Source organism: Pseudomonas taiwanensis DSM 21245 (assembly GCF_000425785.1).
Classification (GTDB): Bacteria; Pseudomonadota; Gammaproteobacteria; order Pseudomonadales; family Pseudomonadaceae; genus Aquipseudomonas; species Aquipseudomonas taiwanensis.
In genome coordinates this window covers 1-56,975 of sequence record NZ_AUEC01000024.1, presented here as the reverse complement: position 1 = coordinate 56,975, position 56,975 = coordinate 1, and the positions used below count along the sequence as shown (strand labels likewise).

The following is a 56,975-nucleotide window of genomic DNA, read 5'->3' as shown; positions in this document are numbered from 1 at the left end:
CCTTTTCCATGATGGCTTGTTGAACAAGCGGGCCCGAAACACTGTACCAACACTTTCCCCAACCCGCATGTGACACAAGGCAATGGATCGACGGCAACCGCCCTCGGTTTGAGAAGCCCCCGCCTTTGCTGTTAAATAGGCACGGTGCCACCCGTGCGGATTGTCATTGCCGGGTGCATAGGCTGGCCTGCCACGTGTTCGCGCTCTACACCTCATGCGCACCGTGCCGCCAGCTCTTCCTGTGATCGGCCTTATCAACTGTGAGCCAACCCATGTTCAAGATCGTCCATCTGGTGACGGGCGTAGCGGCTTTGCTGCTGTCGCTCATACCTGGCCTGAAAACCGATGCAACACCTTTCCTGCAACAACCCGACGCGGTCTACCTCGCCCTGCTCGGCCTGCTCAACCTGCTGCTCGCCCCGGTCGTACCGCTGTACTACCGAGGCGCTCGCCAGCAATTGCAACACCTGGCCTGCGCCCTGCTGGTGGTGGCCGTGGTGCTGCAGACCCTGACGCTGCTGGCACGCCCGGAAATGGGCAACCTGGCCGCCCTGGTCTGTGCGGCATTGGCCGTCGCGCTGCACCTGGCCGCTGGCTTCGCACGCAGCGGCCGCAAAGCCCGCAGCACCCAGCAGGCGCCCCTGGAAGGCGGCAAGCGCGATACCGGCACCGTCAAGTGGTTCAATACCTCGAAGGGCTTTGGCTTCATCTCCCGCGATTCGGGCGATGACATCTTCGTCCACTTTCGCGCCATTCGTGGCGAGGGCCACCGCATTCTGGTCGAAGGCCAGCGCGTGGAGTTTTCGGTGATGCATCGCGACAAGGGCCTGCAAGCCGAAGACGTGGTCGCGGTTACCCGCCGCTGACCGTGCACGGCCCTGGCCACCCCAGGGCCGCCCTTCAATAATGTGGCGGAGGCGCCTCTTCGCCTTCACCACCATATTGCCCGATCATTTCTTCGTATCGCTTGATCAGCTCGGCCATCTGCAACTGCAGGCGCTCGATCACCCGCCCCTGCTCGACCACCACATCATTCAATGCCTGAATGGTGTCATCCTGGAACGCCTGACGGGTCTCCAGCTCGATGATGCGCGATTCGGCAGACATTTCAGGCCTCCTGGTATTGATCATCGAGCCGCGCACGCAGGCGCTGGCGTATGGCGTCGACCTGCCCTGGGCCGTACTCGATCGCAGGCACCTTGCCCCACACCGGCGCCGGCCAGGCTGCATCGCCATGGCGGCGTACGATGACGTGCATGTGCATCTGGCTGACCACGTTACCCAACGTGGCCACATTCATCTTGTCGCCAGCGAACTCATCCTTGAGGACTTCAGCCAGGTAGGTGGTTTCCTTCCACAACTGGGCCTGCTCATCGGTGCTGAGGTTGAACAGCTCGCTCACACCTTCGCGCCGTGGCACCAGGATGAACCAAGGGTAATTGGCATCCTTGCTCAGCAACACACGGGACAATGGGAAATCCCCCAGCACGAGGGAATCCTGCTGCAAACGCGAATCCAGGACGAACACGGCAAACCTCCTAAGAAAACAGCCCCGTCGAATGCGGGAAAACCTGCGCAGAGGATACCCTGCTTCGCCCCTTTGGACATGCAACGGCTCGAATTGCGCTCACTTTCGGTTCACGGACGAGCCACCTTTGCACGCTTGCGGTAACACTGCGCTACTTTTCGCACCAAAATGATGCCGAAAATGTGGATCCCACCACACATCCCCCCACGCAAACGACTCAACTTGAACAGTCCGCGGTAACACATTGACTTTTAAGGCAGCTTTTGGGCATTTGCCGACGTGCTTCGGCGGCAGACCACCCACCCCGATACCGCCCCGTATTTGCGGGACTTCGCGCCCCTTGCCCGGGGATTTTGTGAAAATTTCATGAAGCGTTGCGAATTTTGAGCACGGTTGTTGCATTCCCTTCACGCCAAGTCGGCACGACACCTGCATTGACCGGGTGGACGCGACAAATAACAACAGCGGCATTGGAGGCACCAGGGAGTTTCTCGAACCGGACTTTCTTATTACAGATCGATTACGGTGACAGAAACAGCGCTGGCGTTGTACGCCTCACTTGGGGAGGCGTGATTTGCGACATGGAACTACCTAGAAGCGACATGAGCGTAACGTTACCGAAAGGATGTTTATTCCCATATCGCCAACAACAGTCAGCGTGCTATACATTTTCGCCGACATAACAAGAAAGAGCTGTCCCATATAACTAAAAAACTTGGGCACAGCGGTACTCTTCCTAAAAACCAAAGGAGCAAATCACGATGCGCGTGATGAAGTGGAGCATGATCGCCCTGGCCGTTGCGGCAGGGACCTCGCAGTTCGCCGTAGCCTCTTCGCAAGACGAAGCAAAAGGTTTCATCGAAGACAGTTCGCTGAACCTGAAGACTCGCGCCATGTACATGAACCGCGACTTCAAGCACGGTGCAGGCAACATTGCCGACCCAACCCGCTCCAGCGGCTTCAAGAGCGGCCACCGCGAAGACAGCGGCGCATCGCTGCTGGGCACCTTCGAATCCGGCTTCACCCAGGGCACCATCGGCGTGGGCGTTGACCTCATGGCCATGGGTAGCGTCAAGTTCGATGGCGGCAAAGGCACTGCCGGTAACGGCCTGTTCCGCACCGACAGCGACGGCCACCCGGAAGATTCGCAAGGCAAAGGCGGCGCAGCCGTCAAGTTCCGCCTCTCCGACACCACCCTGAAGTATGGCCGCCAGTTCGTCGCAAGCCCTGTGTTCGCGACCGATGACAGCCGTCTGCTGCCAGAAGTGGCGGAAGGTACCTTGATCACCAGCAAGGAGATCAAGGGCCTGGAATTGAGCGCCGGTCGCTTCACCGCGCTGAGCTCGCAAACCGGCATGGGCAAGGACAGCATCAACGGCAAGCACACGCCTGGCCTGACGTCGGCCAACATTGCCGGTGCCACCTACTCCTTCACCGACAACTTCGTCGGTACCCTGGCAGCCTCTGATGTCGATGACTACTTCAAGAAGCAGTACATCAACCTCAACTACACCCTGCCGATCGATGATACCCAAGCGCTGAACTTCGACTTCAACGGCTATCGCTCCAAGGACCAGGGCCAGAAACTCTACGGCGAACTGGACAACAAACTGTGGAGCCTTGCAGCTGCCTATAGCCTGGGCGGCCACAAGTTCACCCTGGCCTACCAGCGCTCCAGCGGCGACACCGGCTACCTGTATGGCGTCGATGGTAACGGCACTGTCTTCGTGTCCAACTCCATCCAGATCTCCGACTTCGTCGGTGCCGAAGAGAAATCCTGGCAGGCTCGCTACGACCTGAACATGGCTTCCTACGGCGTACCTGGCCTGAGCTTCATGACCCGTTACGTCTACGGTGACAACATCGAGACTACTTCCAACACCGAAGGTAAGGAACACGAGCTCAACGTCGAGTCCAAGTACGTCATTCAGGAAGGCCCGGCCAAAGACCTGTCCTTCCGCGTACGCTACGCCGTTTACCGTGCAAACAACGCGTACAACGCCGACTACGCTTCGGACAACAACGACCTGCGCCTGATCCTCGAGTACCCGCTGAGCATCCTGTAAGCTTCGGCCGACAGCGCTTCGCAATTGAAAAAGCCCGGCACATGCCGGGTTTTTTCTTGGCTGACAACTGCCAGCCAGTGCTGCATTCTGTACGCTTTCGTTTCGCCCCCGTACAATGCGGGGTCATTTCACATTCAGGCAATCGACACGGCTCACCATGCGCACCAGTCAATATTTGCTCGCCACCCAAAAAGAAACCCCTGCCGACGCCGTGGTCATCAGCCACCAGCTCATGCTGCGCGCTGGCATGATCCGCAAGCTGGCCTCCGGCCTGTATACCTGGCTGCCGATGGGCCTGCGGGTAATGCGCAAGGTCGAGGCCGTGGTCCGCGAGGAAATGAACGCTGCTGGGGCCCTGGAAGTGTTGATGCCAAGCATCCAACCTGCCGAGCTGTGGCAGGAGTCCGGCCGCTGGGAGCAATACGGCCCTGAACTGCTGCGCCTGAAAGACCGCCACAATCGTGACTTCTGCGTCGGCCCGACCCACGAAGAGGTCATCACCGACCTGGCCCGTAACGAGCTGTCCAGCTATAAACAGCTGCCGCTCAACATGTACCAGATCCAGACCAAGTTCCGTGACGAGATCCGCCCGCGCTTCGGCCTGATGCGCGGCCGCGAGTTCATCATGAAGGACGCCTACTCGTTCCATGCCGACCAGGCTTCCTTGCAAGAAACCTACGACCGCATGCACCAGGCGTACAGCAATATCTTCACTCGCCTGGGCCTGGACTTCCGCCCAGTGCAGGCCGACACCGGCTCTATCGGTGGTAGCTACTCGCACGAGTTCCACGTACTGGCCGAGTCCGGCGAAGACGACGTGATCTTCAGCGACACTTCCGATTACGCAGCCAATATCGAGAAGGCCGAGGCCATCCCGCGCGAAACCGTGCGCCCTGCGCCAACTGAAGAACTGCGCCTGGTCGACACCCCGAATGCCAAGACCATCAAGGATCTGGTGGACAACTTCGGCCTGCCGATCGAGAAAACCGTCAAGACCCTGATCGTCCGCGGTGCCGAGGAAGGCAAACTGGTCGCCCTGGTGGTCCGTGGCGACCACGAGCTCAATGAAATCAAGGCCGCCAAGCTGGAACAGGTTGCCGACCCGCTGGTCATGGCCACCGATGCCGAACTGCGCGAGGCCATTGGCGCCGGTGCTGGCTCGCTCGGCCCAATGAACCTGCCGATGGAGTGCATCATCGACCGCTCGGTCGCCCTGATGAGTGATTTCGGCATCGGCGCCAACATCGACGACAAACACTACTTCGGCGTGAACTGGGAGCGCGACCTCCCCGTCCCGCAGGTCGCTGACCTGCGTAATGTGGTCGAAGGTGACCCGAGCCCGGACGGCCAGGGCACCCTGGTGATCAAGCGCGGTATCGAAGTGGGTCACATCTTCCAGCTCGGCACCAAGTACAGCGAGGCGCTCAAGTGCCAGGTACTGGGCGAGAACGGCAAGCCGGTCACCCTGTCCATGGGCTGCTACGGCATCGGCGTGTCCCGCGTGGTCGCCGCGGCCATCGAGCAGAGCTATGACGACAAGGGCATCATCTGGAACGACGCCCTGGCCCCGTTCCAGATCGCCCTGGTACCGCTGCGCTACGAAACCGATGTGGTTCGCGAGGCAACCGACAAGCTGTACGCCGAGTTGACGGCTGCCGGCTTCGAAGTGTTGCTGGACGACCGTGACAAGAAGACCAGCCCAGGCATCAAGTTTGCCGACATGGAGCTGATCGGCATCCCGCACCGCATCGTCGTCAGCGATCGCGGCCTGGCCGAAGGCAACCTGGAGTACAAGCACCGCACCGAGCAAGAGGCTCAGGCACTGCCGCTCAATGAAGTGCTGACCTTCCTGCAGGCCCGCGTTCGCCGCTGATAACCAATGCACGAGTGATCATGTCCAAGCGAAGTACCTTTACCCTGGGGGGCGCCGCTTTGTGCGGCGCCCTGCTGGTCAGCGGCTGCGCCAACCAGATGTCCCAGCGCAGCGAGCACGAGGAACGCGTCGAGCGCAAATTGCTCGAGCACAGTCTGCAGATCGATGTCGGCGAGCCGAAGGTGATGGAACTGCCTCAACGGCGCGTTCGGGTCAATGAGCAGAAGCGCTTCGAAGTCACCGAGTTCGAAGTCACCCGTCGCTATGACCGCTACACGCCCTACCAGCCCTGGCGGGAGATCTACGAGATTCCGCTGGGTGCGGTGGCAGTGGTTGCCGGGATCGGCGCCAATGTGGTCAACGTCTTCGCCTTGGGCAACCTGCCGGACAGCGTCACGCACGATTGGCTCAACTACGGCGTGGCCGGGGTAAACCCGTTCATGAACGTGCAGTCCAATGGTCGTGCTCAGCAAAACCTTGCAGGCATCAGCGAAGTGCAGAAGGGCAAACGTGAAGAGTTCACCAGCATGCCCTGGAGTGAACGCCTGGTCGAGGTGAAGGCTGGCAAGCAAACCCACGAGCTGACCACCGACAGAAACGGCGTCTTGCGCCTGAACCTGCTGGACAGCCCGTTCTCCGAGCAGCACCTCAACCACGTCGGCACCCTGCACCTGCATGTGGCTGATGAAGAGAACGCCGTGCGTGGCGATGCCAGCTTGTTGGTCAGCGCCACGCTGCGCAACAAGTTGCTCGAAGCCCATGAGCTGATTTTCGATGACCTGGAAGACGATGACGTCGGCCAGTGGGTACACCGGGTCAAGCGCCTGTCGGAGCTGGGCCTGGAAGAAGAGGCCAGTGAAATGGAGCAGAGCCTGATCGAGCTGACCCGCAACGATCCGGAGCTGCAACAGGAGTTCCTGCAAGCGCTGACCAAGGCTACCGGCCGGTTGGTGGCAGATCCGGGCGTGCAGTAATAAAGCATCGCTGATAAACCGGCCTCTCCAGATACCGCTAAAAAAGCCAGACGCTCGACTCCGTGAAAGCGGCCTTGCGTCGCGTTAGGGCTACACAGGAGCTCTATCGTGACGCAAGGCCGCTTTCACGAGGTTGGCCGACACTGCATTGCTCACGGCCCTGGGAACAGCTCCAACTGCTCATGGGCCCCTCGCAAGTCCCGCAGCCTCACCCCTACCCCCAGCAAACGCACCGGCTTTCCGCCACGGGCAAAAGCCTGGCTCAGCAACTGCCGATAACTTTCCAGATCCCTGCCCGCCCCCGCCTGCTCCAGGGTGGTCTGGCTAAAGTCATGGAACTTGACCTTCACGAAAGGTTTGTCCGGTCGATAGCTGCTGTCCATTCGGGCGATTCGCTCATTCAGACTGGCCAACAGTTCAGGTAACCGTTCAAGACAGCTGGCGAGGTCAGGCAGGTCGGTGTCGTAGGTGTTCTCCACACTGACCGACTGCCTGCGACTGTCGTTGTGCACTGCCCGCTCGTCGATACCGCGCGCCAGCCCCCATAACCGCTCGCCGAAACTGCCGAACTCGCGCACCAGCGCAAGTCGCGACCAATCCCGCAGGTCATCGCATGTGTCGATCCCCAGGCGCGCCAGCTTATCTGCTGTGACCTTGCCGACGCCATGCAGCCTGGCCACCGGCAAAGCGGCGACGAAAGCCCCCACCTCATCTGGAGTGATGACGAACAGTCCATTGGGCTTTCGCCAGTCACTGGCAATCTTGGCCAGGAACTTGTTCGGCGCCACACCCGCCGAAACCGTTATGTGCAAGGTGCGCGCGACCCGCCGACGAATATCTTCGGCAATCCGTGTAGCGCTGCCGGAAAACCACTGGCTGTCGCTGACATCCAGATAGGCCTCGTCCAGCGACAACGGCTCGATCAGCTCGGTATAGTCTCGAAAAATGGCGTGGATCTCGCGCGAGGCCTCGCGGTAGGCATCAAAGCGCGGCTTGACGATCAGCAGGTCAGGGCACAGCTTGAGTGCATGCCGCGAGGACATGGCCGAACGCACGCCATAGGCGCGGGCCTCGTAGTTGCAGGTGGCGATCACCCCCCGCTGTTCGGGCTGCCCCCCTACCGCCATGGGGCGCCCCGCCAGACTCGGGTCGTCACGCATCTCGATTGCGGCATAGAAACAATCGCAGTCGATGTGAATGATCTTGCGCTGGGACATGGCCTACCATCGGCACTGTAAATTCATACAGATAGTAGCGTAAGCGCCCCTTATGGAAACAGCCTGCATGCGACAAGACCGGCTAATCGGGCTGAAAGCCACGTCAATCCTGAGCTGCGGACTCATTGCGTACGCTAAGAGATTGAACAAAAAAGGTTTTTTTCACGAAACAGCTTGACATAGGGAAGCAAATCCGTAGAATTCGATCTCACAGGCGCGGGATGGAGCAGCCTGGTAGCTCGTCGGGCTCATAACCCGAAGGTCGTCGGTTCAAATCCGGCTCCCGCAACCAGATTCGAGAAAAGGCCACTGTTCACACAGTGGCCTTTTTCTTTGGCGCCTTGAAAAAGGCGCGGAAGAAAAATGACGAAAAATCAATGCTTAATGCTTGACAGCCGTCCGCGAAACTGTAGAATGCGCACCACTGACGCGGGATGGAGCAGCCTGGTAGCTCGTCGGGCTCATAACCCGAAGGTCGTCGGTTCAAATCCGGCTCCCGCAACCATATTCGTCAGAACAAACCCCGCCTGTTTAACAGCAGCGCGGGGTTTGTTGCTTTTCCCCTCCAGGAAATTCCCCGCCTTACCCCCCCCTACGGCCAGGCCCCGTGTATTGGATGAACTATCTTTAACCCGCTCGGACGGCTAAAAGCGACGTCGCCCGGAGTAATATCTGGATACGTTTTCCAAAGGGACTTTCTCTTGGCCGCACCTTTCCCCCACCTCGCGCTGTGTGCACGGGGTACCCCATGACCTCCCGCAACCCTGAGCCTCAGGCTACCATCGCCTCGGCCCTACCCAGCGCCGCGCACCAGCTGACCTGGCTGGAGCGCATAAGCCGTTATCGCCAACCCATCGGGCTGGCGGTGACCTTGTTGCTGTTCGCCATGGGCCTGATCGCCTGCCGGCACCTGTTGAGCGAACTCGACATCTATGCCTTGCACGATGCCATGCTCAGCGTGCCGACCCGTGCGCTGCTCGGCGCCTTCGTGGCCACCGTGGTGGGCTTCGTGATCCTGCTCGGGTACGAATGGTCGGCCAGCCGCTACGCAGCCGTGAAACTGCCGCTACGCACTTTGGTGCTGGGTGGTTTCAGTGCGTTTGCGATTGGCAATGCCATCGGCCTGTCGATGCTGTCTGGCGGCTCGGTGCGCTACCGCCTGTATGCGCGCCAGGGGCTGGGTGCCGGGGAAGTTGCGCGGATGACGGTGTTCGCCAGTCTCTCCCTTGGCTGCGCGCTGCCTCCCCTGGCAGCCTTGGCCACCTTGAGCGACCTCTCTGCCGCAGCCACCGCCTTGCATATGGCGCCAACACTGTTGGCAGGTATCGCGATTGCCGTGCTGGCCGCGTCCGTCGTGCTGGTCATCGGGCTATACCGCCGACGCCAGGCCGAACAACCCTTGGCCGACAACCTGCTGGTACAAGTCGGACGCCGTACACTGCGCCTGCCCGGGGCTCGCCTGACGCTGCTGCAGTTGCTGATCACCGCCCTGGACGTCGCTGCGGCAGCCACCGTGCTCTATCTACTGCTTCCAGAGGCTCCGCCATTTGGCGCGTTCGTGCTGGTGTACCTGTTGGCCCTGGCCGCAGGCGTGCTCAGTCACGTACCGGGTGGCGTCGGCGTCTTCGAAGCGATTCTGCTGGCAGCCTTCGCTGACCAATTGGGCGCAGCGCCCCTGGCGGCGGCGCTGCTTCTATACCGCCTGATCTATGTCGTGCTGCCGCTGCTGATGGCATGCGTGCTGCTGCTGGCCAACGAAGCCCGTCGCTTACTGTTCGCCCAGCAGGCTATCAAGGCAGCCTCCGGGCTGGCGGCGCCGATCCTGGCGATCCTGGTGTTCCTCTCCGGCGTGGTCCTGCTGTTCTCCGGTGCGACACCGGAAATCGACACCCGCCTCGAACATATGGGGTTCCTCGTACCTCACCGACTGATCGATGCCTCGCACTTTGGCGCCAGCCTGATCGGTGTCCTGTGCCTGCTGCTGGCCCAAGGCTTGCGGCGCCGACTGTCGGCCGCCTGGCTACTGACCACTGTGTTGCTGCTGGTCGGTGCCTTGTTATCGTTGCTCAAGGGCTTCGACTGGGAAGAAGCGAGCCTGCTGACCGTGACCGCAGCCTTGCTGGCGTTGTTCCGTCGCTCGTTCTACCGCCCAAGCCGCTTGCTGGAATTGCCATTCTCGCCAATCTACCTGGTAGCCAGTGCCTGCGTGGTCGGAGCGTCGGTCTGGTTGCTGCTGTTCGCCTATCAGGATGTGCCCTACAGCCACCAGTTGTGGTGGCAGTTCACCCTGGACGCCGATGCCCCGCGTGGTCTTCGCGCCGCGATGGGCAGTGCGGTACTGCTGGTGATCGTCGCCCTGACCTGGCTGTTGCGCACTGCCCGCCCAGTGATCCACCTGCCAGATGATGATGAACTGCAGCGCGCCCACCAGATTCTGCTGGCCTCCGACCAACCCGACGGAGGCCTGGCCCTGACTGGCGACAAGGCGCTGCTGTTCCACCCAAGCGACAAGGCCTTCCTGATGTATGCGCGCCGTGGTCGCAGCCTGGTGGCCCTTTACGACCCCATTGGCCCTGCGCAAGAGCGCGCCGAAATGATCTGGCAGTTCCGCGACCTGTGCGACCTCCATCATGCCCGCCCAGTGTTCTACCAAGTGCGAGCGGAGAACCTGCCCTTCTATATGGATATCGGCCTGACCGCGCTCAAGCTCGGCGAAGAGGCCAGGGTCGACCTGCGCCGCTTTGACCTCGAAGCCAAAGGCAAGGAAATGAAAGACCTGCGCTACACGTGGAACCGCGGCGGCCGCGATGGCCTGAGCCTGGAAATCCACGAACCCGGCCAAGCGCCCCTGGCTGAACTGAAGGAGATATCCGACGCCTGGCTCGGCGGCAAGAACGTGCGCGAGAAAGGCTTCTCGCTCGGGCGCTTCAGCGCCGAGTACCTGCAGCACTTCCGTATCGCCCTGATTCGCTTCCAGGGCCGGCCGGTGGCCTTCGCCAACCTGCTGGAAACCCACAGTAACGAACTGGCCAGCCTGGACTTGATGCGCGCTCACCCCGAAGCGCCGAAGCTGACCATGGAATTCATGATGATCGGTCTGATCCTGCATTACAAAAGCCGAGACTACGCACGCTTCAGCCTGGGAATGGTTCCGCTTTCCGGCCTGCAACCGCGCCGTGGCGCCCCGCTGACACAGCGGTTGGGTTCGATGGTGTTCCGCCGCGGCGAGCAGCTTTACAACTTCCAGGGTCTGCGGCGCTTCAAGGACAAGTTCCAACCGGACTGGGAACCCCGTTACATGGCCGTGCCGGCCGGGCTCGACCCGCTGGTGGCACTGGCTGACACTGCCGCCCTGATTGCCGGCGGCCTGACTGGATTGGTGAAACGTTGATGATCCGACGCTATTGGTTGTACGTACTGGTTCCCTTGCTGCTGGCCGCGCTGTGCGGCGCCCTGGCCTTCTGGCTATGGGCTCGCCCGGCGCCCGAGGCGCGCCTTGAACAGCTGACCCTGGACGGCACCAGCATGACCCGGGTAACTCCGGGGGTTCACGCCAAGGCCAGGGTCGCCATCGGCGTACCCCAGGACCAAGCCCTGACCGGCAAGCAACTGCTGGACCTCAGCCAGGCTGGCGAAGCGCAACTGGTGCAAGTGATTCTGCCGCCGAGCGACTGCGCGAAACAGCAACAGGCGATGGACCAGGCCCTGAGCCAACTGTCCGACAAGCCGACCCTGGTTGCCGGTATTGGCCCGGGTGCGGCTCAAGCCTGGCGCTGGCTGGCCAGTCAGAGCGATGACAAGGCCCGCGCCATCTCCGTCGACTTCAGCCTCGAACAGCCGGGCTGTGCCACTGCCCTGCCGAAGTCTGCGGCCCACGGTCACTGGAACGTAGCCTGGAACGACAACCCCGATGACGCCAGCGCTGCGTTCGTGCGCGACCAGGCCAATGCCGAGACCAGCATCAGCGATTACGACATCCATCTGCCGCAGGTACTCAAGACGCAGTTGACCCAGGCATTGGTCGGTCGCGACGGTAACGCGCTTGCCATTCCGGTGGTGGAAGTCCCGGCTGGCCAAACCACCGATACCGTGACCCTGTTCCTCTCGGGCGATGGCGGCTGGCGTGACCTCGACCGCGACGTGGCGGGTGAGATGGCCAAGCTCGGCTACCCTGTGGTCGGTATCGACACGCTGCGTTACTACTGGCAGCACAAGACCCCGGAGCAAAGTGCCGCCGACCTGTCCGAACTGATGCAGCATTACCGTCAGAAATGGGGCACCAAGCGCTTCGTGCTGACCGGTTACTCGTTCGGCGCAGATGTGCTGCCAGCCATTTACAACCGCCTGCCTGTCGAGGATCAGCAGCGAGTCGATGCCGTGGTTCTGCTGGCGTTCGCCCGCAGTGGCAGCTTCGAAATCGAAGTCGAAGGCTGGCTGGGCAAGGAAGGTCAGGAAGCGCCGACCGGGCCGGAAATGGCCAAGCTGCCAGCGTCGAAGGTAGTGTGCGTCTATGGTGTTGAAGAGACCGACGAAAGTGGTTGCACCGACAAGACTGCCGTGGGCGAGCGCCTGAAACTGCCAGGCGGGCACCACTTCGACGAAAATTACCCGGCCTTGGCCAAGCGCCTGATCGGCGAGATCGAGACCCGTCAGGGCAAGTCCAGCGTCGCTGAACAGAACTGAGGCGTAGCCACGCTCCCACAGGATTACCGTGGGAGCGGCCTTGTGTCGCGAATGGGCCGCAAAGCGGCCCCGGATCACAGCCTCCCTGCATCCAGAAGGGCTGCTACGCAAGGCCGCGATGCGCGTCAGATCTCGACTTGAGTCCCCAACTCGATCACCCGGTTCAACGGCAGGTTGAAGAATCGCAGGTTGCCGTTGGCATTCTTCAGCAAGAACGCGAACAGGTTGCCCCGCCAGCGCGACATCCCTTCCAGGCGCGAAGCGATGACCGTTTCACGGCTGAGGAAGTACGTCGTGCGCATCGGGCTGAAATCCAGCTCATCCAGATGGCACAGCTTCAGCGCTTCAGGCACGTCGGGCTCGTCCATGAAGCCAAAGTGCAGCAACACGCGGAAGAACCCATCGCCGTAGGCCTCCACCTCGAAACGCTCCTGCTCCGGCACCCTTGGCCGGTCTTCGCTGACCACGGTCAGCAGCACCACCTGGCTGTGCAGCACCTGGTTGTGCAGCATGTTGTGCAACAAGGCATGAGGCACTGCATCAGGCCGCGCCGTCAGGAACACCGCGGTGCCCTCGACGCGGTGCGGCGGCTGCACGCGGATGCTGCTGATGAACACCGGCAGCGGCAAGCCGCCTTCGTCGATACGGTCCACCAGAATCTGCTTGCCACGCTTCCAGGTGCTCATGAGCAGGTACAACACCCCGCCCGCCAGCACCGGGAACGCACCGCCCTGGACGATCTTCGGCACGTTGGCGGCGAAGAACAGCCCATCCACCAATAGGAAGCCCAGCAGAATCGGCACGGCCAGCACCGGCGGCCACTTCCAAAGCAGCAGCATCACGGCCGACACCAAAATCGTGGTCATCAGCATGGTGCCCGTCACCGCCACACCGTAGGCTGCAGCCAGGGCGCCAGAGGATTCGAAACCGATCACCAGCATTACCACACCGGCCATCAGCGTCCAGTTGACCGCACCGATGTAGATCTGCCCCTGCTCGTGACTGGACGTATGCTGGATCTGCATGCGCGGGATATAGCCCAGCTGGATCGCCTGGCGCGTCAGGGAGAAGGCTCCGGAAATCACCGCTTGCGAGGCGATCACAGTCGCCAAGGTCGCAAGCCCGACCAAAGGCAGCAGCGCCCAGCCTGGCGCCAACAGATAGAACGGGTTGCGCGCGGCCTCGGGGTTCTGCAGCAAAATGGCGCCCTGGCCAAAGTAGTTGAGCACCAAGCCTGGCAAGACCAAAGCGAACCAGGCGCGGGCGATCGGCTTGCGGCCGAAATGCCCCATGTCGGCATACAGTGCCTCGGCCCCGGTCAGTGCCAGCACGACCGCGCCGAGAATGGCGACCCCCATGCCCGGGTGCACGATGAAGAAGTTCACCGCCCAGCCCGGATTGACCGCCTTGAGCACCTCAGGGCTTTGCGAGATGCCATACATCCCCAGCGTTCCCAGCACCACGAACCAGGTCACCATGATCGGGCCGAACAGCTTGCCGATCTTGTCGGTGCCATGCTTCTGCACCAGGAACAGCGCCACCAGTACCACCAGCGAAATCGGCACTACCCAGTGGTCGATGCCTTCGAACGCCAGGCCCATGCCTTCGACCGCCGACAGGACCGACACTGCCGGAGTGATCATGCTGTCGCCATAGAACAGCGAAGCCCCGATCAGGCCACTGACCACCATCAGCGTGCGCAACCGCGGATAGGCCGCCGTGGCCCGCCGCGCCAGCGCCGTCAGGGCCATGGTGCCGCCCTCCCCCTGGTTATCGGCACGCAGGATGAACATCACATATTTGAACGACACCACCCATAGCAGCGACCACAGAATCAGCGACAGGATGCCCAGCACCCCATCGTGATTGACCGGCACTCCATACCCCCCGGAGAAGACTTCCTTGAGTGTGTACAAAGGGCTGGTGCCGATATCGCCATAGACCACCCCAACAGCTGCCACGAGCAGGCCCAGCGACCGAGCCGCGCCCTGTTTCTCGCCGTGCCCGCCCTCGGCGTGACTGCTTGCCTGAACCATCGACCACTCCCGCAGACGGCCCCGAAGGCCAATAGAATTCACTCCCACGCCTGGGCCCTGCACAGACCCGGACGCAACGGCGCGAAGCATAGCGCAGCGTTCGTCGTATTTCTGCTGGTCAAGCGACCTCGCGCTCGCTAGAATTGCGCACTTTTTGATCAGAGGCGCCAAAAACGCCCGCCTGGATCGCCCCGCCAGAGGCCGGGGTGGCCTGTTTCAATACCGAGGTTAGCCATGTCCACCACTCCCGCCACGCCGAAGGTCGGCTTTGTTTCCCTGGGTTGCCCCAAGGCCCTGGTCGATTCCGAGCGCATCCTGACCCAGCTGCGCATGGAAGGTTATGAAGTCGTGCCCACCTACGAGGACGCCGACGTCGTGGTGGTCAACACCTGCGGCTTCATCGACAGCGCCAAGGCCGAGTCGCTTGAAGTGATCGGCGAAGCGATCAAGGAAAACGGCAAGGTCATCGTCACCGGCTGCATGGGCGTCGAAGAAGGCAACATCCGCGATGTGCACCCGAGCGTGCTGTCGGTCACCGGTCCGCAGCAGTACGAGCAGGTGGTCAATGCCGTGCATGAAGTGGTACCACCACGCCAGGACCACAACCCGCTGATCGACCTGGTACCGCCGCAAGGGGTCAAGCTGACCCCACGTCACTATGCCTACCTGAAGATTTCCGAAGGCTGCAACCACAGCTGCAGTTTCTGCATCATTCCATCGATGCGCGGCAAGCTGGTCAGCCGCCCGGTGGGTGAGGTGCTGAGCGAGGCCGAGCGCCTGGTCAAGGCGGGCGTCAAGGAAATCCTGGTCATCTCCCAGGACACCAGCGCCTACGGCGTCGACGTCAAGTACAAGACCGATTTCTGGAACGGTCGCCCGGTCAAGACCCGCATGCTCGAGCTGTGCGAGGCCCTGAGCAGCCTGGGCGCCTGGGTGCGCCTGCACTACGTGTACCCCTACCCGAACGTCGACGATGTCATCCCACTGATGGCCGCTGGCAAGATCCTGCCGTACCTGGACATCCCGTTCCAGCACGCCAGCCCCAAGGTGCTCAAGTCGATGAAGCGCCCGGCCTTCGAAGACCGCACCCTGGCGCGCATCAAGAGCTGGCGCGAGCAATGCCCCGAACTGGTGATCCGCTCGACCTTCATCGTCGGCTTCCCAGGCGAGACCGAAGAGGACTTCCAATACCTGCTGGACTGGCTGACCGAAGCTCAACTCGACCGCGTTGGCTGCTTCCAGTACTCGCCTGTCGAAGGCGCTCCGGCCAACGATTTGGGCCTCGAAGAAGTGCCTGACGACGTCAAGCAAGAGCGCTGGGACCGCTTCATGGCTCACCAGCAGGCGATCAGTGCGGCTCGTCTGCAACTGCGCATCGGCAAGGAAATCGACGTGCTGATCGATGAAGTCGAAGAACAAGGCTCGGTCGGCCGCAGCTTCTTCGATGCTCCGGAAATCGACGGCAGCGTGTTCATCGATGGCGACCACGGCTTCAAGCCGGGCGACAAGGTTCGTTGCCGTGTGGTAGACGCCGACGAATACGACATGTGGGCAGAGCCCCTCTAAGGCAATGGACCGAAAAATACCCCGCCGACTGGCGGGGTATTTTTTTGCATCTATGGTGATCTCAATGGACCTTGAGGATCCCCGCGATGCCACCGGCAATGACGCTACACACACCGCACTTGAGCGACTACCCCGAGCTGGTCCGGGTCTGGGAAGCATCTGTGCGCGCCACCCACGATTTTTTGCCCGAATCCTACATCCTGCTGTTGCGTGAGCACGTCCTGCGTCGCTACCTCGATGCCGTGATGCTGATCTGCTGCAAAGACCGCCGGCAGCGTATCCTGGGCTTTGCCGGCGTGTCCAATGGCCAGGTCGATATGCTCTTCGTCGCCCCGGAAAGTCGCGGCATCGGCGTAGGCAAGCGGCTGCTGCACTACGCCATCGAAGAACTGAATGCCGAACGCCTGGATGTCAACGAGCAGAACCCTCAGGCACTGGGCTTCTACCTGCATGAGGGGTTCGAAGTAGTCGGTCGCTCGGAAACCGACGGACTGGGGCAGCCCTACCCGCTGCTGCACATGAAGCTGATTCGCACCGCATCCTAGGACACAAGACAACCAGAGCGTGCGACGCTTCCGAAATGGCGGAATTGACATAGATTCCCATCATCTGGAGTGCGCAGGCAGGTACAATGGTCGCCTTTCCCCGTTTTTGCGAATTACAGCCATGTCTGAACCCGTCCGCCTGTCCAAACGCCTGATCGAGCAACTCGGCTGCTCACGCCGCGAAGCCGAGCTGTACATCGAAGGTGGCTGGGTCACGGTCGATGGCGTGGTGGTCGAGCAGCCTCAGTTCAAGGTCGACAGCCAGCGCATCGAACTGCTGCCAGGCGCGCGGGCCGAGACGCTGGAGCCGGTGACACTGCTGATGAACCAGCCGGCCACCCTGGACAGCGAGACCGCTCGTGCGAGCATCAACATGGGCAACCTCAGCGAAGCCCACCGCGAAGGCGTGCGCCCTTTGCACGGGCACTTTGCCCGGCTGTCCTGTATCGCGCCGCTCGAGCGCGGCGCCAGTGGCTTGCAGGTATTCACCCAGGACTGGCGGGTGACCCGCAAGATCGACGCCGACCTGCGCCGCATGGAGCAAGAGTACATCATCGAAGTGCGCGGCCAGACCACGCCCCAGGCACTGGAACGCCTGGCCCGTGGCGCCACCCGCAATGACCGGGAACTGCCCAGGGCCAAGGCCAGCTGGCAGAACGAGACCCACCTACGCATGGCCCTGAAGAACCCGCAACCTGGCCAGATCGCCGAACTGTGCGCCTACCTGCGCCTGGAGTTGCTCGGCATGCGCCGCATTCGCGTGGGCGGTGTATCCATGGGCAAGCTGGCGCTGGGCCAATGGCGCTACCTGGCCAGCACCGAACGTTTCTAAGCAAAGCGCCACGCCCTTGGCGTGGCTTTGAACAGGATTTAGCGACAATGAACCACAACGACGTCTTGCGCAGCCTGCGCTACATGCTCAAGGTGAACGACGCCAAGATGGCCGAGATCATCGGGCTGTCCGGCCTCGAAGTGCACCCGGTGGTGCTCGCCACTTACCTGAAGAAAGAAGACGAGGCAGGCTTCGTACGTTGCCCCGAGCGCGTCATGGCGCATTTCCTCGACGGACTGGTGATCTACCGCCGTGGCAAGGACGACAGCCGCCCGCCGCTGCCCGTCGAGCTGCCGGTGACCAACAACACCATTCTAAAGAAGCTACGGGTGGCCTTCGAGCTCAAGGAAGATGACCTGCACGCGATACTCAAATCGGTCAACTTCCCTGTTTCCAAACCCGAGCTCAGTGCCCTGTTCCGCAAGGTCGGCCATGACAACTACCGCCCTTGCGGCGACCAGTTGCTGCGCAACTTCCTCAAGGGCCTGACCTTGCGCGTGCGCGGCTGATTGGCCATGCAGCATACGGTCTCACCTATCGGCATCGTCCACTCCTGCTTCAAGGAAAAGTTCGCCATCCCCCGTCAGCCTCGCTTGGCACCCGCCGCGCGGGGCGTGCTGGAGTTGTTGCCGCCGTTCGACCAGGGCGAGGCGGTAGCTGGCCTGGAACAGGTCAGCCATGTGTGGCTGCTGTTTCTGTTTCACCAAGCGCTGGAGGACAAGCCCCGCCTAAAGGTGCGCCCACCGCGTCTGGGCGGTAACAAAAGCGTGGGGGTATTTGCCACCCGCGCCACCCACCGGCCCAATGGCATCGGCCAGTCGGTGGTTCGCCTGGAAGCCGTGGAGCCTGGGCGTCTGCTGTTGTCGGGGATCGACCTGCTCGACGGCACACCGGTGCTGGATATCAAGCCCTATGTACCGTATGCCGACAGCATTGCCGAAGCCCACAACCACATGGCTGGCGACGCGCCAGAAGCCATTGCCGTGCAATGGTCCGACAACGCCTTGCTGCAGGCCCGGAATCACGCCTTGCGCTTGGGTGAGCCGCTGATCGAGCTGATCGAACAGTGCCTGGGCCAAGACCCACGGCCGGCCTATCAGGTACCGCCGCCGGAGCGGATTTACGGGGTGAAGTTCTGGGATGTGCAGGTCAGGTGGCAGTATCCGCAGCCGGATAGGATTCGGGTGCTGGAGGTCGTACCTGATCAGGCCCAGTGACCTGCTTGCCGTGCACCTGTAGCAGGCTTGCCGACGATAGGGCCGATAATGTCAGCACAAAAACCTCAGGTATAAAAAAACGCAGGCCAAGGCCTGCGTTTTTGCGTTCCAGCGTCCGCCTTACTTCTCGACGAATGCACGCTCGATCAGGTAGTCACCCGGCTCACGCATACGCGGGGAGATCTTCAGGCCGAAGCTGTCCAGGACCTCGCTGGTCTCGTCGAGCATGCTTGGGCTGCCGCAGATCATGGCGCGGTCGTCCTGCGGGTTGATCGGTGGCAGACCGATGTCGCTGAACAGCTTGCCGCTGCGCATAAGATCGGTCAGGCGGCCCTGGTTCTCGAACGGCTCACGGGTAACGGTCGGGTAGTAGATCAGCTTGTCACGGACCGCTTCACCGAAGAACTCGTTCTGCGGCAGGTGCTCGGTGATGAACTCGCGGTAGGCCACTTCGTTCACGTAACGCACGCCATGGACCAGGATGACCTTCTCGAAGCGCTCGTAGGTTTCCGGGTCCTGGATGACGCTCATGAACGGCGCCAGACCAGTGCCGGTGCTCAGCAGGTACAGGTGCTTGCCTGGGTTCAGGTCGTCGAGTACCAGGGTGCCGGTGGGCTTCTTGCTGATGATGATCTCGTCGCCTTCCTTCAGGTGCTGCAGCTGGGAGGTCAACGGACCATCCGGCACCTTGATGCTGAAGAACTCCAAGTGCTCTTCCCAGTTCGGCGAAGCGATGGAATAGGCGCGCATGAGCGGACGGCCATTGTCCTGTTGCAGGCCGATCATCACGAACTGACCGTTCTCGAAGCGCAGGCCCGGGTCACGGGTGCACTTGAAGCTGAACAGGGTGTCGTTCCAGTGGTGCACACTGAGGACACGTTCGTGGTTCATGTTGCTCATTTATGGGGCTCCTGAAGAAAGACGCAGCGCGTAAAACGCGCAGTTGCGCGATAGTTTAGGGGCAGCGACAATATCTGTTAACTGAATTATCAAGATATGTGTTATCGGTTATATAGATATGCGATTCACACTCCGTCAGCTGCAGGTCTTCGTCGCCGTCGCTCAGCACCAAAGCGTGTCGCGCGCTGCCAGCGTGCTTGCGCTGTCGCAATCGGCGGCCAGCACCTCGATCACTGAACTGGAGCGTCAATCCAGCTGCCAGCTGTTCGACCGGGCCGGCAAGCGCCTGAGCCTCAATGCCCTGGGGCACCAGCTCTTGCCCCAGGCCGTCGCCCTGCTCGACCAGGCCAAGGAAATCGAAGACCTGCTCAACGGCAAGTCCGGTTTCGGCTCACTGGCTGTTGGCGCTACGCTCACCATCGGCAACTACCTGGCGACCCTGCTGATCGGCAGCTTCATGCAGGTGCACCCCGAGAGCCAGGTGAAGCTGCATGTGCAGAACACTGCGCATATCGTGCAACAGGTTGCCCACTACGAGATTGACCTGGGTCTAATCGAAGGCGACTGCAATCACCCAGACCTGGAGGTTCAACCTTGGGTCGAGGATGAACTGGTGGTGTTCTGTGCCCCGCAGCATCCGCTGGCCAAACTCGGCCGGGCGGACGTCCAGACGCTCTCCCAGGAAGCCTGGATCCTGCGCGAACAAGGCTCAGGCACTCGCCTGACGTTCGACCAGGCCATGCGCCACCACCGCGCCAACTTGAACATTCGCCTTGAGCTGGAGCACACCGAAGCGATCAAGCGCGCCGTGGAATCGGGGCTGGGTATCGGCTGTATCTCACGCCTGGCGTTGCGCGATGCTTTCCGGCGCGGCAGCCTGGTACCGGTGGAAACCCCCGAGCTCGACCTGATGCGCCAGTTCTACTTCATCTGGCACAAACAGAAATACCAGACCTCGGCCATGCGCGAGTTTCTCGAACTGTGCCGCAACTTCACCGCAGGCTTCACTCGCAGCGACGAAATCGTGCTGCCGCCGATCGCTTAAAGCAGAATCACACCCCAGACCAGCGCCACCATGGTCAGCGCTACCAACTGCGCGGCACTGCCCATGTCCTTGGCGTTCTTCGACAAGGGATGACGCTCCAGCGAGATGCGGTCGATCGCCGCCTCCACCGCCGAGTTGAACAACTCGACGATCAGGCCCAGCAGGCAGACCGCGATCATGATCGCCCGCTCCGCTCGGCTGACAGGCAGCCAGAAGGCGGTCGGAATCAGCAGGACGTTGAGCAGCACCAGTTGGCGGAACGCCGCCTCGCCCTTGAAAGCCGTGCGCAGGCCATCGAGGGAGTAGCCGGCGGCATTGACGATACGTTTGAGGCCTCTCTGGCCTTTGAATGGCGACATAGGTGTCACTTCACCGTTAAAAGGCCGGCAGACTAGACCAGCACGAGTCAAAAAAGCGTGAAGCAGCAGACCATTAGCTGGCCGCAACTGATTCCAGTTGTTGCAGCAGCAAGGCAGCCTGGGTGCGAGTACGCACGCCCAGTTTACGGAAGATCGCCGTGACATGGGCCTTGATGGTCGCTTCGGACACATTCAGTTCGTAGGCAATCTGCTTGTTCAGCAACCCTTCACAGACCATGGTCAACACCCGGAACTGCTGCGGCGTCAGGCTGGCCAAACCTTCACTGGCCGCCTTGGCCTCGGCGGAAACGTCGACCTTCTCGAAGGCCTGGGGCGGCCACCAGACATCGCCGTCGAGCACTTTCCTCACGGCATCCTGGATCACTTCCAGCCCGCTGGACTTGGGAATGAAACCGCTGGCGCCAAATTCGCGGGACTTGACCACAACAGCCGCCTCTTCCTGGGCCGAGACCATCACCACTGGAATTTGCGGATACTGGCCGCGCAGCAGCACCAGACCGGAGAAACCGTAAGCACCTGGCATGTTCAGGTCGAGCAGGACCAGGTCCCAGTCGGCCTTTTCGCCGAGGCGGGTTTCCAGTTCCGCGATGCTCGCCACTTCGACCAGGCGTACGTCCGGGCCCAGGCCCAGGGTTACCGCCTGGCGCAATGCGCTGCGAAACAGCGGGTGGTCATCGGCAATCAGGATTTCGTATGTGGCCATCGATCTATGGATCCTGTTCTGTGCCAGGCGCATGCGGGGGAAGGGAGCGCCCGGCGGGGAATCGGCGCCAAGGATGCCGAGCACGGTTGGGGGCGGTCAAGCCGATCACCCTGCCGCCTCGCCCACCCTGGCTGCCAGCTCCGTCATTATGAACCATCGGGGTGTTGTTGCCCCTTGGACTATAGGAAGGTATGCAAACGTTGATGAATGTCATCCTGCTCATCCAGCGGCAGGCGACGCTTGCCACTCAAGTAGTGCAGGCTGAACACATCCAGGTAGGCATCCAGCGCCTGCGAGGCCCGGCTGTCACCGGCCAGGTCCAGGCACATGGCCGCGACTTCCGCAGTGCAGAAATGATCATCGCGCTTGGAACGGCGCAGGCGGTAACGCGACATCTGCTCGGCTTGCAAGCTCAGCACCGGGAAACGATCAAGATAGGGACTCTTGCGAAACATCTTGCGTGCTTCGGTCCAGGTCGCATCGAGCAGAATGAACAGTGGGCGCTTGCCCGGTTCCCGTACGACCTGGCTGACCACGCGCTCCTGGGCAACGAATTCGCCAGGAAACACGATGTAGGGCTGCCATTGCGGATCCTCGAGCAATGCCAACAAGCGCTCATCCACCGAGGTGCGCAACCAGCCGAAGGCAGCGGTGTCCTCGATCAGGTCAGCGATCAACCAACCGGTATTGGTCGGCTTCAGTGGCTCGGTATCGTGCATCAGCAGGCAGACACCGCAATCCGCCTGGACTCGGGGCTTCCAGGCGCACAGGCAATGAGTGGCGATCACCCGGCAGTCGGGGCAACGTTCGGCACGCGACCCACGGGCAATGAAGGGTTTGTTGCTGCGCGCCAGGCGCTCGGCACGCAGGCGCGCGACCGCATGGTTCATGCGGGCAGGCCTTGGGAGAGGTTGGAAAGGGTCACTGCGATGACTCGGCGAATACAAAACGCCAGTCTACCAGAGCGGTTGCCATTTGCCGTGCAGGCGTGCCGGTCGCTCCCTTATAATCGGCCTTTGGGTGCCCCACTGTTATCCGCCATGACGCGGATGGGCAGGGAACGCCAACTGCCGGCGCAGGTCAAAGCGCCAGTCATCGAACCAGGAGAGATTCATGCTGCGTCTTATCGTCCCGACCTTGAGCCTGTTGCTCACCCTGCCCCTGGCTGCCCAGGCGGCGTCCAAGCAGGAGTTCGAGCTGAACAAGCTGCTGCAGAAGGTCGCCAAGGAAAGCAGCGTCGGCACCCCACGCGCCATCAACGAAGACATCCTCGACCAGGGTTACACCGTCGAAGGCAAAGCCCTGATCAACCACTTGAGCGTGCGTGCCAGCCACGCTGCACGCATGCAGGAAAACCCGGCACAGGTGCGCAGCCAGCTGGGCGACAGCGTGTGCCGCAACAGCGGTTACCGCAATTTGATGTCCAAAGGCGCGGTGATGGTCTATCGCTTCACGGTCTACAAGACCAATCAGCCGGTGATGGACCAAGCGTTCGACGCCGCCAGCTGCACTGCCGGCAACAAGAAGAAGTAATCAGAGCACCTGCTCGTTCCGCGCGCGCTGCGGCTCATCCTCGGCGCGCATCTCGGCCAGCAGCGCCTGCAGGTAGCGTGACTGGCACTCCAATGTCGCCAGCCTGCGACGGCACTCGGTCTCCAGGCTTACGTGGTGATCATGCGCCGCACTTTCCAGTTGTTGGTAGAGCTGGGAGTCCACCTCGATGACCAAGCGATGCATACCGCCACCTCCTGCATCGACACGATTCGCTTTCCCAGTTAACCAAACCCGCACCGCCATGGGCCATGTGCCGACGAGCGGCGACTTCGCTCCCTGCGGCACGATCATGCGCAAGGGTCTAGATTGATAGCGAGGATCCTGAAATCAAAGAAGATGGATTGATTACCACTGCATCAGGGCCTTGAAGGCCTACTGCAATGCTCGGTATGCACACTCGAGCCACAGCAGCCAGCGACACACGCAGTGTCGCGGCCGAGCCACTCCATCGGCCCGGTCAGGGGTTTTGCTGCAGAAGGAGACGTTGAATGCCTTACCAACCGAATGAGCTTTTGTTCAACCACTTCAGGGACAGCGGCATCGACCTGAACAAGATCGACGAACAACTGCAACTGGTCGCTCCCGACAGCCCCAACCTGCCCTTGTATCGCGACATGATGTTGACCGTTTTGCGTATGGCCCACGATGACACCGATCGCTGGAGCGCCAAGATCACCCTGCAAGCACTGCGCGAACTGGATCACTCGTTCCGTACGCTCCAACGCTACAAGGGCCGCAGAAAGGTAACAGTGTTCGGCTCGGCCCGTACGCCGCTGGAGCACCCGATGTACGCCTTGGCTCGCGAGCTGGGCGCAACGGTGGCGCGCTCCGACATGATGGTCATCACCGGTGCCGGGGGTGGCATCATGGCCGCCGCGCACGAGGGTGCAGGCAGCGAGCACAGCCTGGGCTTCAACATCACCCTGCCGTTCGAGCAACACGCCAATGCCACGGTGGGCGGCACCGACAAGCTACTGCCGTTCCACTTCTTCTTCATTCGAAAACTGTTTTTCGTCAAGGAGGCCGACGCCCTGGTTCTGTGCCCTGGTGGCTTCGGCACGCTGGATGAGGCACTGGAAGTGCTGACCTTGATCCAGACCGGCAAGAGCCCGTTGGTTCCAGTAGTGTTGCTCGACTCACCCGGTGGAAGTTTCTGGCAAGATGCCCTGGACTTCTTCACCCGCCAGTTGGAAGAGAACCGCTACATCTTGCCCAGTGACCTGAAACTGCTTCGCCTCGTGCACTCTGCTGATGAAGCCGTGGAGGAAATCAACCAGTTCTACAGCAACTACCACTCCAGCCGCTGGCTTAAGAACCAGTTCGTGATTCGTATGCATCATCCGCTGAGCGATGCAGCGCTGTATGACATCCAGGAGGGATTCGCCGACCTGCGCCTGAGCGGCAAGTATCACCAGCAACCCGACAGTGGTGCCGAGCACGAGCTGGGCAAATTCAGCCATTTGACGCGACTGAGCTTTGCCTTCAATGGCCGTGACCAAGGGCGCCTGCGCGAACTGGTTGACTTCATCAATCTGCCGGAAAACTGGGCCAAACCTGAGCCGATGCATACGACTCAGCGGGCCAGGGAGGCCTTGAAGGTGAGCTGAACGCTTTTTTGAGGGGGCATGCCAGCAAGCCGCCGCCTACGATTGCCAGGCCTTTACTCAGTAATCATCGAGGTCACGGCCGCTAAGCAGGCGGCCGATCATCTCCATGGAGAAACCTCGGTAGGCAAGGAATCGGGTCTGCTGGGCACGGCTGCGGGGGTCATGCGGACGCTGCCCGGCGAACTTGCGTTGCCAGACATCCTGTAGTCGCTCTGCCCAGTTCACCTCGCTGTCACGTAGTGCCTGGTCGACGTCATTGCGGTCCAGCCCACGCTGGCCCAATTCCTCACGAATACGTGCGGGGCCATAACCGGAGTTGGAACGGTAGCGGATGAAGCTTTCAAGGTAGCGGGCTTCGCTGAGCAGCCCCTCTTCTGCAAGCCGGTCGAGCTCAGGTTGAATCAGCTCCTCCGGCGCGCCGCGCTGACGCAGCTTGCGCGTCAGCTCGACTCGACCATGCTCGCGGCGTGCAAGCAGGTCCATGGCTGTCCGCCGAACGGCGACGGGGGTGTCGAGTACGGCGGACATAGGGCCAATCAGTAACCGGCGTCGGCGTCGGCCATATCGTCGGCGTCAGCCTCGGCAGCAGCGGCCTTGCCTGCTGCAGCAACAGCACCTGCGTTCAGCAGTTTCTCGCGAATTTGCTTCTCGATCTCGGCGCCAACGGCCGGGTTCTCTTGCAGGAACTTGGCGGCGTTAGCCTTGCCCTGGCCAATCTTGTTGCCCTGGTAGCTGTACCACGCACCGGATTTTTCCACCAGGCCTTGGGAAACACCCAGGTCAATGATTTCACCGTTGCGGTAGATACCCTTGCCGTAAAGAATCTGGAACTCGGCCTGGCGGAACGGAGGAGAGACCTTGTTCTTGACGATCTTGACGCGGGTTTCGCTGCCGACCACTTCGTCGCCTTCCTTGACAGCGCCGGTACGGCGGATGTCCAGACGCACAGAAGCATAGAACTTCAGCGCGTTACCACCGGTGGTGGTTTCAGGGCTACCGAACATCACACCGATCTTCATACGGATCTGGTTGATGAAGATAACCAGGCAGTTGGCGTTCTTGATGTTACCGGTGATCTTACGCAGGGCCTGGGACATCAGGCGGGCTTGCAGGCCCACGTGCATGTCACCCATTTCGCCTTCGATTTCAGCCTTGGGTACCAGGGCTGCAACGGAGTCGACGATGATCACGTCAACGGCATTGGAGCGCACCAGCATGTCGGTGATTTCCAGCGCTTGTTCACCGGTGTCTGGCTGCGAGACCAGGAGGTCGTCGACGTTGACGCCCAGCTTGCCGGCGTACTCAGGGTCGAGGGCGTGTTCGGCGTCGACGAAGGCGCAGGTGGCGCCGTTCTTCTGGGCTTCGGCGATAACCGACAGAGTCAGGGTCGTCTTACCCGACGATTCCGGACCGTAGATTTCGACGATACGACCTTTCGGCAGACCGCCGATGCCAAGGGCGATGTCCAGGCCCAGGGAGCCGGTGGAGATAGCGGGGATGGCCTGACGCTCATGGTCGCCCATGCGCATGACGGCACCTTTGCCGAATTGGCGTTCGATTTGACCCAGGGCCGCAGCCAAGGCGCGCTTCTTGTTGTCGTCCATTGAAATCCTCACGTGATCGACCGGCCCTGATGGCCCGAATAACTGTATAAGTAGCCAGTATTATTCCACAGGGATTCGTTTGAGCAAACCCCTGTCGTCGATTTAAACGCTGCCAAGCTGTAACAAGCCGTCTAACGCGGCGATCACCGTCTGTCGGCGCACCGCTTCGCGGTCACCATCAAAGTGCCTGCGCTCACTGTGCACATGGACGCCATCGGCCCACGCCAGCCATACGGTACCCACCGGTTTGGCCGCCGAACCCCCATCGGGCCCGGCCACGCCGCTGACCGCGACGGCGAAGCGCGCCCCGCTGGCCGCCTGCGCACCCCGAACCATAGCCTCGACCACTTCCTGGCTGACGGCGCCAACCGTGGTGAACAGGGCGGCGGGCACCCCCAGTTGACGCGTCTTCTGGGCATTGGAGTAGGTCACATAGCCCGCCTCGAACCAGCTCGAACTGCCCGGCACCCGGGTAATGGCTTCGGCAATACCGCCGCCGGTACAGGACTCGGCCGTCGTGACCTGCGCGCCTATACGTCGCAGGTGCTCGCCCAGGCGTGTGGAAAGCGTGGTGATGGGATCCATGAAGGGTTCCTCGACAAGACAGACCACAACCCTAGCACCCGCGCGCGCCAAACGGGACCCCACCACTTCGGCTGACATCAGGGCCCGCCTGCATCTCGATGAAAAAGCCTGTACCATTGCCCGTTTCACAATCGCCAACCAGATCACCCGCTGTAAGGCCCTGAATGTCTGATCTTTCCGCACACACACCGATGATGCAGCAGTACTGGAAGCTGAAGAACCAGCACCCGGACCAGCTGATGTTCTACCGCATGGGCGACTTTTACGAGATCTTCTATGAAGATGCGAAAAAAGCCGCGAAACTGCTGGATATCACCCTGACCGCCCGCGGCCAGTCCGCCGGCCAGTCGATCCCCATGTGCGGAATTCCCTTCCATTCGGTAGAGGGCTATCTAGCCAAGCTGGTCAAGCTCGGCGAATCGGTAGTGATCTGCGAGCAGATCGGCGACCCGGCCACCAGCAAGGGCCCGGTCGAGCGCCAGGTGGTGCGCATCATCACCCCCGGCACGGTCAGTGACGAGGCATTGCTCGATGAGCGCCGCGACAACCTGATCGCCGCCCTGCTGGGTGACGAGCGCCTGTTCGGCCTGGCGGTGCTGGACATCACCAGTGGCAACTTCACCGTGCAGGAGATCAAAGGCTGGGAGAACCTGCTTGCCGAGCTCGAACGCATCAACCCGGTGGAGCTGTTGATTCCAGACGACTGGCCCCAGGGCCTGCCGGCAGAGAAGCGACCAGGTGCCCGACGTCGTGCGCCGTGGGACTTCGACCGGGAATCGGCACGCAAGAGCCTGTGCCAGCAGTTCGCGACCAAGGACCTCAAGGGTTTCGGTTGCGACAAACTGACCCTGGCCATCGGTGCCGCCGGCTGCCTGTTGACTTACGCCAAGGAAACCCAGCGCACCACCCTGCCCCACCTGCGTAGCCTGCGCCACGAACGCATGGACGACACGGTGATCCTCGACGGCGCCAGCCGCCGTAACCTGGAGCTGGACATCAACCTGGCGGGTGGCCGTGACAACACCCTGCAATCGGTAATCGATCGCTGCCAGACCGCCATGGCCAGCCGCCTGCTGACCCGCTGGCTGAACCGGCCGCTGCGCGACCTCAAGGTGCTGCAGGCGCGCCAGGATTCGATCCGTTGCCTGCTCGACGGCTATCGTTTCGAAAAACTCCAGCCGCAGTTGAAGGAAATTGGCGATATCGAGCGGATCCTCGCCCGTATTGGTCTGCGTAATGCCCGCCCCCGCGACCTGGCACGTCTTCGCGATGCCCTCGGCGCCCTGCCGGAACTGCAGAACGCCATGGCCGAGCTGGAGGCGCCGCATCTGGCGCGCCTGGCGGCCATTACCGGTACCTATCCGGAGCTGGCCAGCCTGCTGGAACGTGCGATCATCGACAACCCGCCGGCGGTGATCCGCGACGGCGGCGTGCTCAAAGCCGGCTATGACAACGAGCTGGACGAGCTGCTGGCGATGAGCGAGAACGCCGGCCAGTTCCTCATCGACCTGGAAGCCCGCGAGAAAGCACGCACCGGCCTTGCCAACCTGAAGGTCGGCTACAACCGCGTGCATGGCTATTACATCGAGTTGCCGACCAAGCAGGCTGAACAAGCGCCGGGCGATTACATCCGGCGCCAGACCCTAAAGGGTGCCGAGCGCTTCATCACCCCGGAACTCAAGGCCTTCGAGGACAAGGCGCTGTCGGCCAAGAGCCGCGCCCTGGCCCGCGAGAAGATGCTCTACGACGCCCTGCTGGAAACGCTGATCGGCCATCTTGCTCCACTGCAGGACAGCGCCGCGGCGCTGGCCGAACTGGATGTGCTGAGCAACCTCGCCGAACGTGCGCTGAACCTAGATCTCAACTGCCCAAGCTTCGTCGACGAGCCTTGCCTGCGCATCGAACAGGGCCGTCACCCAGTGGTCGAGCAGGTACTGACCACGCCGTTCGTGGCCAATGACCTGAGCCTGGACAACAGCACTCGCATGCTGATCATCACCGGCCCGAACATGGGTGGTAAATCCACCTACATGCGCCAGACCGCGCTAATCGTGCTGATGGCACACATCGGCAGTTTCGTGCCAGCGACGCGTTGCGAGTTGTCGCTTGTCGATCGTATTTTCACCCGTATCGGCTCCAGCGATGACCTGGCGGGTGGCCGGTCGACCTTCATGGTCGAGATGAGCGAAACGGCCAACATCCTGCACAACGCCACCGACCGCAGCCTGGTGCTGATGGACGAGGTCGGCCGTGGCACCAGCACCTTCGACGGACTGTCGCTGGCCTGGGCTGCTGCCGAGCGCCTGGCTCAACTGCGCGCCTACACCCTGTTCGCCACGCACTACTTCGAATTGACCGTACTGCCGGAAAGCGAACCGCTGGTGGCCAACGTGCACCTGAACGCGACCGAGCACAACGAACGCATCGTCTTCCTGCACCACGTGTTGCCAGGCCCCGCCAGCCAGAGCTACGGTCTGGCCGTAGCGCAACTGGCCGGCGTACCTGGCCCGGTCATCCAGCGCGCCCGCGAACACCTGGGGCGCCTGGAAACCGCCAGCCTGCCGCACGAGCCACCGGTGGTGAATAAAGCCAAGGACGAGCCGCACGTGCCCCACCAAAGCGATCTATTCGCCAGCCTGCCACACCCGGCCATCGAGAAGCTGGGCAAGCTGGATCTGGACGAGATGACCCCTCGCCAAGCTATCGAAACGCTATATCAACTAAAGAACCTGTTATAACGGCGCCCACTACAAGCTGGTAGAATCCGCCGCGGTTTGCTGGCGCTGCAGGTTATTAGCCTGGCCTGCAGCCAACCACCCGCAAACCGCGCGGCCCCGAGAGGAAGGGCCGCCGCCGTCGCCTGAGGAGAGAACTAGAAATGACCTTCGTCGTCACCGACAACTGCATCAAATGCAAATACACCGACTGCGTGGAAGTCTGTCCGGTGGACTGCTTCTACGAAGGCCCGAACTTCCTGGTCATTCACCCGGACGAGTGCATCGACTGCGCCCTGTGTGAACCAGAGTGCCCGGCACAAGCAATCTTCTCGGAAGACGAGGTTCCAGCGGGCATGGAGAACTTCATCGAGCTGAACGCCGAGCTGGCAGAGATCTGGCCTAACATCACCGAGCGTAAGGACGCCCTGCCGGACGCTGAAGAGTGGGATGGCAAAACCGGCAAGATCGCCGACTTGGAGCGTTGATCGCGACCAGCAACGAAAAAGGCCCGAAAGGGCCTTTTTTCATGTTCAGCGGGCAAAAAAAGGGGCGGTTTGACCCGCCCACATTTTTTCCGTAGTCCCTGCTTGTCCCAAACATCGTCCTGATGAAATCGCGTCTTGCGATGTCCTTGGCTTTCATCCTGAAAGCCTGTGCATGTCCGTGTGCACAGTTCGAATACTAGCGACTTGCGCCAAGCAGGCAACTGCGAGACCTCACAAGATGTTGCAGGGGACACACTTCCTCACAACCAAATAAGCTATATTTTTCAAATAGTTATAAAAAGTCTTGTGCTGCAACGGAAGAATTTTTACTGGAACTTCCGTAGAAAGCTTACAAAACCAGTAAGCAAAGGCTTACACACGATGCTACAGGGGTAGCGCTTTACATAGTGGCGCTGGGGCTTCGCGGCCCGGCAATCGGTGCTGAGCCGGCTCCTGCTGGGCCGCAGCTGGCCAGCGGTATGCTGCACGCCGATGAAGCAAACAAAAACGCCCCGAGGTCATCGGGGCGTTTTGCATTGCAGCCTTGGTTACTGGAACAACGACTCGCTGGACAGGCCGTTCTTCTCGAGGATCTCGCGCAGCCGCTTGAGCCCCTCCACCTGAATCTGACGCACCCGCTCGCGGGTCAGGCCAATCTCCAGGCCAACATCCTCCAGCGTACTGCTCTCATGGCCACGCAGACCAAAGCGGCGCACCACCACCTCACGCTGCTTGTCAGTCAGCTCGCCCAGCCACTGGTCGATACTCTGCGACAGGTCGTCGTCTTGCAGCAGCTCGCACGGATCGGTTGGCCGATCGTCGGTGAGGGTATCGAGCAGCGTCTTGTCCGAATCCGGGCCCAGGGAAACATCCACCGACGAAACCCGTTCGTTGAGACCAAGCATGCGCTTGACCTCGGTGACGGGCTTCTCGAGCAGGGTGGCGATTTCTTCAGGCGACGGTTCATGATCAAGCTTCTGGGTCAGTTCCCGCGCGGCACGCAGGTAGACGTTCAGCTCCTTGACCACGTGGATCGGCAGGCGAATGGTGCGGGTCTGGTTCATGATTGCCCGCTCGATGGTCTGGCGAATCCACCAGGTCGCATAGGTCGAGAAGCGGAAACCGCGTTCCGGGTCGAACTTCTCGACCGCGCGGATCAGCCCCAGGTTGCCCTCCTCGATCAGGTCGAGCAACGACAATCCGCGATTTACATAACGACGCGCGATTTTCACAACCAGGCGCAGGTTGCTTTCGATCATGCGTTTACGGCCAGCGGGATCGCCCTTTTGCGACAAGCGCGCAAAGTGCACTTCCTCTTCCGGCGACAGCAGAGGCGAGAATCCAATCTCGTTGAGATACAGCTGGGTGGCATCGAGCGCCCGGCTGTAATCGATATACTTGTGTTGCTTGAGCGTAGAGCCTGACTTGGCCCTCGTCCGAACCGAAGGTACAGCAGGTTCGTCTGACACCACATCCGTTTCCAAAACGATACCCGTCTCCATCAGGAGGACGTCATCGTCGATGTCAAACTCCGGCGCTTCTTTATTGAGAGCCATTGTTATAGTCCTTTGCTGAGTTCGAACTCAGACTCAAGCGGCACCTGTTTCCCTGGCAGCGCTGGAGCCTGTCCCCTCTACATCATAGGAACAGGCCGGGTACAACGATCAACGGCGTGGCAGGAATTGGAGCGGATCGACGGGTTTGCCCTGGCGGCGAATCTCGAAATGCAGCTTCACCCGATCAGTGCCCGTGGACCCCATTTCAGCAATCGACTGCCCTGCCTTGACCTGCTGCCCCTCCCGAACCAAAAGCCTGCGGTTATGGCCGTAGGCACTGACGTAGGTATCACTGTGCTTGATGATGATCAGCTCGCCGTAGCCCCTCAAGCCACTGCCGGCGTAGACCACCGAACCATCAGCTGCAGCAAAAACAGGCTGTCCCAAATCACCGGCGATATCAATGCCTTTATTCAAACTACCGTTTGAAGCGAATTTTCCAATCAGGACGCCGTTCGCCGGCCAGGTCCAACCACCCACGGCACGCTCGGCGGCAGGCACGGTAGTGACCACCGGTGCCGGGGTCGCCGGCGTCGAAGTCGCCGGTTTGCGATTGCTGGCGGGCGTCGTGACCGTGCTGGTGACCGGGCGGCGGGTGACCGTTGTCCTGCTCGAAGACGATGGGCTGGAGACCACGGTGGTACTGCTGCTGGAACCGCTGCTGAAACGTATCGCCTGGCCGGGACGAATGGTATAGGGGGCCGAGATGCCGTTGCGCGCCGCCAGCTCCTTGTAGTCCCAGCCGTAGCGGAAGGCGATGGAAAACAGCGTATCGCCGGGCTTGACGATGTACTGACCCGAGGTCACCGCTGGCCGCTTGGGCGCCGTGGTATTACGGTCGACTACCCGCGCGCCGCTCGAGCCGGTGCTGGAGCAGCCGGTCAGCAGGCTGCCCATGGCCAGTGCGATCACCAGAAGCTTCAAACCCGACCGATCCCTGCGCTGCTGAACGACTGTGTGACCCACCCGCGCTCCCCTCATGGTGCCCAAAACGATATGACGATAAGAAATGCAATATTGTTGCAATTATAACTGAGCCCGTCCGCCTTGGGAGAGCTCGGCGCAGCCTGAGAACAACTCGACCGCACCGCAGATAGACAGGGCCTTGCCGCAAGAATTCTGCGTCTGCGCAAATATTCCGTACGGCTCAGGCCAGCGGGCCGTTGAGCAACGGCACGAAGCGCACGGCGCCCAGCACACGCCGGGAGAAACCGTGTTCCTCACGGACGATCAACATCAGTTGCTGCACCTCGCCCGCCGGCCCCACGGGAATCACCATGCGCCCGCCTGGTGCCAGTTGGTCGAGCAGCGCCTGCGGGACCTCAGGTGCCACCGCGGTGACGATGATGCCATTGTAAGGTGCCAAGGCCTGCCAGCCATCGCAGCCATCGCCCCAGCGAAACACCACGTTGCGCAGGTTGAGCTCGACCAGGCGTTCCTTGGCCCGGTCCTGCAGGACCTTGATCCGCTCCACCGAGAAAACCCGTTCGACCAACTGGGCCAGGATCGCCGTCTGGTAACCTGATCCCGTACCAATCTCCAGCACCTTGTCCAACGGGCCGGCTTCGAGCAGCAGCTCACTCATGTGGGCCACCATGAACGGCTGGGAGATGGTCTGGTTATGGCCGATTGGCAGCGCGGTGTCTTCATACGCGCGATGGGCCAGGGCCTCGTCGACGAACAGATGGCGCGGCGTGCGACGGATCGCGTCGAGCACCTTGGTGTTCGACACGCCCTCCTCGCACAGACGCTGGATCAGCCGTTCCCGGGTCCGCTGGGAAGTCATGCCGATTCCGCGGCGCAGCAGATCGTCGTGTTCGCGCATCAGAGTACGCCCTCCAGCCAGCCATCGAAGCGCTCGAACGCGTCGTTGAAGGTCCGGTCCAACTGCAGCGGTGTAATCGACACGTAGCCTTGCATCACCGCATGGAAGTCGGTACCCGGCCCGCCATCCTCGGCATCGCCGGCCACGGCAATCCAGTAGCCCTCCTTGCCACGTGGGTTGACCACTTTGGTGGGCGCCGCCGCACGCGCCCGATGCCCGAGCCGGGTGAGCTGGATACCCCGGATATGCTCCAGTGGCAGGTTGGGGATATTGATGTTGAGCACGGTCCGAGGCGGCAGGTCGAGTCGCGATTGTGCCTCCACCAGGCGGCGTGCGATGTAGGCCGCCGCCGGCAGGTTGTCGGTCTGGCGCGACAATAGCGAGAACGCCAGCGACGTTCCGCCGAGGAAGCGGCCCTCGAGGGCGGCGGCAACGGTGCCGGAGTAGAGCACATCGTCACCCAGGTTAGCGCCCAGGTTGATGCCGGAAACGACCATGTCGGGCATTTCCGGCAGCAACCCATTCAACCCCAGGTGCACGCAGTCGGTCGGCGTGCCATTGAGGCTGATGAAGCCGTTGGCCAGGGTATGCGGGTGCAAAGGCCGGTCGAGCGTCAGCGAACTGCTGGCGCCGCTCTTGTCTTGTTCCGGGGCGATCACCACACACTCGGCGTAGTCCGCCAGCGCAGCATGCAGCGCGGCAATCCCGGGGGCGGTAACACCGTCATCGTTCGAAATCAGAATACGCATGGGCTGTCCGTCTGCCCTGCCGGCACCAGATCGACGAGTTCGCGCACCACCACGGTGGCGAAGCATCCGGCCGGAAGGACGAATTCCAGTTGCAGGATATCAGGCTCGGGATAATGCCACGACAAGCTGCCAATAGGGAGCCGCAGGATGCGTCGTTCGTGACTCATTCCCGCGTGGGCCAGCCATTGGCAAAGCGCCTGGTGCTGCTCGCCGACAGCCGACTCCAGCTCGAAGGGCGCCCCGGCTGCCGGTGACGGACCCTCTCCCCACATCGGGCCGGTGGGATGCAAGTCCAGAATCGCCAGGCGTGGATCGGAACATTCCGACTCGCCCGCCGGAAAGAAACTACGGCTGTCAGTGAACGCCAACAAATCGCCAACCTGCGCGTGCTGCCAGCTTCCATCGGCAACCCGAGCCGCCAACACCTGGTTGAACACATAGCTGCGCGCCGCTGACAGCAGCCGCGAACGTACATTGCGTTGTTCCGGTAGCGCCTTGCGCTGTGCCCAGTCCCGGGCGTCATGCACGTTGCCGCCACCATGGCCGAAACGCTGCGTGCCGAAGTAGTTGGGCACCCCCTGCTGCTTGAGCAGTTCCAGCCGAGCATCCAGCGCCTGGTGGTCTGCCGCCAGCGCAGTCAGACGCAGGGTAAAGCCGTTGGCGGAATGAGCGCCTCGTTGCAGTTTGCGCTGGTGGCGCACCTGCTTGAGTACACGCAGGGTTTCGTCTTCGGCGCGGGACAGGTCCGGGTCGGCCTTGCCCGGCAGGTGCAGGCTGAACCACTGGCGGGTCAGGGCCTGGCGGTCCTTCAGACCGGCGTAGCTGATGGCGCGGACCGGCACACCAGCTGCACGTGCCAGGCGACGAGCAGCCTCCTCGGTATTGAGGTCACGCTTTTCAACCCACAGCCACAGGTGCTCGCCCTGGCCGGACAGCGGAATGTCCAGCACTTCGTCCACCTGGAAATCGTCGGCCACCGCCTTGAGCACCCCGGTGCCCAAGGATTGGCCCGATGCACGCGGGCCGAGCAGGTCGTGTTCGGTCATGCTGGCAGCAACAGGGCAACCGCATGCACGGCGATACCCTCCTCGCGGCCGGTGAAGCCGAGTTTTTCGGTGGTGGTCGCCTTGACGTTGACCTGGTCGAGTTCGACGTGCAGGTCCTCGGCGATCAGCTGGCGCATGGTTTCGATGTGTGGGGCCATCTTCGGCGCCTGGGCAACGATGGTGGCGTCGACGTTGCCGACTTTCCAGCCCTTGGCCAGAACGATGCCGACCACGTGACGCAGCAGGACACGGCTGTCCGCGCCCTTGAACTGCGGGTCGGTATCGGGGAAATGCTTGCCGATGTCTCCCAGCGCGGCGGCGCCGAGCAAAGCATCGCTCAGTGCGTGCAGCAGCACGTCACCGTCGGAGTGGGCCAGCAGGCCGTATTTGTGGGGGATACGCACCCCGCCCAGGGTAATGAAATCACCGTCGCAGAAACGGTGCACATCGTAGCCGTGGCCAATACGCATAGAAAAACGCCCTGATAAAGTCAGGGCGTGATTCTACCTGCTTTGTGGGCGCTTGGGCTGGCTATTGCCGACACCAAGCACCACCGCTACGCCCGCCCCAGCGCTAGCGCGTGATGGCGCAGGTGCTCATCGATGAAGCTGGCGATGAAGTAGTAGCTATGGTCATACCCAGGCTGCAGACGCAGGGTCAGCTCATGCCCCCCCTTGCGCGCTGCCTGCTCCAGTGCTTCTGGCTTGAGCTGCTTCTCGAGGAAGTCATCGCGGTCGCCCTGATCGACCAGCAACGGCGGGCATTTGCCGGAAGGCGTCTCGGCCAGCAGCACACTGGCATCCCACTCGCGCCAGCGCGCCCGGTCCTCACCCAGGTAACGGCTGAAGGCCTTTTCGCCCCAAGGGCAATCCATTGGATTGCTGATTGGCGAAAACGCCGACACCGAACGGTAGCGCCCTGGGTTGCGCAATGCGCAGACCAAAGCACCGTGCCCGCCCATGGAATGGCCGCTGATGCTGCGCTGGTCGGAAGCTGGGAAATGCGCCTCGATCAGTGCCGGTAGCTCCTCGACCACGTAATCGTGCATACGGTAGTGCTTCGACCAGGGTTGCTGGGTGGCATTGAGGTAGAAGCCAGCACCGAGTCCGAAGTCCCAGGCATCGTCCGGATCGCCGGGCACCTGCTCACCACGCGGACTGGTGTCTGGCGCGACGATGATCAGCCCCAGCTCGGCGGCCAGGCGCTGGGCGCCGGCCTTTTGCATGAAGTTTTCATCGGTGCACGTCAGGCCGCTCAGCCAATAGAGCACCGGTAGCTTCTCGCCCTGTTCGGCCTGCGGCGGCAGGTACACGGCGAATACCATGTCACAGCCCAGCACCTTGGAGTGATGCCGGTAACGCTTGTGCCAGCCGCCGAAGCTCTTCTGGCAGGAGATGTTATCCAGGCTCATGGCTGACCTCAGAAGTGGATCACGCTACGGATGCTCTTGCCTTCATGCATCAGGTCGAAGGCTTTGTTGATGTCTTCCAGGCCCATGGTATGGGTGATGAAGGTATCCAGCGGAATTTCGCCCTTCTCGGACATTTCAACGTAACTTGGCAGCTCGCTGCGACCTCGTACGCCGCCGAAGGCCGAACCGCGCCAGACGCGACCGGTCACCAGCTGGAATGGACGGGTGGAGATTTCCTGGCCAGCGCCGGCCACGCCAATGATGACGGACTCGCCCCAGCCTTTGTGGCAGCACTCCAGGGCCGCACGCATCAGTTGGACGTTACCTACGCACTCGAACGAGAAGTCCACGCCGCCATCAGTGAGATCGACGATCACCTCCTGGATTGGGCGGTCGTAGTCTTTGGGGTTGACACAGTCGGTAGCACCCAGCTGGCGAGCGATCTCGAACTTGGCGGGGTTGATGTCGACGGCGATGATGCGCGAGGCCTTGGCCTTGACCGCGCCAATGATCGCCGACAGGCCGATGCCACCCAGGCCGAAGATGGCCACGGTGTCACCTGGCTTGACCTTGGCGGTGTTGAGCACGGCACCGATACCGGTGGTGACACCGCAGCCCAGCAGGCAGACTTTCTCCAGCGGCGCTTCTTTCTGGATCTTGGCCACGGAAATTTCCGGCAGCACGGTGTACTCGGAGAACGTCGAGGTCCCCATGTAGTGGAACAGTTGCTGGCCTTTGTAGGAGAAGCGAGTGGTGCCATCAGGCATCAAGCCCTTGCCTTGAGTGGCGCGGATGGCCTGGCACAGGTTGGTCTTGCCCGAACGGCAGAATTTGCACTGGCCGCACTCTGGAGTGTACAGCGGAATGACGTGGTCGCCGACAGCTACGGAAGTCACGCCTTCACCAATTGCTTCGACGATTGCACCGCCTTCATGACCGAGAATCGACGGGAAGATACCTTCCGGGTCGGCGCCCGACAGGGTATAGGCATCGGTATGGCAGACGCCGCTGGCGACCACGCGCAGCAGCACTTCGCCCGCCTTGGGCATGGCCACGTCGACTTCGACGATTTCCAGGGGTTTCTTGGCCTCGAAGGCGACGGCGGCACGGGACTTGATCATCAAGGTTCTCCAGACAGAGTGTCGATTCCAGTACTCAGTGTAATTCAGGCACTTTTGATGAATAATCCGAGCGAAGACAAAACATTATTGCCATACAGGGATAATCGATGAGCAGTCGCTGGGAAGGCATCGACGAGTTCGTTGCCGTGGCCGAGTCGGGACAGTTCACTGCTGCGGCGGAGCGGTTAGGGGTATCGTCGTCGCACATCAGCCGGCAGATCGCTCGCCTAGAGGAGCGCCTGCAGACACGCCTGTTGTACCGCAGTACCCGCCGCGTGACGTTGAGCGAGGCAGGCCAGACGTTCCTTCAACACTGCCAGCGTCTGCAAGATGGTCGCGAAGAGGCGTTACGCGCGATGGGCGACTTGGCCAGTGAACCGAAGGGATTGTTGCGCATGACCTGCGCGGTGGCTTACGGCGAGCGTTTCATCGTGCCTCTGGTCACGCGCTTCATGGCGTTGTATCCGCAGTTGCGGGTCGAGGTGGAACTGACCAACCGGACGCTGGACCTGGTGCACGAGGGGATGGACCTGGCGATTCGCCTGGGGCGTCTGCAGGACTCGCGGTTGGTCGCGGCTCGTCTGGCGCCACGGCGCATGTACCTGTGTGCTTCGCCGGCTTACCTTGAGCGTTATGGCCGGCCGCATAGTTTGTCGGAGCTGGCGCGACATAATTGCCTGGTGGGTAGCTCTGATATCTGGGCGCTGCAGCAGGATGGTCGGGAGATCAGTCAGCGTGTGCAGGGGAATTGGCGGTGCAACAGTGGGCAAGCTGTGTTGGATGCTGCGTTGCTGGGGATGGGATTGTGTCAGCTACCGGATTATTACGTGCTGGAGCATCTTAAAAGCGGGGCGTTGGTTTCGCTGTTGGAGTCGCATCAGCCGCCTAATACTGCGGTTTGGGCGCTGTATCCTCAGCAGCGGCATCTTTCGCCTAAAGTCAGGCGGCTTGTGGACTTCTTGAAAGCCGGTCTTTCGCAATTACCGGAATATCGCTGAACACGATTATTCGATTATGCCATCCCACTCGCTGCGTTTGTGTTTGTTTTTGCTTTTGCTTTTGCTTTTGCTTTTGCTTTTGCTTTTTTTTACGCGATAGACCAAGCGCCGCCAATTGCGACGTCAGGAGGCCGAACGCAGGTCTTGCGGAGGGAGGTGACGGGCATGGATGCCCGTCAAGCGCTGCGGCCCAGGATGGGCCGTTCAGCGCGGTCCTCCCGGGAGCAAGGCCGTAGTGAGGGAACCCCGGAGCGAAGCGTAGGGGCCGGATGATAGGGGCCGACGGTTTTGGTTACTTTGGCCACGACCAAAGTAACCCGCCGGAAGGGCGGAAAGGTGAATAGGTGCCTCCATGGCAAATGGATATTCACGCTATTTGAGTGCCAGCACCAAGCATTCGCTTTGAAGTTTGAAGTTCGAGGTTCGAGGTTCGAGGTTCGAGGTTTTGGTATTTGGATTTGTGAACATATCCATTTGCCAAGGTGACGCCTAATCACCTTTCCGCTCTTACGGGTCCCTTTTTGTCGTGGCAAAAAGGAACCAAAAACCGTCAGCTCCTATCATCCGGCCCCTACGCTTCGCTTCGGGGTACCCTCACTCCGGCCTTGCTCCCGGGAGGACCGCGCTGAACGGCCCATCCTGGGCCGCAGCGCTTGACGGGCATCCATGCCCGTCACCTCCCTCCGCAAGACCTGCGTTCGGCGTCCTGACGTCGCAATTCGCGGCGCTTGGTCTATTGCGCACTAGAAGCAAAAGCAAAAAACGAGCGACAGCGACAGCGACAGCCTTTAGCTTCGGGTTGACCAGCGTTGACGCAACCACTCCAGATCTTCCGGTCGGGTCACCTTGATGTTGTCACTGCGACCCTCGATCAACCGCGGCGCCTGACCAGACCATTCAATCGCGGACGCCTCATCAGTCACCACGACATCCGACACCAGACATTCAGCCAATGCCCGATGCAAAGCCCCAAGACGAAACATCTGTGGCGTATAAGCCTGCCAAATGGTACTGCGATCCACCGTCGCACTGACCCGCCCATGGGCATCCGCCCGCTTGAGCGTGTCACGTGCCGGCACCGCCAATAACCCACCTACAGGGTCGTCAGCCAAGTCAGTCAGCAACCGATCCAGATCGGAACGTGCAAGGTTCGGACGCGCAGCATCATGCACCAACACCCAGTCGTTATCAGTCGCCCCTTGGGCATGCAACAACAACAAGGCATTGAGCACCGAGTCAGCACGCTCACGCCCGCCAGGCGCACGCCGAATGCGTGAATCACTGGCACAACGCAAGGTCGGCCAGTAAGGGTCGTCTTCAGCAATGCTGACCACCACGCCCTTGAGCGCCGGGTGATCGAGAAAACAGTCGAGACTATGTTCGAGAAGCGTCTGCCCGCCCAATTGCAAGTATTGCTTGGGACGGTCGGCAGCCATGCGGGTACCCACGCCCGCGGCAGGAATCACAGCCCAGAAGGCCGGCAACGTATCAGTCATTTTTGCGGCAACTGGAAGAGAGTTTCGCCCTCTTTGACCATTCCCAATTCATGACGAGCCCGTTCTTCGACGGTCTCCATACCTTTCTTCAACTCCAGGACCTCCGCGTCAAGCACACGGTTACGCTCGAGCAAACGCTCGTTCTCCGCATGCTGCTCGGCAATCTGCTGCTTGAGCTCGGCCACTTGCGCCAGGCTGCCATTACCCACCCAGAGGCGGTACTGCAGGCCACCGAGCAGCAGGAGCAGGACAAGGAACAACCAATAGGGACTGCGCATCAAGGTATCCAGGGTTAAAAAGACGCCGCTCACGGGCTTCGAATAGCACGAAGCCTGGCCGAGGCCAGGCTTCGTCGACAGAAACCCGCTGGAAGCGCCAGATCTTTCAGTAGGAAAGGTCCGACAGCCTCGGCTGCTGTCTTTTTACCATCTCTTGCTTAACCGCGAAACTCGGCACGGCCACGGTAAACCGCTTTGGCGCCCAGTTGCTCTTCGATACGCAGCAGCTGGTTGTACTTCGAAACGCGGTCGGAACGGCACAGCGAACCGGTCTTGATCTGGCCGGCAGCAGTACCGACTGCCAGGTCGGCGATGGTCGAGTCTTCGGTTTCACCGGAACGGTGCGAAATGACTGCGGTGTAACCGGCGGCCTTGGCCATCTGGATGGCCTCCAGGGTTTCGGTCAGCGAGCCGATCTGGTTGAACTTGATCAGGATCGAGTTACCGATACCCTTCTCGATGCCTTCTTTCAGGATCTTGGTGTTGGTCACGAACAGGTCGTCACCCACCAGCTGAACCTTGGCACCGATCTTGTCGGTCAGGATTTTCCAGCCAGCCCAGTCGGACTCGTCCAGACCGTCTTCGATCGAGATGATCGGGAAACGTTCGGTCAAGCCCTTCAGGTAGTCGGCAAAACCTTCGGCGTCGAACGACTTGCCTTCGCCGGACAGGTTGTACTTGCCGTCTTCGTAGAACTCGGAAGCCGCGCAGTCCAGAGCCAGAGTCACGTCGGTACCCAGCTTGTAGCCCGCCTTCTCGACCGCTTCGGCGATGGCGCCCAGCGCGTCTTCGTTGGAAGCCAGGTTCGGCGCGAAGCCACCTTCGTCACCCACCGCAGTGTTCAGGCCACGGGCCTTGAGCACGGCTTTGAGGTGGTGGAAGATCTCGGTACCCATGCGCAGGCCGTCGGAGAAGGTCTTGGCGCCAACCGGCTGAACCATGAACTCCTGGATGTCGACGTTGTTGTCGGCGTGCTCGCCACCGTTGATGATGTTCATCATCGGAACCGGCATCGAGTACTGGCCTGGGGTACCGTTCAGGTTGGCGATGTGCGCGTACAGCGGCAGGTCCAGATCCTGTGCGGCGGCCTTGGCGGCAGCCAGGGACACGGCCAGAATGGCGTTGGCGCCCAGCTTGGCCTTGTTCTCGGTTCCGTCCAGTTCGATCATGGCACGGTCCAGGGCCTTCTGGTCAGCCGGGTCCTTGCCCAGCAGCAGGTCACGGATCGGGCCGTTGATGTTGGCGACGGCCTTCAGCACGCCCTTGCCCAGGTAACGGCTCTTGTCGCCATCGCGCAGCTCCAGCGCTTCGCGCGAGCCGGTGGAAGCACCGGACGGCGCGCAGGCGCTGCCGATGATGCCGTTGTCGAGCAGTACATCGGCTTCCACGGTGGGGTTGCCACGCGAGTCGAGAACTTCACGACCTTTGATGTCGACGATCTTTGCCATTGTTGTAAGCACTCCAGAATTGACGAAAACAACGCAGCTTAAGGAAATCCTTGCACTCCACCAGGCGGGGCACAGCGGGCAGGCCGGGTGAAAGCGCCCCCTGACCAAACGGTCAAGGGGAGAACGGGCGGTACTTTACCCGAGAAATGAGCTTTACGCGGTTTCTACCGTCGGAAAACTTTTCACCAGGTCGTCCAGTTGCTTGAGCTGGGCCAGGAACGGCTCCAGCTTGTCCAGGCGCAGGGCGCAAGGACCATCGCACTTGGCGTTGTCCGGGTCAGGGTGAGCTTCGAGGAACAGGCCTGCCAGACTCTGGCTCATGCCGGCCTTGGCCAGGTCGGTGACCTGGGCGCGACGGCCGCCGGCGGAATCGGCGCGGCCACCCGGCATCTGCAGGGCGTGTGTCACGTCGAAGAACACCGGGTACTCGAACTGCTTCATGATGCCGAAGCCGAGCATGTCCACGACCAGGTTGTTGTAGCCAAAGCTCGAACCACGCTCGCACAGAATGAGCTGGTCGTTGCCGGCCTCAACGCACTTGTTGAGGATGTGCTTCATTTCCTGCGGCGCGAGGAATTGGGCCTTCTTGATGTTGATCACCGCGCCGGTCTTGGCCATCGCCACGACCAGGTCGGTCTGGCGCGACAGGAAAGCCGGCAGCTGGATGATGTCGCACACCTTGGCGACCGGCTCGCACTGGTAGGGTTCGTGCACGTCGGTGATCACCGGCACGTTGAAGGTCTTCTTGATCTCTTCGAAGATCTTCAGGCCTTCTTCCATGCCTGGGCCGCGGAACGATGTCACCGACGAACGGTTAGCCTTGTCGAAGCTGGCCTTGAACACGTACGGAATACCGAGCTTCTCGGTCACCCGTACGTACTCTTCGCAGACCTTCAGGGCCAGATCACGAGACTCCAGCACGTTCATGCCGCCGAACAGGACGAACGGCTTGTCGTTGGCGATCTCGATGTTACCGACGCGAATGATCTTCTGGGTCATTGATCAGGCCTTGTTCTTCTGTGCCAGGGCTGCCTTGACGAAACCGCTGAACAGCGGATGACCGTCACGCGGGGTGGAAGTGAACTCCGGGTGGAACTGGCAGGCCACGAACCATGGGTGATCCTTGGACTCGACCACTTCCACCAGCGCGCCGTCTTCGGAGCGGCCGGAAACCACCAGGCCGGCGTCGATCAGCTGCGGCAGCAGGTTGTTGTTCACTTCGTAGCGGTGGCGGTGACGCTCGGTGATGATGTCAGTGCCGTAGCAGTCATGAACCTTGGAGCCGGCAACGATCTGGCAATCCTGAGCGCCAAGGCGCATGGTGCCGCCGAGATCGGAGGCTTCGGTACGGGTTTCGACCGCGCCGGTGGCATCGGCCCACTCGGTGATCAGGCCGACTACCGGGTGACCGCTGTTACGGTCGAACTCGGTGGAGTTGGCGTCTTTCCAACCCATCACGTTACGGGCGAACTCGATCACGGCAACCTGCATGCCCAGGCAGATACCCAGGTACGGCACCTTGTTCTCGCGGGCATATTGCACTGCGGTGATCTTGCCTTCCACGCCACGCAGGCCGAAACCGCCAGGAACCAGGATGGCGTCTGCGCCCTCCAGCAGGCTGGTGCCCTGGTTCTCGATATCTTCGGAATCGATGTAGCGCAGGTTGACCTTGGTACGGTTCTGGATGCCGGCGTGGCTCATCGCTTCGATCAGCGACTTGTACGCGTCCAGCAGTTCCATGTACTTGCCGACCATGGCGATGGTGACTTCTTGCTCTGGGTTGAGCTTGGCATCGACCACCTTGTCCCACTCGGACAGGTCGGCGCTGTTGCACTGCAGGCCGAAGCGCTCGACGACGAAGTCGTCCAGACCCTGTGCGTGCAGCACGCCCGGGATCTTGTAGATGGTGTCGACGTCTTCCAGGGAGATGACCGCACGCTCTTCAACGTTGGTGAACAGCGCGATCTTGCGACGCGAGGAGGCATCGACCGGATGGTCGGAACGGCAGATCAGCACGTCCGGCTGCAGGCCAATGGAGCGCAGCTCCTTGACCGAGTGCTGGGTCGGCTTGGTCTTGGTCTCGCCGGCGGTGGCGATGTACGGCACCAGGGTCAGGTGCATCAGCATGGCGCGCTTGGAGCCCACTTCGACGCGCAACTGGCGAATCGCCTCGAGGAACGGCTGCGACTCGATGTCACCCACGGTACCGCCGATTTCCACCAGGGCCACGTCGGCATCGCCGGCACCCTTGATGATGCGACGCTTGATTTCGTCGGTGATGTGCGGGATGACCTGGATGGTCGCGCCCAGATAATCACCACGGCGCTCCTTGCGCAGCACGTGCTCGTAGATACGGCCGGTGGTGAAGTTGTTGTTCTGGGTCATGGTGGTGCGGATGAACCGCTCGTAGTGGCCCAGGTCGAGGTCAGTCTCGGCGCCGTCGTGGGTGACGAATACTTCACCGTGCTGGAACGGGCTCATGGTGCCAGGATCGACGTTGATGTACGGATCCAGCTTGAGCATGGTGACCTTGAGCCCCCGCGCTTCCAGGATGGCCGCCAGGGAAGCCGAGGCAATGCCTTTCCCCAATGAAGAAACAACACCGCCCGTGACGAATATGTAGCGCGTCATGAAAAACCCTAGAAGTCTGCGTTAAGGCGGCCAGCGCCGCCGGAGAAAGCGAAGGAAGGCCGAAGCCCCCGATCACCTGCGTCAATCACAGTGCATCTCGAAAAACTGCCGCGTCTGTACAGACCAGGGGTATCCCCGGCATGGAGCTCGCTCGTCATTTCCAGAATCAGCCCAGCAAAAAACTGCTTGGTAATCGGCAACTCCTGTGTTTTCGCGGAACCCACAGAAGCTGTATCAAGAAGGGAGGGTAGTCTACCGGAATGTACCCTTCATCTCAAACCTTGCGCGCTTGTCGGCAAATGCCAGCGAAGCTGGCAATCGGCCTGCCCCCGTTCGGGAAGATTGGCCACCGCCAGCAAGTCCTCGCCACGGAACAGCAACGGCAGGCGCGAACGCAGGAAGTGCGGAACCTGCGCCTCGTTCAGCAGGCGCTTGAGATCACGCCGACCACGACCGGGGACGTCCAGCACTTCGCCCCCCTGGCGATATGCGATGCGTAGCGGCCCCTCGGGCCGCTTGCCCTCGATACGCACATCGCCATTGCCCGGCAATGCCAGTGCCTCGGCCGGCGCCAGCCAGGGCTGCCCGACAGGCTCGGACTGCAACCAGTCATCGCCAAGCCACCAGATACGCCCATTGCTGCGCACCAACTGGCCGTCGGCAAGGCGCCAGATCGGCTGGGCATCGAGCGCGGCAGTGCACAAATCCACCCACCCGGCCCAGTGACGGCTGTCAGGCAATCGAGTGCGCTGGCTGAGCCAGTATTGCAAGGCGTTGCGCTGGCGAGCAGGTGACAGCGAACGGAGGCAGGTCAGATCGAGCGAACTCAGGGCAGACCACTGAGCCGGAGCGCCTTGCTCGGCTAGGGCCAGATCGTCAAGCGCCACTTCATCGAGCAGCCCCAGCGCTTCGCCAAGATGATCGGCGCAGCGCGCGATGTTTTGGCTCGCTTGCGGCCAACGCTGGCGCAGCAACGGCAACACCTCGCCACGCAAGTAGTTGCGGGCGAAGTCGGTGTCACGGTTGGAAGGGTCTTCGACCCACTTCAGCCGCCAGGCTTGGGCGTACGCGGCCAACTGTGCTCGCGAGATCGCCAGCAACGGGCGGACCAAGGCGCCCTGCCCCAACCGCCGCTTGTCGGGCATGGCGGCCAACCCGCGCAAACCGGCGCCACGCAACAGGCGAAACAGCAGGGTTTCAGCCTGATCCTCGCGGTGCTGGCCGGTGAACAGCAGCTCTCCCGGGCCCAGCACCTGAGCCAATGCCGAGTAGCGGGCGTTACGTGCAGCCTGCTCAAGGCTGGCACCCGGCTCGACCTGAACGCGGATCACGGTAAGCTCGACACCCAAGTCGTTGCAGACACGCTGGCAGTGCTCCGGCCAGTCATTGGCGACAGGTTGCAAACCGTGGTGGACATGGATGGCGCGCAGTGGTGGAGCGCAGTGACTGCGGGCGTAATCGGCCAACAGGTGCAGAAGGACTGTGGAGTCGAGGCCGCCAGAGAAGGCGACGTGCCAGGCGGGGGCGTTCAGCCAGGGGGTGAGGTTGATCATGTAGGCCTCACACGGTTTGAAATCGCCGGGGCCACTACAGGCCTTGATCGCCGGCAAACCGACGATCAAGGCTTCCAGAGCCCCGGGTCTATCAGAGACCGTAGCTCATCAGACGCTCATAACGGCGCGCCAGCAGCGCGTCGTTGTCGAGCTTGCCGAGCATGTCCAGCTGCTGGATCAGGTCGGCACGGATGCTTTCGGACATCTTCACCGGGTCACGGTGGGCGCCGCCCAGCGGTTCCTCGATGACCTTGTCGACGATGTTCAGGCTCTTCAGGCGTTCTGCGGTGACACCCATGGCCTCGGCCGCGTCGGCTGCGCGGTCGGCGGTCTTCCACAGAATCGAGGCGCAACCTTCCGGCGAGATGACCGAGTAGGTGGAGTACTGCAGCATGTTCAGCTGGTCGCACACACCGATGGCCAATGCGCCACCGGAACCGCCCTCACCAATCACGGTGGCGATGATCGGGGTTTTCAGGCGCGCCATGACACGCAGGTTCCAGGCGATGGCTTCGCTCTGGTTGCGCTCTTCGGCGTCGATACCTGGGTAGGCACCCGGGGTGTCGATGAAGGTGAGAATCGGCATCTTGAAGCGTTCGGCCATCTCCATCAGGCGGCAGGCCTTGCGGTAGCCTTCCGGACGCGGCATACCGAAATTGCGGCGCACCTTCTCGCGCACTTCGCGGCCTTTCTGGTGACCGATGACCATCACCGGCTTGCCATCCAGACGTGCGGTACCACCGACGATGGCAGCGTCATCGGCGAAGTGGCGGTCACCGTGCAGCTCTTCGAACTCGGTGAAGATGTGCTCGAGGTAGTCCAGGGTATAAGGACGACGCGGGTGACGGGCCAGACGGGCGATCTGCCAGCTGGTCAGGTTGCCGAAAATGCTTTCGGTCAGGGTGTTGCTCTTGTCTTGCAGACGGGCAATTTCATCGCTGATGTTCAGCGAATTGTCGTTACCCACCAGGCGCAACCCTTCGATCTTGGCTTGCAGGTCGGCAATCGGCTGTTCGAAATCGAGGAAGTTCGGGTTCATAGTCATCCGTCTTGGGTCTACGGCCAGGCGGCCGGCCGGTTGATCCGTTTGGCGCCCTACCTTAAGGGATCAGGCGCATTCAGGTCGAGATTAAATTAGGTCGGTTCAACGATATTGCAGGAAGACGTTCTCACGCCCGAACTGGTCACGCAGCGCTTGAATCAAGCCATCGGCCGGGTCGATCGCCCACTCGTCGGCGAACTGCAGCATAGCCTTGGCATCGCTGCCGGTGTACTCGAGGGTAATGGGGCAACCACCGCGATGGCGGGTGATCAGTTCACCCAGCCACTTCAGCCGGTCGCCCTTGAGCGCGTCATGGGCCACCTTCAGGCGCAGGCTTTCGGCCAGTTTGGTGCGTGCGTCCTCCATGGTCATCACTTGCTTGACCCGCAAACGCAGGCCACCGGAGAAGTCGTCGTTGCTGACTTCTCCTTCCACCACCACCATGGCATCGGCCTGCAGCAACGACTGGGCCGCCATGAAGGCGTCGGCGAACAACGAGGCCTCGATACGCCCTGAACGGTCATCCAGGGTCACGAAGCCCATCTTGTCGCCCTTCTTGTTCTTCATCACCCGCAAAGCAACGATCATGCCGGCGATGGTCTGGGGCTCGCGCGACGGCTTGAGGTCGATGATGCGTTGACGGGCAAAGCGACGAATTTCGCTTTCGTACTCATCGATCGGATGGCCTGTCAGGTACAGGCCGAGGGTGTCCTTCTCGCCCTTTAGGCGTTCCTTGAGCGTCAGCTCACGCACCTTGCGGTGATTGGCGTAGACGTCGGAGTCTTCCTCGACGAACAACCCGCCGAACAGGTCGACGTGACCGCTGTCGGCGGTACGGGCCGTTTGCTCGGCAGACTTGATGGCTTCCTCCAGCGCGGCCAGCAAGGTCGCGCGGTTGCGATCGATGTTGGCCTGGTAGGCCTTGATCTCGTCGTGGAAGTACGGACCGAGGCGATCGAGCGCACCACTGCGGATCAGCGCATCCAGGGTACGCTTGTTGACACGCTTGAGGTCGACGCGTTCACAGAAATCGAACAAGTCCCTGAAGGGACCGCCCTGGGCGCGCGCCTCGACGATGGCCTCCACCGGCCCCTCGCCCACGCCTTTGATCGCCCCCAGGCCGTAGACGATGCGACCGTCATCGTTCACGGTGAACTTGAAGTCGGAGTTGTTCACGTCCGGCGCATCGAGGCGCAGCTTCATGCTGCGCACTTCCTCGATCAGCACCACCACCTTGTCGGTGTTGTGCATATCCGCCGACAGGACCGCAGCCATGAACGGCGCAGGATAATGCGTCTTGAGCCAAGCGGTCTGGTAGGACACCAGGCCGTAGGCGGCGGAGTGGGATTTGTTGAAGCCGTAACCTGCGAACTTCTCTACAAGGTCAAAGATGTTACCCGCAAGATCAGCATCGATACCGTTATTGGCACAACCTTCGATGAAGCCGCCGCGCTGCTTGGCCATTTCTTCGGGCTTTTTCTTACCCATGGCTCGACGCAGCATGTCCGCACCACCGAGGGTGTAGCCCGCCATGACCTGAGCGATCTGCATCACCTGTTCCTGGTATAGGATGATGCCGTATGTCGGCGCCAGTACCGGCTGCAGGCCCTCGTACTGGTAGTCCGGGTGCGGGTAGGCCAGCTCGGCGCGACCGTGCTTGCGGTTGATGAAGTCATCCACCATGCCCGATTGCAGCGGGCCCGGTCGGAACAGGGCCACCAGTGCGATCAAATCTTCCAGGCAGTCGGGCTTGAGCTTCTTGATCAGCTCCTTCATGCCACGGGATTCGAGCTGGAAAACCGCCGTGGTTTCGGCCTTCTGCAACAGCTCGTAGGTCTTGCGGTCATCCAGAGGGATGAAGTCGATGTTGACGTCCGGCAGGTTCTTCTTGGCCTGCTCGCGGTTGATGGTCTCCATTGCCCATTTGATGATGGTCAGGGTACGCAGGCCGAGGAAGTCGAACTTCACCAGGCCGGCAGCTTCGACGTCGTCCTTGTCGAACTGGGTAACCAGGCCGCCGCCTTCTTCATCACAGGCGATCGGCGAAAAATCAGTGAGTTTGGTGGGCGCGATAACCACACCACCGGCGTGCTTACCAGTGCCGCGGGTGACCCCCTCCAGCTTCAGGGCCATGTCCCAGATCTCACGGGCATCCTCGTCGCCCTTGAGGAAGTCACGCAGGATTTCTTCCTGCTCGTAGGCCTTCTCCAGCGTCATGCCCACTTCGAACGGGATCATCTTCGACAAGCGATCCGCCAGACCGTAGGACTTGCCCTGGACCCGCGCCACGTCGCGCACCACCGCCTTGGCCGCCATGGTACCGAAGGTGATGATCTGGCTCACCGCGTTGCGCCCATAGGCTTCGGCCACATAGTCGATCACCCGGTCACGGCCATCCATGCAGAAGTCGACGTCGAAGTCGGGCATGGAAATACGTTCAGGGTTGAGGAAACGCTCGAACAGCAGGTCGTAGGCCAGCGGGTCGAGGTCGGTAATCTTCAGTACATAGGCCACCAGCGAGCCAGCACCCGAACCCCGGCCCGGGCCGACCGGCACGCCATTGTTCTTGGCCCACTTGATGAAGTCCATAACGATCAGGAAGTAACCGGGGAAGCCCATCTGGATGATGATATCCAGCTCGAATTTCAGGCGGTCCAGGTAAACCTGACGCTTCTCTTCATAGTTGGGCGTGGTCTCTTTCGGCCAGAGCACCGCCAGGCGCTCTTCCAGGCCTTCATGGGAGACGTGGCGCAGGTAGTCGTCGATGCCCATGCCGTTGGGGGTCGGGAAGTCCGGCAAGAAGTACTTGCCCAGCTGTACCTGGATATTGCAACGCTTGGCGATCTCGACGGTGTTGGCGACGGCATCCGGCAGGTCGCTGAACAGCTCGACCATTTCCTCTGCGCTCTTGAGGTACTGCTGGTCGCTGTAATTGCGGGGACGACGTGGGTCATCCAGGGTCCAGCCCTCGCCGATGCAGACGCGGGTCTCGTGGGCGTCGAAGTCGGACTGCTTGATGAAACGCACGTCGTTGGTCGCCACCAGCGGCGCCCCGAGCTTGTCGGCCAGGGCCACGGCGGCATGCACGTACTCCTCGTCACCTGCGCGGTTGGTGCGCTGCACTTCGACGTAGAAACGCTCGGGGAACATGCCCATCCAGTCGCGCAGCAGGGCCTCGGCTTCTTCATTCCGACCAGCCATCAGGGCCATACCGATGTCGCCCTCCTTGCCAGCGGACAGGGCGATCACGCCCTCACTGGCCGGGGCGATCCAGTCGCGCTGGAGAATCACCAGGCCGTTACGTTGGCCTTCGGTCCAACCCCGCGAGATCAACTCCGTCAGGTTGCGGTAACCCTTGGGGTTCATGGCCAGGAAGCAGATGCGCGACAGCGGCGCCTCGGGATCGGCTCCGGCCAGCCACAGGTCGGCGCCGCAGATCGGCTTGATCCCGGCGCCCATGGCGGTCTTGTAGAACTTGACCAGCGAGCACATGTTGCTCTGGTCAGTGATCGCCACCGCGGGCATGTTCATCCCGGCCAGCGCCTTGGCCAGCGGCTTGATCCGCACCAGGCCGTCGACCAGCGAGAATTCGGAGTGTACGCGCAGGTGAACGAAGGGAACCGACATGGATGATCCTGTAGCAGAGCTTGACGACAAGGGCGGGATTGTAACGTAAATGAGAGGGAAACGATTGGGGCCGCTGTGCGGCCCCAATGTGTTAGATCAGTGAGTCAGTGAGGCCTTCACGGGCTTCCCAGGCCGCGCGAACCGGCGCGAAGGAACGCCGGTGGATGGGCGTAGGCCCAAGGCGCGCAAGTGCCTCCAGGTGCACCGGCGTCGGATAGCCCTTGTGCCCGCCAATTCCGTAACCGGGATAGATCAGCTCGAAAGCGCTCATCTCGCGATCGCGCGTGACCTTGGCCAGGATCGACGCCGCGGCGATGGCCGGCACCTGGCTATCGCCCTTCACTACCGGCGCGGCGGGCACGGCCAGCCTGGGGCAACGGTTGCCATCGATCAGCGCGAGCTTGGGCGTGACGCTCAAGCCTTCGACCGCACGCTGCATGGCGAGCATGGTGGCCTGAAGAATGTTCAACCGGTCGATTTCTTCGACTTCGGCACGGGCAATACAGAAACTCAGGGCTTTTTCGCAGATCTCATCGAACAGCGCTTCGCGCTTGGCCTCGGTAAGCTTCTTGGAATCGTTCAGACCCAGAATCGGGCGTTGCGGGTCGAGAATCACCGCAGCGGTGACGACCGCGCCACACAGCGGCCCACGTCCCACTTCGTCGACACCCGCCACCAAGTCTTCGACCAGGTTGAAATCCAATCCAATCTGCATGTCAGCGGTCCTTGAGCAAAGCCAGCACCGCGTCGGCGGCCTGGTTGGAAGCGTCGCGGCGCAGGGTGCGGTGAATCTCGTCGAAACCTTCGGTCTGTCGGCTGCCATCGGCGACCAACGGCACCAAGGCCTGGGCCAGGGCTTCACACGTCGCGGCATCCTGCAGGAGTTCCGGCACCAGCTCGCGCTGGGCCAGCAGGTTGGGCAACGATACGTAGGGGCTCTTCACCAGGCGCTTGAGGATCCAGAAGGTCAAAGGCGCCAGGCGGTAGGCCACAACCATGGGCCGCTTGTACAGAAGTGCTTCAAGGGTGGCTGTGCCCGACGCGATCAGCACCGCATCGCAGGCCGCCAGCGCCACATGCGACTGGCCGTCCAGCAGCATCAGCGGCAGGTCACGGCCCTCCAGCATCTGTTCGATCTGGGCACGGCGCGCGGGATTGGCGCACGGCAGAACGAAACGCACCCCCGGGATGCGGTCGCGTAGAAGCTGGGCAGTATCGAGGAACAATGCCCCCAAGCGCCCCACTTCGCCTCCACGGCTCCCCGGCATCAAGGCGACCAGCGGACCATCGGCCAGGCCGAGGGAAGCGCGCGCGGCCTGTCGATCGGCCTCGAGCGGGATGGTATCTGCCAACGGATGACCGACGAAACGCACCGGCACGCCCTGCTCTTCGTAGAACCGCGCCTCAAAGGGCAGCAGGGTCAGCATCAGGTCGCAGCCTTCGCGGATCTTCAGCACACGCTTCTGCCGCCAGGCCCAGACCGAAGGGCTGACGTAGTGCACGGTCTTGATACCCGCCTGACGCAGCTTCAACTCGATGTTGAGCGTGAAGTCAGGCGCGTCGATACCGATGAATACGTCGGGCTTCTGCGCAATCAGGGTCTGGATCAGTTCCTTGCGCCGCTTGAGCAGCTCGCGCAGGCGGCCAAGCACCTCGACCAACCCCATGACCGCCAGGCGTTCCATGGGGAAGTAAGACTGCAGGCCTTCGGCCTCCATCAGCGGACCGCCGACACCGATGAAGCGGACGTCAGGATGGCGCGCCTTGAGCGCGCGCATCAGGCCAGAACCGAGAATGTCGCCGCTGGCCTCACCCGCGACCAACGCTACACAGAGCTGCGCCATGTCAGCGAGTGATGCCGCGAGCGGAGTTCAGGATCGACTGGCGGAACAGCTCGACCTCAGGGTGTTGCCCCGCCAGTTCTTCCAGTTCCTTGACCGCTTCTTCAACGGTAAGGCCCTGGCGGTAAACGACCTTGTAGGCACGGCGCAGGGCGTGGATGACCTCGTCACTGAAGCCGCGCCGACGCATGCCCTCGAAGTTCATGCTGCGGGCTTCGGCGGGGCTGCCGAACACCGTGACGAAGGCAGGGACGTCCTTGCCAATCGCCGTACCCATGCCGGAAAACGCGTGCGCCCCGATGTGGCAGTACTGATGCACCAAGGTGTAGCCCGACAGGATCGCCCAGTCGCCCACATGCACATGGCCAGCCAACGCGGTGTTGTTGACCAGGATGCAATGGTTGCCGATGACGCTGTCGTGACCAATGTGGGCATAGGCCATGATCAGGTTGTGGTCGCCGAGCGTGGTTTCCGAACGGTCCTGCACGGTACCGCGGTGGATGGTCACGCCTTCACGGATCACGTTGTGATCACCGATCACCAGTCGCGTCGGCTCGCCCTTGTACTTGAGGTCCGGGGTGTCTTCGCCGATCGAGGAAAACTGGTAGATACGGTTGTGCTTGCCGATACGGGTTGGTCCTTTGACCACCACGTGCGGACCAATGACAGTACCCTCCCCGATTTCGACATCGGGGCCTACGATCGACCAAGGGCCGACTTCGACACCGTCGGCCAACTTGGCCGACGGGTCGATGATCGCCCGAGGATCAATCGAACTCATAGGGAACGTTCCGCGCAGGTGATCTCTGCCGAGCAGACCGGCTTGCCGTCGACCAGCGCACGGCATTCGAACTTCCAGATCATGCTCTTGCGGCTGAGGAACTTGGCCTCCAGCACCAGTTGATCACCCGGCAATACCGGCTGACGGAAACGCAATTTGTCGGAACCGACGAAATAGTACAGCGTGCCATCGGCCGGCTTGGCGTCGAGCATCTTGAAACCGAGAATGCCGGCCGCCTGGGCCATGGCCTCGATGATCAAAACGCCCGGCATGATGGGGTGCGCCGGGAAATGGCCATTGAAAAACGGCTCGTTGATGCTGACATTCTTGTAGGCACGAATGCTCTGGGCCTCGAAGTCCAAATCCGTCACTCGGTCCACCAGCAGGAACGGGTAACGGTGAGGCAGGTATTCGCGAATCTCGTTGATGTCCATCATTTCGGGGGGAAGCCTGTAATAAGAATAGGGAGCGCAGGTGCTGACCACACGCTCCTTTTGCAAATCCAAAGAGGAGCCAGCTAGCGACTGTTCACGCTCGCTCAGGAAATGGTATCAGCCTTCTGATGCCGGCTGATCACCTGAGGTCACGGTATCGACACGTTTTTCCAACTGCTGGAGACGCTTGGACATGTCGTCCAGCTGGCGAATACGCGCCGCACTCTTGCGCCAGTCAGCCAACGGCTGCATGGCCGTGCCGGAAGAATAGGCGCCCGGTTCAGTGATCGAACGGGTGACCATGGTCATTCCAGACACGAATACGTTGTCGCAGACATCGATATGGCCAACCATGCCGACGCCACCGGCGATGGTGCAGTGCTTGCCAATACGCGTGCTGCCGGAAATCCCGACACAGGCCGCCATGGCCGTGTGTTCGCCGATCTGCACGTTGTGGGCGATCTGGATCTGATTGTCGAGCTTGACGCCATCGGCGATGCGCGTATCGGACAGCGCACCACGGTCGACCGCGGTATTGACGCCAATTTCCACGTCATCACCAATGGTGACGCCGCCAATCTGGGCAATCTTGCGCCAGACACCCTTCTCGTTGGCAAAGCCGAAGCCTTCACCTCCGATCACCGCGCCTGACTGAATGACCACACGCTTGCCAATGGTCACATCGTGGTACAGGGTGACGCGCGGCGCCAACCAGCCGCCCTCGCCCACCACGCTGCGCGCACCAATCACACAGTGCGCACCGATGCTCACATTGGCACCAATACGCGCACCGCTCTCGATGACCACGAATGGCCCGATGCTGGCACTGGCATCCACCTGGGCATCCTCTGCCACCACGGCGCTGGGATGAATACCCGCCTCAGCCTTGGGCTTGGGATCGAACAGGTGGGAAATGCGCGCGTAGGCAAGGTACGGGTCGGCCACGATCAGGGCGTTACCAGCAAAGCCTTCGGCGTCCGCGGCCTTCAGCAATACCGCCGCTGCCTGGCTGTTATCCAGGTATTTGCGGTACTGCGGATTGGCAAGGAAGCTCAATTGACCAGGGCCGGCCTCCTGCAAGGTGGCCAGTCCGGTAATTTGCAGCGCCTCGGGCCCCTTGAGGGTCGCCCCGAGCGCTTCGGCCAACTGGCCGAGCGTCATGGTCACGGTCATATCAACGGGCTTGGTTCATGCGCTCGATGACTTGGCGGGTGATGTCGTACTGAGGTTTGACATCGATGACCGCACCGCGCTCCAGAACCAGGTCGTAACCGCCCTTCTTGATTACTTCCTCGACGGCACCATCGAGCTTCGGCTTGAGCTGCTTGAGCATGTCGCGGTCAGCAACGGCCTTGGCTTCGTTCAGTTCTTTGGACTGGAACTGGAAGTCACGGGCTTTCTGCTTGAATTCGAGCTCCAGGCGCTCACGCTCCTGCTGCTGCATCTTGTCGCCGCCTTTGATCAGGCGGTCCTGGATACCTTTGGCGCTGCTTTCCAGGGACTTGAGCTTGGTCAGTTGCGGGCCGAACTTCTTCTCGGCATCAACCGCGTACTTCTTGGCGGCATCGGATTCGAGCAGGGCCATCTGATAGTTCAGCACGGCAACCTTCATTTCGGCGAAAGCCGGGGTGGCGACCAGCGCCGCGGCCACTACGGCCAGTTGAGTCAACTTACGCACGATGCACTCCTGGATAAACCGTTGTCGTTAAGCAAGGGCCGACCTTAGAAGGTCTGGCCCAGAGAGAATTGGAACACCTGGGTATCGGCGTCGTCCGGCTTCTTGACCGGCATTGCCAGGCTGAAGCTCAACGGGCCCAGGGCAGTGATCCAGGTGACACCCAGGCCGACCGAGCTGGCCATGCCGGAGAAGCCAACCTTCTCGCAGTCAGGCTTGCTGCCGCAGTTGGTATCGAACACGTTACCCACGTCCCAGAACACGGAGGTGCGCAGCGAACGCTGGTCCTTCACGAATGGCAGCGGGAACAGCAACTCGACACCACCCTGGACCAACACGTTGCCACCGAACGGCAGCGGGTCCTGGTCCGGGTCTTTCACGGTGCCCGGGTTGGTACCGTCGCTCGGGGTACTGCGCGGACCGAGGCTGCTGTCCTTGAAGCCACGTACGGAGTTGAAACCACCCGCGTAGTAGTTTTCATAGAATGGCAGGCCGGAAGTACCACCGAAACCATCACCATAGCCCAATTCAGTGTGCAGGCGCAGGGTGTAGTCGTTGGTGATCGGCTTGAACAGCTGGCCGCGGTAGTCGAGCTTGTAGAACGACAGGTCGCTGCCAGGAACAGTCGTCTCGAAGGTCAGGCTCTGGGAGTGACCACGGGTCGCCAGCACGCCTTTGTTCAGGGTCGACTCGGACCAACCGACCGAGGCCTTGAAGTTCAGGAAGTTGTCGCCTTCCTGCTCGAGGAAATCGAAGATCTCGTCGACGGTGTAACGGCCAGTCTTGATCTTGTCCTGCTGCACGGTCAGGCCGTAGGTCAGGCGCGAAGTTTCGCTGATCGGGTAGCCGAGGCTGACACCGGCACCCAGGCTGTCGACCGCATAGCTGGCCACGTCGACGTCGAGGTCATCGTAGTCGGTGCTGCGATAGAAGGCGTTGTAGCCCAGGCTGACGCCGTCGGCAGTGAAGTAGGGGTCCACGAAGCCGAAGTTGTAGCGGGTCTGGTATTCCGAACGGGTCAGGCCGATGGACACCTTGTTACCGGTACCCAGGAAGTTGGTCTGGCTGATCGAGCCTCCCAGGATCAGGCCGGCGCTCTGGGCGAAACCGACGCTGGCGGTGATCGAGCCGGAGGCCTGTTCCTCGACGCTGTAGTTGACGTCGACCTGGTCATCGGTGCCCGGCACCGGTGGGGTCTCGACGTTGACTTCCTTGAAGAAGCCCAGACGTTCCAGGCGGGTCTTGGACTGGTCGATCAGGTAGGTCGACGCCCAGCCACCTTCCATTTGGCGCATCTCGCGACGCAGCACTTCGTCTTCGGTCTTGGTGTTGCCGCGGTAGTTGAT

General features: G+C 61.4%; 52 protein-coding genes and 2 tRNA genes. 19 read left to right on the top strand and 35 right to left on the bottom strand.

Features of this window, described 5'->3' with window-relative positions:
• Positions 1-272: 272 nt before the first annotated feature.
• The gene (locus H620_RS27585) at positions 273-866 is read left to right on the top strand and encodes a cold-shock protein (protein WP_027907399.1); all 594 of its coding nucleotides are present in this window, start codon (positions 273-275) and stop codon (positions 864-866) included.
• Between the two features lie 34 nt (positions 867-900).
• On the opposite strand, the gene H620_RS0111650 is transcribed toward H620_RS27585, so the two are convergent.
• Complete coding sequence (locus H620_RS0111650; RefSeq protein ID WP_027907398.1) at positions 901-1,107, bottom strand: SlyX family protein; 207 nt, start codon at positions 1,105-1,107, stop codon at positions 901-903.
• Position 1,108: 1 nt separating this feature from the next.
• On the bottom strand, positions 1,109-1,528 hold the full coding sequence (locus tag H620_RS0111645; protein ID WP_027907397.1) for an HIT family protein: 420 nt from the start codon (positions 1,526-1,528) through the stop codon (positions 1,109-1,111).
• 761 nt (positions 1,529-2,289) lie between these two features.
• Between H620_RS0111645 and H620_RS0111640 the strand changes: the two genes are divergently transcribed.
• The 3 genes from H620_RS0111640 (at position 2,290) to H620_RS0111630 (ending at position 6,441) form a co-directional block, all read left to right on the top strand.
• Positions 2,290-3,594: an OprD family porin gene (locus H620_RS0111640; RefSeq protein WP_023381921.1), complete on the top strand. Its 1,305-nt coding sequence runs from the start codon at positions 2,290-2,292 to the stop codon at positions 3,592-3,594.
• A gap of 157 nt (positions 3,595-3,751) precedes the next feature.
• A complete protein-coding gene (locus H620_RS0111635; RefSeq protein ID WP_023381922.1) occupies positions 3,752-5,467 on the top strand; it encodes a proline--tRNA ligase in 1,716 nt (571 codons plus the stop codon).
• A 20-nt stretch (positions 5,468-5,487) separates the two neighbouring features.
• The gene (locus H620_RS0111630; protein WP_023381923.1) at positions 5,488-6,441 is read left to right on the top strand and encodes a YceB family lipoprotein; all 954 of its coding nucleotides are present in this window, start codon (positions 5,488-5,490) and stop codon (positions 6,439-6,441) included.
• 152 nt (positions 6,442-6,593) lie between these two features.
• On the opposite strand, the gene dinB is transcribed toward H620_RS0111630, so the two are convergent.
• The gene (gene dinB, locus H620_RS0111625; RefSeq protein WP_027907396.1) at positions 6,594-7,658 is read right to left on the bottom strand and encodes a DNA polymerase IV; all 1,065 of its coding nucleotides are present in this window, start codon (positions 7,656-7,658) and stop codon (positions 6,594-6,596) included.
• Between the two features lie 215 nt (positions 7,659-7,873).
• On the opposite strand from dinB, the gene H620_RS0111620 reads away from it, so the two are divergent.
• The 4 genes from H620_RS0111620 (at position 7,874) to H620_RS0111605 (ending at position 12,341) form a co-directional block, all read left to right on the top strand.
• A tRNA-Met gene (locus tag H620_RS0111620) sits at positions 7,874-7,950 on the top strand.
• A gap of 136 nt (positions 7,951-8,086) precedes the next feature.
• Positions 8,087-8,163, top strand: a tRNA-Met gene (locus H620_RS0111615).
• Positions 8,164-8,406: 243 nt separating this feature from the next.
• The gene (mprF, locus tag H620_RS0111610; protein WP_027907395.1) at positions 8,407-11,049 is read left to right on the top strand and encodes a bifunctional lysylphosphatidylglycerol flippase/synthetase MprF; all 2,643 of its coding nucleotides are present in this window, start codon (positions 8,407-8,409) and stop codon (positions 11,047-11,049) included.
• Positions 11,049-12,341, top strand: a complete 1,293-nt coding sequence (locus H620_RS0111605) for a virulence factor family protein (protein WP_023381926.1) — start codon at positions 11,049-11,051, stop codon at positions 12,339-12,341. The genes mprF and H620_RS0111605 overlap by 1 nt, the downstream gene beginning before the upstream one ends.
• Before the next feature lie 125 nt (positions 12,342-12,466).
• On the opposite strand, the gene H620_RS0111600 is transcribed toward H620_RS0111605, so the two are convergent.
• A complete protein-coding gene (locus H620_RS0111600) occupies positions 12,467-14,377 on the bottom strand; it encodes a potassium transporter Kup (RefSeq protein ID WP_023381927.1) in 1,911 nt (636 codons plus the stop codon).
• 234 nt (positions 14,378-14,611) lie between these two features.
• On the opposite strand from H620_RS0111600, the gene rimO reads away from it, so the two are divergent.
• The 5 genes from rimO to tsaA all read left to right on the top strand — a co-directional run bounded on the left by rimO (position 14,612) and on the right by tsaA (position 18,537).
• On the top strand, positions 14,612-15,943 hold the full coding sequence (gene rimO, locus H620_RS0111595) for a 30S ribosomal protein S12 methylthiotransferase RimO (protein WP_023381928.1): 1,332 nt from the start codon (positions 14,612-14,614) through the stop codon (positions 15,941-15,943).
• Positions 15,944-16,029: 86 nt separating this feature from the next.
• A complete protein-coding gene (locus H620_RS0111590; RefSeq protein WP_023381929.1) occupies positions 16,030-16,488 on the top strand; it encodes a GNAT family N-acetyltransferase in 459 nt (152 codons plus the stop codon).
• A gap of 121 nt (positions 16,489-16,609) precedes the next feature.
• On the top strand, positions 16,610-17,320 hold the full coding sequence (locus tag H620_RS0111585; protein WP_023381930.1) for an rRNA pseudouridine synthase: 711 nt from the start codon (positions 16,610-16,612) through the stop codon (positions 17,318-17,320).
• A 47-nt stretch (positions 17,321-17,367) separates the two neighbouring features.
• Entirely contained in the window at positions 17,368-17,829 is a 462-nt protein-coding gene (locus H620_RS0111580; protein WP_027907394.1) for a YehS family protein, read from the top strand.
• 6 nt (positions 17,830-17,835) lie between these two features.
• Entirely contained in the window at positions 17,836-18,537 is a 702-nt protein-coding gene (gene tsaA, locus H620_RS0111575; RefSeq protein WP_023381932.1) for a tRNA (N6-threonylcarbamoyladenosine(37)-N6)-methyltransferase TrmO, read from the top strand.
• Positions 18,538-18,657: 120 nt separating this feature from the next.
• Here the strand turns inward: tsaA and fpr are convergent, their stop codons facing one another.
• Positions 18,658-19,437, bottom strand: a complete 780-nt coding sequence (gene fpr / locus H620_RS0111570; RefSeq protein WP_023381933.1) for a ferredoxin-NADP reductase — start codon at positions 19,435-19,437, stop codon at positions 18,658-18,660.
• A gap of 118 nt (positions 19,438-19,555) precedes the next feature.
• On the opposite strand from fpr, the gene finR reads away from it, so the two are divergent.
• Entirely contained in the window at positions 19,556-20,482 is a 927-nt protein-coding gene (gene finR / locus H620_RS0111565; protein WP_023381934.1) for a LysR family transcriptional regulator FinR, read from the top strand.
• On the opposite strand, the gene H620_RS0111560 is transcribed toward finR, so the two are convergent.
• The 3 genes from H620_RS0111560 to H620_RS0111550 form a co-directional block, all read right to left on the bottom strand.
• On the bottom strand, positions 20,479-20,841 hold the full coding sequence (locus H620_RS0111560; RefSeq protein ID WP_023381935.1) for a diacylglycerol kinase: 363 nt from the start codon (positions 20,839-20,841) through the stop codon (positions 20,479-20,481). The two genes, finR and H620_RS0111560, sit on opposite strands and share 4 nt — an antisense overlap.
• Before the next feature lie 73 nt (positions 20,842-20,914).
• Positions 20,915-21,565 carry a response regulator transcription factor ErdR gene (gene erdR / locus H620_RS0111555; protein ID WP_023381936.1) on the bottom strand — a complete coding sequence of 217 codons (651 nt, stop codon included), beginning with the start codon at positions 21,563-21,565 and terminating at the stop codon, positions 20,915-20,917.
• 179 nt (positions 21,566-21,744) lie between these two features.
• A complete protein-coding gene (locus tag H620_RS0111550) occupies positions 21,745-22,455 on the bottom strand; it encodes a tRNA-uridine aminocarboxypropyltransferase (protein WP_027907393.1) in 711 nt (236 codons plus the stop codon).
• A gap of 223 nt (positions 22,456-22,678) precedes the next feature.
• Between H620_RS0111550 and H620_RS0111545 the strand changes: the two genes are divergently transcribed.
• Positions 22,679-23,098, top strand: coding sequence for a quorum-sensing-regulated virulence factor family protein (locus H620_RS0111545; protein ID WP_023381938.1), 420 nt, complete (start codon positions 22,679-22,681; stop codon positions 23,096-23,098).
• Here the strand turns inward: H620_RS0111545 and H620_RS0111540 are convergent, their stop codons facing one another.
• Positions 23,099-23,302 (bottom strand): hypothetical protein, encoded by a 204-nt coding sequence (locus tag H620_RS0111540; RefSeq protein WP_023381939.1) that lies wholly within the window; start codon positions 23,300-23,302, stop codon positions 23,099-23,101.
• A 305-nt stretch (positions 23,303-23,607) separates the two neighbouring features.
• Here H620_RS0111540 and H620_RS0111535 point away from each other — a divergent pair, with 305 nt between their 5' ends.
• Positions 23,608-24,726 (top strand): LOG family protein, encoded by a 1,119-nt coding sequence (locus tag H620_RS0111535; protein ID WP_023381940.1) that lies wholly within the window; start codon positions 23,608-23,610, stop codon positions 24,724-24,726.
• Positions 24,727-24,783: 57 nt separating this feature from the next.
• On the opposite strand, the gene recX is transcribed toward H620_RS0111535, so the two are convergent.
• The 3 genes from recX to H620_RS0111520 all read right to left on the bottom strand — a co-directional run bounded on the left by recX (position 24,784) and on the right by H620_RS0111520 (position 26,915).
• Entirely contained in the window at positions 24,784-25,254 is a 471-nt protein-coding gene (recX, locus tag H620_RS0111530; RefSeq protein ID WP_023381941.1) for a recombination regulator RecX, read from the bottom strand.
• Positions 25,255-25,262: 8 nt separating this feature from the next.
• The gene (gene recA, locus H620_RS0111525) at positions 25,263-26,330 is read right to left on the bottom strand and encodes a recombinase RecA (RefSeq protein ID WP_023381942.1); all 1,068 of its coding nucleotides are present in this window, start codon (positions 26,328-26,330) and stop codon (positions 25,263-25,265) included.
• Positions 26,331-26,432: 102 nt separating this feature from the next.
• The gene (locus H620_RS0111520; RefSeq protein ID WP_023381943.1) at positions 26,433-26,915 is read right to left on the bottom strand and encodes a CinA family protein; all 483 of its coding nucleotides are present in this window, start codon (positions 26,913-26,915) and stop codon (positions 26,433-26,435) included.
• A gap of 164 nt (positions 26,916-27,079) precedes the next feature.
• Between H620_RS0111520 and mutS the strand changes: the two genes are divergently transcribed.
• Positions 27,080-29,653, top strand: a complete 2,574-nt coding sequence (mutS, locus tag H620_RS0111515) for a DNA mismatch repair protein MutS (protein ID WP_027907392.1) — start codon at positions 27,080-27,082, stop codon at positions 29,651-29,653.
• A gap of 140 nt (positions 29,654-29,793) precedes the next feature.
• Complete coding sequence (gene fdxA / locus H620_RS0111510; protein ID WP_004375459.1) at positions 29,794-30,117, top strand: ferredoxin FdxA; 324 nt, start codon at positions 29,794-29,796, stop codon at positions 30,115-30,117.
• A gap of 548 nt (positions 30,118-30,665) precedes the next feature.
• Here fdxA and rpoS read toward each other — a convergent pair.
• The 8 genes from rpoS to H620_RS0111470 all read right to left on the bottom strand — a co-directional run bounded on the left by rpoS (position 30,666) and on the right by H620_RS0111470 (position 37,825).
• Positions 30,666-31,673: an RNA polymerase sigma factor RpoS gene (rpoS, locus tag H620_RS0111505; RefSeq protein WP_023381945.1), complete on the bottom strand. Its 1,008-nt coding sequence runs from the start codon at positions 31,671-31,673 to the stop codon at positions 30,666-30,668.
• 108 nt (positions 31,674-31,781) lie between these two features.
• Positions 31,782-32,639, bottom strand: coding sequence for a peptidoglycan DD-metalloendopeptidase family protein (locus tag H620_RS0111500; protein ID WP_023381946.1), 858 nt, complete (start codon positions 32,637-32,639; stop codon positions 31,782-31,784).
• Positions 32,640-32,820: 181 nt separating this feature from the next.
• Positions 32,821-33,459, bottom strand: a complete 639-nt coding sequence (locus H620_RS0111495) for a protein-L-isoaspartate(D-aspartate) O-methyltransferase (RefSeq protein WP_162144446.1) — start codon at positions 33,457-33,459, stop codon at positions 32,821-32,823.
• A gap of 38 nt (positions 33,460-33,497) precedes the next feature.
• Positions 33,498-34,247: a 5'/3'-nucleotidase SurE gene (gene surE / locus H620_RS0111490; RefSeq protein WP_023381948.1), complete on the bottom strand. Its 750-nt coding sequence runs from the start codon at positions 34,245-34,247 to the stop codon at positions 33,498-33,500.
• Positions 34,235-35,293: a tRNA pseudouridine(13) synthase TruD gene (gene truD / locus H620_RS0111485; protein ID WP_027907390.1), complete on the bottom strand. Its 1,059-nt coding sequence runs from the start codon at positions 35,291-35,293 to the stop codon at positions 34,235-34,237. The genes surE and truD overlap by 13 nt, the downstream gene beginning before the upstream one ends.
• Positions 35,290-35,763: a 2-C-methyl-D-erythritol 2,4-cyclodiphosphate synthase gene (ispF, locus tag H620_RS0111480; protein ID WP_023381950.1), complete on the bottom strand. Its 474-nt coding sequence runs from the start codon at positions 35,761-35,763 to the stop codon at positions 35,290-35,292. The genes truD and ispF overlap by 4 nt, the downstream gene beginning before the upstream one ends.
• 86 nt (positions 35,764-35,849) lie before the next feature.
• Complete coding sequence (gene fghA, locus H620_RS0111475) at positions 35,850-36,704, bottom strand: S-formylglutathione hydrolase (RefSeq protein ID WP_027907389.1); 855 nt, start codon at positions 36,702-36,704, stop codon at positions 35,850-35,852.
• 8 nt (positions 36,705-36,712) lie between these two features.
• Positions 36,713-37,825 carry an S-(hydroxymethyl)glutathione dehydrogenase/class III alcohol dehydrogenase gene (locus H620_RS0111470; RefSeq protein ID WP_023381952.1) on the bottom strand — a complete coding sequence of 371 codons (1,113 nt, stop codon included), beginning with the start codon at positions 37,823-37,825 and terminating at the stop codon, positions 36,713-36,715.
• A gap of 107 nt (positions 37,826-37,932) precedes the next feature.
• Here H620_RS0111470 and H620_RS0111465 point away from each other — a divergent pair, with 107 nt between their 5' ends.
• The gene (locus H620_RS0111465; protein ID WP_023381953.1) at positions 37,933-38,823 is read left to right on the top strand and encodes a LysR substrate-binding domain-containing protein; all 891 of its coding nucleotides are present in this window, start codon (positions 37,933-37,935) and stop codon (positions 38,821-38,823) included.
• Positions 38,824-39,611: 788 nt separating this feature from the next.
• On the opposite strand, the gene ispD is transcribed toward H620_RS0111465, so the two are convergent.
• From ispD to bamA, 15 genes are all read right to left on the bottom strand, one after another.
• On the bottom strand, positions 39,612-40,319 hold the full coding sequence (ispD, locus tag H620_RS0111460; RefSeq protein ID WP_027907388.1) for a 2-C-methyl-D-erythritol 4-phosphate cytidylyltransferase: 708 nt from the start codon (positions 40,317-40,319) through the stop codon (positions 39,612-39,614).
• Complete coding sequence (ftsB, locus tag H620_RS0111455) at positions 40,316-40,597, bottom strand: cell division protein FtsB (RefSeq protein ID WP_023381955.1); 282 nt, start codon at positions 40,595-40,597, stop codon at positions 40,316-40,318. The genes ispD and ftsB overlap by 4 nt, the downstream gene beginning before the upstream one ends.
• 158 nt (positions 40,598-40,755) lie before the next feature.
• Positions 40,756-42,045, bottom strand: coding sequence for a phosphopyruvate hydratase (gene eno, locus H620_RS0111450; protein WP_023381956.1), 1,290 nt, complete (start codon positions 42,043-42,045; stop codon positions 40,756-40,758).
• 153 nt (positions 42,046-42,198) lie between these two features.
• Entirely contained in the window at positions 42,199-43,044 is an 846-nt protein-coding gene (gene kdsA / locus H620_RS0111445) for a 3-deoxy-8-phosphooctulonate synthase (protein WP_023381957.1), read from the bottom strand.
• 3 nt (positions 43,045-43,047) lie between these two features.
• Positions 43,048-44,676, bottom strand: coding sequence for a CTP synthase (locus H620_RS0111440; RefSeq protein ID WP_023381958.1), 1,629 nt, complete (start codon positions 44,674-44,676; stop codon positions 43,048-43,050).
• Positions 44,677-44,945: 269 nt separating this feature from the next.
• Positions 44,946-46,229 (bottom strand): tRNA lysidine(34) synthetase TilS, encoded by a 1,284-nt coding sequence (gene tilS, locus H620_RS0111435; RefSeq protein ID WP_023381959.1) that lies wholly within the window; start codon positions 46,227-46,229, stop codon positions 44,946-44,948.
• 91 nt (positions 46,230-46,320) lie between these two features.
• The gene (gene accA / locus H620_RS0111430) at positions 46,321-47,268 is read right to left on the bottom strand and encodes an acetyl-CoA carboxylase carboxyl transferase subunit alpha (protein WP_023381960.1); all 948 of its coding nucleotides are present in this window, start codon (positions 47,266-47,268) and stop codon (positions 46,321-46,323) included.
• 105 nt (positions 47,269-47,373) lie between these two features.
• Positions 47,374-50,898, bottom strand: a complete 3,525-nt coding sequence (dnaE, locus tag H620_RS0111425) for a DNA polymerase III subunit alpha (RefSeq protein ID WP_023381961.1) — start codon at positions 50,896-50,898, stop codon at positions 47,374-47,376.
• Positions 50,899-50,989: 91 nt separating this feature from the next.
• On the bottom strand, positions 50,990-51,613 hold the full coding sequence (rnhB, locus tag H620_RS0111420; protein ID WP_023381962.1) for a ribonuclease HII: 624 nt from the start codon (positions 51,611-51,613) through the stop codon (positions 50,990-50,992).
• A gap of 1 nt (position 51,614) precedes the next feature.
• Positions 51,615-52,742, bottom strand: coding sequence for a lipid-A-disaccharide synthase (gene lpxB, locus H620_RS0111415; RefSeq protein ID WP_023381963.1), 1,128 nt, complete (start codon positions 52,740-52,742; stop codon positions 51,615-51,617).
• Between the two features lies 1 nt (position 52,743).
• Positions 52,744-53,520, bottom strand: coding sequence for an acyl-ACP--UDP-N-acetylglucosamine O-acyltransferase (lpxA, locus tag H620_RS0111410; protein WP_023381964.1), 777 nt, complete (start codon positions 53,518-53,520; stop codon positions 52,744-52,746).
• Positions 53,517-53,957 (bottom strand): 3-hydroxyacyl-ACP dehydratase FabZ, encoded by a 441-nt coding sequence (fabZ, locus tag H620_RS0111405; RefSeq protein ID WP_003252314.1) that lies wholly within the window; start codon positions 53,955-53,957, stop codon positions 53,517-53,519. The genes lpxA and fabZ overlap by 4 nt, the downstream gene beginning before the upstream one ends.
• 114 nt (positions 53,958-54,071) lie before the next feature.
• A complete protein-coding gene (gene lpxD / locus H620_RS0111400) occupies positions 54,072-55,127 on the bottom strand; it encodes a UDP-3-O-(3-hydroxymyristoyl)glucosamine N-acyltransferase (RefSeq protein WP_023381965.1) in 1,056 nt (351 codons plus the stop codon).
• A 1-nt stretch (position 55,128) separates the two neighbouring features.
• Positions 55,129-55,632, bottom strand: a complete 504-nt coding sequence (locus tag H620_RS0111395; protein ID WP_015269197.1) for an OmpH/Skp family outer membrane protein — start codon at positions 55,630-55,632, stop codon at positions 55,129-55,131.
• A gap of 44 nt (positions 55,633-55,676) precedes the next feature.
• Positions 55,677-56,975: outer membrane protein assembly factor BamA (gene bamA / locus H620_RS0111390; protein WP_027907387.1), on the bottom strand; the 1,299-nt coding region annotated here is incomplete at its 5' end.

Coding starts and splice junctions, on each gene's coding strand:
- H620_RS0111545 (WP_023381938.1), top strand. CDS start 22,679: ATGCTGCGTCTTATCGTCCCGACCTTGAGCCTGTTGCTCACCCTGCCC.
- H620_RS0111470 (WP_023381952.1), bottom strand. CDS start 37,825: ATGATCAAGTCCCGTGCCGCCGTCGCCTTCGAGGCCAAGAAACCCCTG.
- H620_RS0111640 (WP_023381921.1), top strand. CDS start 2,290: ATGCGCGTGATGAAGTGGAGCATGATCGCCCTGGCCGTTGCGGCAGGG.
- ispF (WP_023381950.1), bottom strand. CDS start 35,763: ATGCGTATTGGCCACGGCTACGATGTGCACCGTTTCTGCGACGGTGAT.
- H620_RS0111650 (WP_027907398.1), bottom strand. CDS start 1,107: ATGTCTGCCGAATCGCGCATCATCGAGCTGGAGACCCGTCAGGCGTTC.
- lpxB (WP_023381963.1), bottom strand. CDS start 52,742: ATGGCGCAGCTCTGTGTAGCGTTGGTCGCGGGTGAGGCCAGCGGCGAC.
- H620_RS0111465 (WP_023381953.1), top strand. CDS start 37,933: ATGAGCAGTCGCTGGGAAGGCATCGACGAGTTCGTTGCCGTGGCCGAG.
- fghA (WP_027907389.1), bottom strand. CDS start 36,704: ATGAGCCTGGATAACATCTCCTGCCAGAAGAGCTTCGGCGGCTGGCAC.
- tsaA (WP_023381932.1), top strand. CDS start 17,836: ATGCAGCATACGGTCTCACCTATCGGCATCGTCCACTCCTGCTTCAAG.
- erdR (WP_023381936.1), bottom strand. CDS start 21,565: ATGGCCACATACGAAATCCTGATTGCCGATGACCACCCGCTGTTTCGC.
- truD (WP_027907390.1), bottom strand. CDS start 35,293: ATGACCGAACACGACCTGCTCGGCCCGCGTGCATCGGGCCAATCCTTG.
- dnaE (WP_023381961.1), bottom strand. CDS start 50,898: ATGTCGGTTCCCTTCGTTCACCTGCGCGTACACTCCGAATTCTCGCTG.
- H620_RS0111550 (WP_027907393.1), bottom strand. CDS start 22,455: ATGAACCATGCGGTCGCGCGCCTGCGTGCCGAGCGCCTGGCGCGCAGC.
- H620_RS0111605 (WP_023381926.1), top strand. CDS start 11,049: ATGATCCGACGCTATTGGTTGTACGTACTGGTTCCCTTGCTGCTGGCC.
- H620_RS27585 (WP_027907399.1), top strand. CDS start 273: ATGTTCAAGATCGTCCATCTGGTGACGGGCGTAGCGGCTTTGCTGCTG.
- eno (WP_023381956.1), bottom strand. CDS start 42,045: ATGGCAAAGATCGTCGACATCAAAGGTCGTGAAGTTCTCGACTCGCGT.
- rimO (WP_023381928.1), top strand. CDS start 14,612: ATGTCCACCACTCCCGCCACGCCGAAGGTCGGCTTTGTTTCCCTGGGT.
- fpr (WP_023381933.1), bottom strand. CDS start 19,437: ATGAGCAACATGAACCACGAACGTGTCCTCAGTGTGCACCACTGGAAC.
- ispD (WP_027907388.1), bottom strand. CDS start 40,319: ATGACTGATACGTTGCCGGCCTTCTGGGCTGTGATTCCTGCCGCGGGC.
- H620_RS0111580 (WP_027907394.1), top strand. CDS start 17,368: ATGAACCACAACGACGTCTTGCGCAGCCTGCGCTACATGCTCAAGGTG.
- H620_RS0111560 (WP_023381935.1), bottom strand. CDS start 20,841: ATGTCGCCATTCAAAGGCCAGAGAGGCCTCAAACGTATCGTCAATGCC.
- H620_RS0111540 (WP_023381939.1), bottom strand. CDS start 23,302: ATGCATCGCTTGGTCATCGAGGTGGACTCCCAGCTCTACCAACAACTG.
- rpoS (WP_023381945.1), bottom strand. CDS start 31,673: ATGGCTCTCAATAAAGAAGCGCCGGAGTTTGACATCGACGATGACGTC.
- H620_RS0111635 (WP_023381922.1), top strand. CDS start 3,752: ATGCGCACCAGTCAATATTTGCTCGCCACCCAAAAAGAAACCCCTGCC.
- mutS (WP_027907392.1), top strand. CDS start 27,080: ATGTCTGATCTTTCCGCACACACACCGATGATGCAGCAGTACTGGAAG.
- H620_RS0111520 (WP_023381943.1), bottom strand. CDS start 26,915: ATGGATCCCATCACCACGCTTTCCACACGCCTGGGCGAGCACCTGCGA.
- fabZ (WP_003252314.1), bottom strand. CDS start 53,957: ATGATGGACATCAACGAGATTCGCGAATACCTGCCTCACCGTTACCCG.
- H620_RS0111600 (WP_023381927.1), bottom strand. CDS start 14,377: ATGGTTCAGGCAAGCAGTCACGCCGAGGGCGGGCACGGCGAGAAACAG.
- H620_RS0111590 (WP_023381929.1), top strand. CDS start 16,030: ATGCCACCGGCAATGACGCTACACACACCGCACTTGAGCGACTACCCC.
- dinB (WP_027907396.1), bottom strand. CDS start 7,658: ATGTCCCAGCGCAAGATCATTCACATCGACTGCGATTGTTTCTATGCC.
- lpxA (WP_023381964.1), bottom strand. CDS start 53,520: ATGAGTTCGATTGATCCTCGGGCGATCATCGACCCGTCGGCCAAGTTG.
- kdsA (WP_023381957.1), bottom strand. CDS start 43,044: ATGACCCAGAAGATCATTCGCGTCGGTAACATCGAGATCGCCAACGAC.
- mprF (WP_027907395.1), top strand. CDS start 8,407: ATGACCTCCCGCAACCCTGAGCCTCAGGCTACCATCGCCTCGGCCCTA.
- recX (WP_023381941.1), bottom strand. CDS start 25,254: ATGTCCGCCGTACTCGACACCCCCGTCGCCGTTCGGCGGACAGCCATG.
- tilS (WP_023381959.1), bottom strand. CDS start 46,229: ATGATCAACCTCACCCCCTGGCTGAACGCCCCCGCCTGGCACGTCGCC.
- accA (WP_023381960.1), bottom strand. CDS start 47,268: ATGAACCCGAACTTCCTCGATTTCGAACAGCCGATTGCCGACCTGCAA.
- H620_RS0111535 (WP_023381940.1), top strand. CDS start 23,608: ATGCCTTACCAACCGAATGAGCTTTTGTTCAACCACTTCAGGGACAGC.
- recA (WP_023381942.1), bottom strand. CDS start 26,330: ATGGACGACAACAAGAAGCGCGCCTTGGCTGCGGCCCTGGGTCAAATC.
- H620_RS0111585 (WP_023381930.1), top strand. CDS start 16,610: ATGTCTGAACCCGTCCGCCTGTCCAAACGCCTGATCGAGCAACTCGGC.
- H620_RS0111630 (WP_023381923.1), top strand. CDS start 5,488: ATGTCCAAGCGAAGTACCTTTACCCTGGGGGGCGCCGCTTTGTGCGGC.
- H620_RS0111440 (WP_023381958.1), bottom strand. CDS start 44,676: ATGACGCGCTACATATTCGTCACGGGCGGTGTTGTTTCTTCATTGGGG.
- finR (WP_023381934.1), top strand. CDS start 19,556: ATGCGATTCACACTCCGTCAGCTGCAGGTCTTCGTCGCCGTCGCTCAG.
- fdxA (WP_004375459.1), top strand. CDS start 29,794: ATGACCTTCGTCGTCACCGACAACTGCATCAAATGCAAATACACCGAC.
- surE (WP_023381948.1), bottom strand. CDS start 34,247: ATGCGTATTCTGATTTCGAACGATGACGGTGTTACCGCCCCCGGGATT.
- rnhB (WP_023381962.1), bottom strand. CDS start 51,613: ATGCAGATTGGATTGGATTTCAACCTGGTCGAAGACTTGGTGGCGGGT.
- ftsB (WP_023381955.1), bottom strand. CDS start 40,597: ATGCGCAGTCCCTATTGGTTGTTCCTTGTCCTGCTCCTGCTGCTCGGT.
- H620_RS0111495 (WP_162144446.1), bottom strand. CDS start 33,459: ATGACTTCCCAGCGGACCCGGGAACGGCTGATCCAGCGTCTGTGCGAG.
- lpxD (WP_023381965.1), bottom strand. CDS start 55,127: ATGACCGTGACCATGACGCTCGGCCAGTTGGCCGAAGCGCTCGGGGCG.